At 65.8% G+C, this 56389-nt stretch carries 51 protein-coding genes (1 of these 51 running past the window's edge); 19 read left to right on the top strand and 32 right to left on the bottom strand.

What is annotated here, in order from left to right; all coding sequences use genetic code 11:
- Window positions 1-871, top strand: the 3' portion of a protein-coding gene (locus tag OOZ63_RS06290; RefSeq protein ID WP_266004567.1) for a BCCT family transporter. The gene continues 650 nt to the left of window position 1, outside the view; 871 of the gene's 1521 nt are visible here — the last part of the coding sequence; its start codon lies beyond the left edge, outside the window; its stop codon occupies window positions 869-871.
- A 25-nt stretch (window positions 872-896) separates the two neighbouring features.
- On the opposite strand, the gene OOZ63_RS06285 is transcribed toward OOZ63_RS06290, so the two are convergent.
- From OOZ63_RS06285 to OOZ63_RS06265, 5 genes are all read right to left on the bottom strand, one after another.
- Window positions 897-1226 carry a TonB family protein gene (locus tag OOZ63_RS06285; RefSeq protein ID WP_266004566.1) on the bottom strand — a complete coding sequence of 110 codons (330 nt, stop codon included), beginning with the start codon at window positions 1224-1226 and terminating at the stop codon, window positions 897-899.
- Between the two features lie 47 nt (window positions 1227-1273).
- A complete protein-coding gene (locus OOZ63_RS06280; protein WP_266004565.1) occupies window positions 1274-2830 on the bottom strand; it encodes a methyl-accepting chemotaxis protein in 1557 nt (518 codons plus the stop codon).
- A 177-nt stretch (window positions 2831-3007) separates the two neighbouring features.
- The gene (locus OOZ63_RS06275) at window positions 3008-4282 is read right to left on the bottom strand and encodes a cytochrome c (protein WP_266004563.1); all 1275 of its coding nucleotides are present in this window, start codon (window positions 4280-4282) and stop codon (window positions 3008-3010) included.
- Window positions 4279-4977 (bottom strand): c-type cytochrome, encoded by a 699-nt coding sequence (locus OOZ63_RS06270; RefSeq protein ID WP_416234696.1) that lies wholly within the window; start codon window positions 4975-4977, stop codon window positions 4279-4281. Before OOZ63_RS06270 ends, OOZ63_RS06275 begins: the two co-directional genes overlap by 4 nt.
- A gap of 63 nt (window positions 4978-5040) precedes the next feature.
- On the bottom strand, window positions 5041-5739 hold the full coding sequence (locus OOZ63_RS06265) for a YggS family pyridoxal phosphate-dependent enzyme (RefSeq protein WP_266004562.1): 699 nt from the start codon (window positions 5737-5739) through the stop codon (window positions 5041-5043).
- A gap of 27 nt (window positions 5740-5766) precedes the next feature.
- Between OOZ63_RS06265 and OOZ63_RS06260 the strand changes: the two genes are divergently transcribed.
- The 3 genes from OOZ63_RS06260 (at window position 5767) to OOZ63_RS06250 (ending at window position 8955) form a co-directional block, all read left to right on the top strand.
- On the top strand, window positions 5767-6810 hold the full coding sequence (locus tag OOZ63_RS06260; protein WP_266004561.1) for a type IV pilus twitching motility protein PilT: 1044 nt from the start codon (window positions 5767-5769) through the stop codon (window positions 6808-6810).
- An 86-nt stretch (window positions 6811-6896) separates the two neighbouring features.
- Window positions 6897-8033 (top strand): PilT/PilU family type 4a pilus ATPase, encoded by a 1137-nt coding sequence (locus tag OOZ63_RS06255; RefSeq protein ID WP_266004560.1) that lies wholly within the window; start codon window positions 6897-6899, stop codon window positions 8031-8033.
- Between the two features lie 22 nt (window positions 8034-8055).
- Window positions 8056-8955: an NAD(P)-dependent oxidoreductase gene (locus OOZ63_RS06250; RefSeq protein WP_266004558.1), complete on the top strand. Its 900-nt coding sequence runs from the start codon at window positions 8056-8058 to the stop codon at window positions 8953-8955.
- A gap of 21 nt (window positions 8956-8976) precedes the next feature.
- Here OOZ63_RS06250 and OOZ63_RS06245 read toward each other — a convergent pair whose 3' ends face one another.
- Together OOZ63_RS06245 and OOZ63_RS06240 are read right to left on the bottom strand one after the other, a co-directional pair.
- Entirely contained in the window at window positions 8977-9624 is a 648-nt protein-coding gene (locus tag OOZ63_RS06245; RefSeq protein WP_416234695.1) for a BON domain-containing protein, read from the bottom strand.
- Window positions 9625-9655: 31 nt separating this feature from the next.
- Window positions 9656-10228: an SIS domain-containing protein gene (locus OOZ63_RS06240; RefSeq protein ID WP_266004556.1), complete on the bottom strand. Its 573-nt coding sequence runs from the start codon at window positions 10226-10228 to the stop codon at window positions 9656-9658.
- Between the two features lie 401 nt (window positions 10229-10629).
- On the opposite strand from OOZ63_RS06240, the gene rsmI reads away from it, so the two are divergent.
- The 7 genes from rsmI (at window position 10630) to OOZ63_RS06205 (ending at window position 18523) form a co-directional block, all read left to right on the top strand.
- The gene (gene rsmI / locus OOZ63_RS06235) at window positions 10630-11550 is read left to right on the top strand and encodes a 16S rRNA (cytidine(1402)-2'-O)-methyltransferase (RefSeq protein WP_266004555.1); all 921 of its coding nucleotides are present in this window, start codon (window positions 10630-10632) and stop codon (window positions 11548-11550) included.
- Between the two features lie 27 nt (window positions 11551-11577).
- Complete coding sequence (locus tag OOZ63_RS06230; RefSeq protein ID WP_266004721.1) at window positions 11578-12945, top strand: TAXI family TRAP transporter solute-binding subunit; 1368 nt, start codon at window positions 11578-11580, stop codon at window positions 12943-12945.
- 40 nt (window positions 12946-12985) lie between these two features.
- Entirely contained in the window at window positions 12986-14449 is a 1464-nt protein-coding gene (gene tldD / locus OOZ63_RS06225) for a metalloprotease TldD (RefSeq protein WP_266004553.1), read from the top strand.
- Between the two features lie 233 nt (window positions 14450-14682).
- The gene (locus tag OOZ63_RS06220) at window positions 14683-15807 is read left to right on the top strand and encodes a 3-deoxy-7-phosphoheptulonate synthase (protein WP_266004552.1); all 1125 of its coding nucleotides are present in this window, start codon (window positions 14683-14685) and stop codon (window positions 15805-15807) included.
- Window positions 15808-15852: 45 nt separating this feature from the next.
- Window positions 15853-16164, top strand: a complete 312-nt coding sequence (locus OOZ63_RS06215) for a hypothetical protein (protein WP_266004551.1) — start codon at window positions 15853-15855, stop codon at window positions 16162-16164.
- A gap of 90 nt (window positions 16165-16254) precedes the next feature.
- Complete coding sequence (gene htpG / locus OOZ63_RS06210; RefSeq protein ID WP_266004720.1) at window positions 16255-18135, top strand: molecular chaperone HtpG; 1881 nt, start codon at window positions 16255-16257, stop codon at window positions 18133-18135.
- Between the two features lie 19 nt (window positions 18136-18154).
- A complete protein-coding gene (locus OOZ63_RS06205; RefSeq protein WP_266004550.1) occupies window positions 18155-18523 on the top strand; it encodes a hypothetical protein in 369 nt (122 codons plus the stop codon).
- Here the strand turns inward: OOZ63_RS06205 and OOZ63_RS06200 are convergent.
- From OOZ63_RS06200 to OOZ63_RS06180, 5 genes are all read right to left on the bottom strand, one after another.
- Window positions 18510-19076, bottom strand: a complete 567-nt coding sequence (locus OOZ63_RS06200) for a hypothetical protein (protein WP_266004549.1) — start codon at window positions 19074-19076, stop codon at window positions 18510-18512. The two genes, OOZ63_RS06205 and OOZ63_RS06200, sit on opposite strands and share 14 nt — an antisense overlap.
- 9 nt (window positions 19077-19085) lie before the next feature.
- Window positions 19086-22400 (bottom strand): hypothetical protein, encoded by a 3315-nt coding sequence (locus tag OOZ63_RS06195; protein ID WP_266004547.1) that lies wholly within the window; start codon window positions 22398-22400, stop codon window positions 19086-19088.
- A 119-nt stretch (window positions 22401-22519) separates the two neighbouring features.
- On the bottom strand, window positions 22520-23539 hold the full coding sequence (locus OOZ63_RS06190) for a serine/threonine protein kinase (RefSeq protein WP_266004546.1): 1020 nt from the start codon (window positions 23537-23539) through the stop codon (window positions 22520-22522).
- A 62-nt stretch (window positions 23540-23601) separates the two neighbouring features.
- Window positions 23602-24399 carry a DUF2726 domain-containing protein gene (locus OOZ63_RS06185; RefSeq protein ID WP_266004545.1) on the bottom strand — a complete coding sequence of 266 codons (798 nt, stop codon included), beginning with the start codon at window positions 24397-24399 and terminating at the stop codon, window positions 23602-23604.
- 142 nt (window positions 24400-24541) lie between these two features.
- Window positions 24542-25258 carry a GNAT family N-acetyltransferase gene (locus OOZ63_RS06180; protein ID WP_266004544.1) on the bottom strand — a complete coding sequence of 239 codons (717 nt, stop codon included), beginning with the start codon at window positions 25256-25258 and terminating at the stop codon, window positions 24542-24544.
- A 274-nt stretch (window positions 25259-25532) separates the two neighbouring features.
- Between OOZ63_RS06180 and rplM the strand changes: the two genes are divergently transcribed.
- From rplM to erpA, 3 genes are all read left to right on the top strand, one after another.
- The gene (gene rplM / locus OOZ63_RS06175) at window positions 25533-25961 is read left to right on the top strand and encodes a 50S ribosomal protein L13 (protein WP_137941462.1); all 429 of its coding nucleotides are present in this window, start codon (window positions 25533-25535) and stop codon (window positions 25959-25961) included.
- A 10-nt stretch (window positions 25962-25971) separates the two neighbouring features.
- Window positions 25972-26364 (top strand): 30S ribosomal protein S9, encoded by a 393-nt coding sequence (gene rpsI / locus OOZ63_RS06170; protein WP_137941463.1) that lies wholly within the window; start codon window positions 25972-25974, stop codon window positions 26362-26364.
- A gap of 159 nt (window positions 26365-26523) precedes the next feature.
- A complete protein-coding gene (erpA, locus tag OOZ63_RS06165; protein WP_137941464.1) occupies window positions 26524-26898 on the top strand; it encodes an iron-sulfur cluster insertion protein ErpA in 375 nt (124 codons plus the stop codon).
- Window positions 26899-26963: 65 nt separating this feature from the next.
- On the opposite strand, the gene OOZ63_RS06160 is transcribed toward erpA, so the two are convergent.
- Both OOZ63_RS06160 and OOZ63_RS06155 read right to left on the bottom strand, forming a co-directional pair.
- Complete coding sequence (locus OOZ63_RS06160) at window positions 26964-28076, bottom strand: anhydro-N-acetylmuramic acid kinase (protein WP_266004719.1); 1113 nt, start codon at window positions 28074-28076, stop codon at window positions 26964-26966.
- A 9-nt stretch (window positions 28077-28085) separates the two neighbouring features.
- The gene (locus OOZ63_RS06155) at window positions 28086-29468 is read right to left on the bottom strand and encodes a M23 family metallopeptidase (RefSeq protein ID WP_266004718.1); all 1383 of its coding nucleotides are present in this window, start codon (window positions 29466-29468) and stop codon (window positions 28086-28088) included.
- Between the two features lie 221 nt (window positions 29469-29689).
- Between OOZ63_RS06155 and tyrS the strand changes: the two genes are divergently transcribed.
- The gene (gene tyrS / locus OOZ63_RS06150) at window positions 29690-30964 is read left to right on the top strand and encodes a tyrosine--tRNA ligase (protein ID WP_416234694.1); all 1275 of its coding nucleotides are present in this window, start codon (window positions 29690-29692) and stop codon (window positions 30962-30964) included.
- A 39-nt stretch (window positions 30965-31003) separates the two neighbouring features.
- On the opposite strand, the gene gnd is transcribed toward tyrS, so the two are convergent.
- From gnd to gspG, 15 genes are all read right to left on the bottom strand, one after another.
- Window positions 31004-32470 carry a decarboxylating NADP(+)-dependent phosphogluconate dehydrogenase gene (gene gnd, locus OOZ63_RS06145; protein ID WP_266004543.1) on the bottom strand — a complete coding sequence of 489 codons (1467 nt, stop codon included), beginning with the start codon at window positions 32468-32470 and terminating at the stop codon, window positions 31004-31006.
- A 66-nt stretch (window positions 32471-32536) separates the two neighbouring features.
- Window positions 32537-35899 (bottom strand): S41 family peptidase, encoded by a 3363-nt coding sequence (locus OOZ63_RS06140; RefSeq protein WP_266004542.1) that lies wholly within the window; start codon window positions 35897-35899, stop codon window positions 32537-32539.
- A 57-nt stretch (window positions 35900-35956) separates the two neighbouring features.
- Window positions 35957-36853 (bottom strand): 5'-nucleotidase, encoded by an 897-nt coding sequence (locus OOZ63_RS06135; protein ID WP_266004541.1) that lies wholly within the window; start codon window positions 36851-36853, stop codon window positions 35957-35959.
- Between the two features lie 39 nt (window positions 36854-36892).
- A complete protein-coding gene (locus OOZ63_RS06130; protein ID WP_266004540.1) occupies window positions 36893-37885 on the bottom strand; it encodes an AAA family ATPase in 993 nt (330 codons plus the stop codon).
- A 111-nt stretch (window positions 37886-37996) separates the two neighbouring features.
- On the bottom strand, window positions 37997-39211 hold the full coding sequence (gene gspF / locus OOZ63_RS06125) for a type II secretion system inner membrane protein GspF (RefSeq protein WP_266004539.1): 1215 nt from the start codon (window positions 39209-39211) through the stop codon (window positions 37997-37999).
- Window positions 39212-39298: 87 nt separating this feature from the next.
- Window positions 39299-40714: a type II secretion system ATPase GspE gene (gspE, locus tag OOZ63_RS06120; RefSeq protein ID WP_323055727.1), complete on the bottom strand. Its 1416-nt coding sequence runs from the start codon at window positions 40712-40714 to the stop codon at window positions 39299-39301.
- Between the two features lie 9 nt (window positions 40715-40723).
- On the bottom strand, window positions 40724-42889 hold the full coding sequence (gene gspD, locus OOZ63_RS06115) for a type II secretion system secretin GspD (protein WP_266004537.1): 2166 nt from the start codon (window positions 42887-42889) through the stop codon (window positions 40724-40726).
- A 5-nt stretch (window positions 42890-42894) separates the two neighbouring features.
- Window positions 42895-43692 (bottom strand): type II secretion system protein N, encoded by a 798-nt coding sequence (gene gspN / locus OOZ63_RS06110; protein ID WP_266004536.1) that lies wholly within the window; start codon window positions 43690-43692, stop codon window positions 42895-42897.
- On the bottom strand, window positions 43689-44210 hold the full coding sequence (gene gspM, locus OOZ63_RS06105) for a type II secretion system protein GspM (RefSeq protein ID WP_266004535.1): 522 nt from the start codon (window positions 44208-44210) through the stop codon (window positions 43689-43691). Before gspM ends, gspN begins: the two co-directional genes overlap by 4 nt.
- Window positions 44207-45457 carry a type II secretion system protein GspL gene (gspL, locus tag OOZ63_RS06100; protein WP_266004534.1) on the bottom strand — a complete coding sequence of 417 codons (1251 nt, stop codon included), beginning with the start codon at window positions 45455-45457 and terminating at the stop codon, window positions 44207-44209. The genes gspM and gspL overlap by 4 nt, the downstream gene beginning before the upstream one ends.
- Window positions 45458-45617: 160 nt before the next feature.
- Window positions 45618-46580, bottom strand: coding sequence for a type II secretion system minor pseudopilin GspK (gspK, locus tag OOZ63_RS06095; RefSeq protein WP_266004533.1), 963 nt, complete (start codon window positions 46578-46580; stop codon window positions 45618-45620).
- Complete coding sequence (locus OOZ63_RS06090) at window positions 46577-47212, bottom strand: type II secretion system protein GspJ (protein ID WP_266004531.1); 636 nt, start codon at window positions 47210-47212, stop codon at window positions 46577-46579. The genes gspK and OOZ63_RS06090 overlap by 4 nt, the downstream gene beginning before the upstream one ends.
- A 2-nt stretch (window positions 47213-47214) precedes the next feature.
- Entirely contained in the window at window positions 47215-47577 is a 363-nt protein-coding gene (gspI, locus tag OOZ63_RS06085; protein ID WP_266004530.1) for a type II secretion system minor pseudopilin GspI, read from the bottom strand.
- A complete protein-coding gene (locus OOZ63_RS06080; RefSeq protein ID WP_266004716.1) occupies window positions 47574-48044 on the bottom strand; it encodes a type II secretion system protein in 471 nt (156 codons plus the stop codon). The genes gspI and OOZ63_RS06080 overlap by 4 nt, the downstream gene beginning before the upstream one ends.
- A 94-nt stretch (window positions 48045-48138) precedes the next feature.
- Window positions 48139-48579, bottom strand: coding sequence for a type II secretion system major pseudopilin GspG (gene gspG / locus OOZ63_RS06075; protein WP_266004529.1), 441 nt, complete (start codon window positions 48577-48579; stop codon window positions 48139-48141).
- Window positions 48580-48622: 43 nt separating this feature from the next.
- On the opposite strand from gspG, the gene OOZ63_RS06070 reads away from it, so the two are divergent.
- Entirely contained in the window at window positions 48623-49231 is a 609-nt protein-coding gene (locus OOZ63_RS06070) for a hypothetical protein (protein WP_266004528.1), read from the top strand.
- A gap of 3 nt (window positions 49232-49234) precedes the next feature.
- Here the strand turns inward: OOZ63_RS06070 and OOZ63_RS06065 are convergent, their stop codons facing one another.
- Together OOZ63_RS06065 and ilvA are read right to left on the bottom strand one after the other, a co-directional pair.
- Complete coding sequence (locus OOZ63_RS06065) at window positions 49235-50332, bottom strand: nicotinate-nucleotide--dimethylbenzimidazole phosphoribosyltransferase (RefSeq protein WP_266004527.1); 1098 nt, start codon at window positions 50330-50332, stop codon at window positions 49235-49237.
- A 61-nt stretch (window positions 50333-50393) separates the two neighbouring features.
- Window positions 50394-51929, bottom strand: a complete 1536-nt coding sequence (ilvA, locus tag OOZ63_RS06060) for a threonine ammonia-lyase, biosynthetic (protein ID WP_266004526.1) — start codon at window positions 51927-51929, stop codon at window positions 50394-50396.
- A 333-nt stretch (window positions 51930-52262) separates the two neighbouring features.
- Between ilvA and OOZ63_RS06055 the strand changes: the two genes are divergently transcribed.
- A complete protein-coding gene (locus OOZ63_RS06055; protein ID WP_266004525.1) occupies window positions 52263-52685 on the top strand; it encodes an OsmC family protein in 423 nt (140 codons plus the stop codon).
- On the opposite strand, the gene coq7 is transcribed toward OOZ63_RS06055, so the two are convergent.
- Window positions 52686-53330 carry a 2-polyprenyl-3-methyl-6-methoxy-1,4-benzoquinone monooxygenase gene (gene coq7, locus OOZ63_RS06050; protein WP_266004524.1) on the bottom strand — a complete coding sequence of 215 codons (645 nt, stop codon included), beginning with the start codon at window positions 53328-53330 and terminating at the stop codon, window positions 52686-52688.
- A gap of 292 nt (window positions 53331-53622) precedes the next feature.
- On the opposite strand from coq7, the gene OOZ63_RS06045 reads away from it, so the two are divergent.
- Complete coding sequence (locus tag OOZ63_RS06045) at window positions 53623-54651, top strand: porin (RefSeq protein ID WP_266004523.1); 1029 nt, start codon at window positions 53623-53625, stop codon at window positions 54649-54651.
- Between the two features lie 204 nt (window positions 54652-54855).
- On the top strand, window positions 54856-56256 hold the full coding sequence (locus tag OOZ63_RS06040) for a porin (RefSeq protein WP_266004522.1): 1401 nt from the start codon (window positions 54856-54858) through the stop codon (window positions 56254-56256).
- Window positions 56257-56389: the final 133 nt, after the last annotated feature.

The following is a 56389-nucleotide window of genomic DNA, read 5'->3' as shown; positions in this document are numbered from 1 at the left end:
CTCTCAGCTGGGCATCATCGTCGTGACTACCGCGCTTTTCATCGGCTCGGCAGTGACCGGCGTAGCGCGCGGCATCAAATGGCTGTCCTCGCTGAACTTGATCGTCGCCGCCTTGCTGGCCCTAGCCATCTTCGTGCTGGGCCCGACCATCACCATCATCGACACCTTCACCAATACGCTGGGCAGCTATCTCAGCGAGTTCGTGCGCATGAGCCTGCGCATGACGCCGTTTCGCGCCAGCGAATGGGTCGGCGGCTGGACCATCTTCTACTGGGCCTGGTGGATCTCCTGGTCGCCCTTTGTTGGCCTCTTCATCGCGAGAGTTTCCAAGGGCCGCACGGTGCGCGAGTTCATCGTGGGCACCGTGCTGGCGCCGAGCCTGGCTGCCTTCATCTGGTTTTCGGTCTTCGGTGGCACGGCGCTGCATCTGGAGGTCTGGCAGGGCGTACCGCTGTCGGAGGCGGTCAAGGCCGATGTGTCGACCGCCTTGTTCGCGATGTTCGATGCGCTGCCGCTAGGCGGGCTGATGTCGGGCGTGGCGACTCTGCTGGTGCTGGTGTTCTTCGTCACATCGGGCGACTCGGCCGTGCTGGTGCTCGGCATCATGAGTAGCGGAGGCGACGCCAACCCGAGCCGGCGCGTCAAAGTGATCTGGGGCCTGCTGGTGTCTGGCATCGCGATCAGCCTGCTGCTGGCCGGCGGCGTGAAGGCGGTGCAGACCGCCACCATCGTGTTTGCCCTGCCCTTCACCATCGTCATCATGCTGATGGCGGCCTCACTATGGCGCGGTCTGCGCGAGGACTGGCTGGACGAGCAGCGGCGCGAGCGCGCGCTGCGCAAGAAGATGCGTGAGCTGGCCGGCGAGCGCTGATGGCAGCGGCCCGCCGGCGCTGGACTTACTCTTCGTTGCGAAACACCAGCTTGACCTCGTGGGTCTGCTTTTCGCCGCTGGCCTCGAAGCGCCAGTCCATCAGTGCGCGGGTCACGGCGCGGTCAAACACGCGGCGCGGCTCGGCCTCGACGATGGCCACTTCTGTGACCTTGCCTTCGCCGTCGATCGACATCTTTGCCCTGATCACGCCGCTGGTGATCGACTGCTGGGCCGCTTCGCGTGGGAACTCCGGCGGCACCTTCTTGATGATCTTGGGTGCGGCGGCCTGGGCGGCCAGTCCGATGAAAAGCGCGCTGGCGGCGAGTGCTTGGGCAAGGGTGGAGAGTTTGGTCATGGGAACCTCTTGAATCAAAGGGGAGAGGAAAAGCAGGAGTACAGAGATCAGGCTGCGACCGGCTCGGCGCGGAAGAAGCCGACTGCGTCGAGCAGCCTGGTCGAGCTCTGCTTGAGTTCGTCGGTGGAGCGACTGAGCTCGTCGACCAGGGTGGTGTTCTGTTGCGTCGTACGGTCCAGCTCGCTCATCGCGTTGTTGACGACGCCGACGCCGGCGGCCTGCTCCTGCGCCGAGTGCGAGATCTCTTCGATCAGCTGACCCATGTTGTTGACCTCGTCGACCACCGAGCGGATCGTCACGCCGGCGTTGTCGACCAACTTGGTGCCGTTCTCGACCTTGACGGACGATTCTTGGATCAGCACCTTGATTTCCTTAGCAGCGGTAGCGCTGCGTTGGGCCAGCGAACGCACCTCGCTGGCCACCACCGCGAAGCCGCGACCGTGCTCGCCCGCACGGGCCGCTTCCACGGCCGCGTTCAGCGCCAGGATGTTGGTTTGGAAGGCGATGCCGTCGATCACACCGATGATGTCGCCGATCTTCTTGGAGCTGGCGCTGATCTCTTCCATCGTCGACACCACCTTGGCGACCACGCTGCCGCCGGCCGAGGCCGATTGGCGCGCCTTGGCGGCGATGCCGGAGGCCTTGCGGGTCAGCTCGCTGGCGCCGTTGAGGTTGGACGCGATCTGCTCGACCGAGGCGGCGGTGTTCTGCAGGCTGGCGGCCGAGCGAGCGGTGCGGTCGGACAGGTCGATGTTGCTGCCGGCGATCACGCCCGAGCTGTGCGCCACCTCGCCGGCGGCCGAGCTGACGCTCTGCACCACGCCCGACAAGGCCGACTGCATCTCACGCATCGCCAGAAGCATCTCGCCGAGCTCGTCCTTGCTGTCGACCACAATGGTCTGCGTCAGGTCGCCGGCGCTGATGGCCTGGGCCGCCTGCTGGGCCTTGCGGGCCGGCAGCACGATGGAGCGGGCGATGGCCCAGCCGCCGCCCAGGCCGATCGCTGCCGCTACCGCCACCAGCAGCGCCGTGATCAGTATTGAGGAGCGCGCCAGCTCGCCGCCGGACACGGCCAGGTTGCGAGCGTTCTCGAACTGCAGATCAATCAGGCTCTTGAGCCCGTCCTGGTAGGCCTGCTGGGTCGGGCGCACATCGGTGATCAGGCTCTCGCGCGACTCATCCGGATTGCCGGCCTCGGCCACCTTGCGAAACTTCGCCACCGAGGCCATGAACTTGGCCTCGCGCTCGCGCACCTGGGAGATCAGCTCCTTCTCCTTGGCATCGTCACCGGCGCCAAGGCTGCCGAGCTGCTTCTCGGTGTCGAGCACCGCAGCGTCGATGGCCGCGTTCTGGCGCTTGATCTGGCGCGCCTCGTCCAGCAGGATCAGATCGCGGGCGGCGCGGGCAATGATGTTGACGTTGCTCTCCAGCGCGTTGGCGCTGGCGATCTTGACCAGGCTGGTGTTGGCCGTGCTGTCCAGGTCCTGGGCCAGGCGGTTGGCGTTGCCGGCGCCGAAGCTGCCGATCGCGATCATGAGCAGCACCAGCAGGGCATAGCTCACCGCCAGGCGCTGGCTGATGCGCAGCTGTGACAGAAACTTCATTGGAAGATCCCTCGATTAGTCATTGGTTTGGACGCCACTCGGGACGTGGCGTGGCCGGACTATCGGTGCCAATGACCCTCAATTGAGGGGGGGGCTTGTAAGCTCAGCGCAAGGCCGTGACAAAGGCCGCAGTTACACCTCGAAACCAAGGGTTTTCATGGGGTCAGGTCTTGTCGGTCATTTGACGCGCAGCACGTCCAGCGGCGTCACATCGCCGGCGCGGTGACCCCAGCTATTGCGCAGATGGCTGGCGATGGCCGCCAGTTCGCGGTCGCTCAGCACGCCGGCGAAGGGTGGCATGCCGAATGGGCGTGGGTTGCCGGCGGTGGCAGGGGCATAACCGCCGCGCAGCATCACGCGAAGCAGGTTGTCGCTCGGCCCCATCGTCACCGTGCGGTTGCCTGCCAGGGCCGGATAGATGCCGGCCACGCCTGCGCCCTGCTCGCCGTGGCAGCTGGCGCAGTGCTGTTCGTAGAGCTTGCCGCCCAGCTCGCGCAAGGCCGGGTCGGGCTTGGGCTGCCGGGGTCGGGCCTTGCTCTGAGGGGGCAGGGCTTGCAGATAGGTGCCCATTGCGCGCAAGTCGGCCTCGTCCAGATGCTGGGTGCTGCCCAGTATCACCTCGCTCATCGGGCCTAGCGCGCTGGCGCGCTCGTTGCGGCCGTGCTTGAGCCAGTCGCGCAGCTCGACCGGGTTCCAACCGGCCACCCCGGCCTCGGCCGGGTCCTGCAGCGAGGGCGCGTACCAGCCCAGCTCGCGCAGCGCGCCGCCGCTCAGGTCCCGCGCGTTGGTGATCGCGCCCAGGCTGTTGCGCGGCGCGTGGCAGGCATTGCAATGGCCCAGGCCCTCGACCAGATAGGCGCCGCGATTCCATTCGGCGCTGCGCTCAGGCTCGGGCGTGAACACGGCCGGGCGGAAGTACAGCGCGCGCCAGACCGCCAGCGCCGCTTGGGTGTTGTAAGGGAAGCGCAGCTCGTGAGCCCGATGGGGCTGCGCGACCGGGCTCAGGCTTTGCAGATAGGCGTAGAGCGCGTCGCTGTCGGCACGGGTCACCAGCGCGTAGTTGGTGTAGGGGAAGGCGGGCGTCAGCAGGCGGCCATCGCGGCCGCGGCCCCTGTGCAGCGCGGCCCAGAACTGCTCTGCGTTCCATGAGCCGAGGCCGGTAGCGGCATCGGGGGTCAGGTTCGACGAGAACACGGCGCCGAATGGGGTCGGTATCGCGCGGCCGCCGGCATAGGGCTGGCCGCCACGCGCGGTATGGCAGCCCATGCAATTGCCGGCACGGGCCAGATAGGCGCCACGCTCGACCAGGGCCGGCGTCATCACGAGCGGGCCGGCCGCTGGCTCGTCCGCGTCCTCGGGGTTCAGCACGTAGGCCAGGGCTCCAACCAGTAGGGCGGCCAGCGTGCCGAGCAGCACGCCGATCATCGCCCCACGCTTAGGGCGGAGCCTCATTGCAGGCCTCCGCAGGCGATTGGCAGCGGCGCGGGCAGTGCCGCTGCGGGTTTACTGCCGGGCGGCATGGGCTGGGCGGACAGCCACTGCGAGACGGCATTGATCTCCTCGACTTTGAGCTGCCGGGCGATATGTCCCATGCAGTCGGGTGCGACCGCGCGGCGCTGGCCGCTGCGCCAAGCACCCAGCTGGCCGTTGAGATAGTCGCGTGGCAGTCCCAGCAAGCCGGGGATGAAGGGCTCAACGCCGCTGAGCTTCTCGCCATGGCATTGCACGCATGCCGGCAGCTTGCGCAGCGGATCACCCTGCAGCACCAGCGCACGGCCGCGTGCCAGCGTGGCGGAGTCCACGCTTGGGGCCTGTGGTGCCGGATAGGGCAGGTCGAGCCGGGCGAAATGGCCGGCCAGCTCCAGCAGATAGGCGTCGGACAGCGGGGCGATCAGATCGCTCATCAAACCGTAGTCTCGCCGGCCGTCGCGAAAATTCAGCAACTGCTTGTAGAGATAGCCCTGCGGCTTGCCGGCCAGGCGCGGGTGGTAGCCGTCGGCGGCGGCGCGGCCCTGTTTGCCGTGGCACAGGGTGCAGGCCTGGGCGCGCTGGGCGATGCTGTCTTCGACGGGCGGCACCGGCACCGCCGCAGCTGCGCCGGCGACCAGCATCAGGGTCAGGAAGAGTCTTGAGGGCAGGGCAAACATGGGCTTGATGCTGCCGGTTGACGGCCGCCTTGAGAAGGATCAGATGAGTGGCAAACTACCCGTTCAGATGGCGGCAGCGCGGCCGCCAAAGATGGCTGTGCCGATCCGCACGATGCTGGCACCCTCCGCGATCGCGGCCTCCAGGTCGGTGCTCATGCCCATCGACAAGGTGTCCAGGGCCAAGCCTTGCCGGTTGAGCTCGGCCAGCAGCCCCGCCAGCGCACGGTGCGGCGCGCGCTGGGCCTGCAGGTCGGCGGCGGGCTCGGGGATGGCCATCAGGCCGCGCAGGCGCAAGCGTGGCAGCGCCGCCACGGCGCGAGCCAGGGCCGGCAGCTCGGCCGGCGCGACCCCGCTCTTGCTGGCCTCGCCGCTGATATTGACCTGCAGACAGATCTGCAGCGGCGCCATCGCGGTGGGGCGCTGGTCCGACAGGCGCTGCGCAGTCTTGAGGCGGTCGACGCTATGCACCCAGTCGAAGGCCTCAGCCACCAGCCGGGTCTTGTTGCTTTGCAAGGGCCCAATCAGATGCCACTCGATCTGCGAGCGTAGATCTCCCAGCTCGGCGATCTTGTCGAGTCCCTCCTGGACATAGTTCTCACCGAAGCGGTGTGCGCCGGCTGCGAAGGCCTCGCGCACCGCGTCGCCAGAAAACGTCTTGCTGACCGTCAGCAGCGTGACACTTTGCACGGGCCGGCCGGCAGCCTGACAGGCCGTTTCAATGCGCTCTTGCAGCTGTTGTAAGTTCTTGGAGATCGTCGCCATAATGGCCCACGCTAATTCGTTCGAGTTATGGACATCACCCAACTGCTGGCATTCTCGGTCAAGAACAAGGCCTCCGACTTGCACCTCTCGGCCGGTTTGCCACCGATGATCCGGGTCCACGGCGATGTGCGCCGCATCAATGTTGAGGCGCTGGAGCATCGCCAGGTGCACGACATGGTGTACGACATCATGAACGACTCGCAGCGCAAAGCCTATGAGGAAACGCTGGAGGTCGACTTTTCCTTCGAGATCCAGGGCCTTGCGCGCTTTCGCGTCAATGCCTTCAATCAGAATCGTGGCGCCGGCGCCGTATTCCGGACCATTCCGTCCAAGATTCTTTCGTTGGAGCAGCTCAATGCGCCCAAGGTCTTTGCCGAGCTGGCGCTGAAGCCGCGCGGCCTGGTGCTGGTGACCGGGCCGACCGGTTCGGGCAAGTCGACCACCTTGGCCGGCATGGTCAACCACCTGAACGAAAACGAGTACGGCCACATCCTGACCATCGAGGACCCGATCGAGTTCGTCCACGAGTCGAAGAAGAGCCTGGTCAACCAGCGCGAGGTTGGCCCTCACACGCTGAGCTTTGCGAACGCGCTGCGCTCGGCGCTGCGCGAAGACCCGGACTGCGTGCTGGTCGGCGAAATGCGCGATCTGGAGACCATCCGGCTGGCGCTGACCGCGGCCGAGACAGGCCACCTGGTGTTCGGAACGCTGCATACCTCATCGGCGGCCAAGACCGTTGACCGTATCGTCGACGTGTTCCCGGCAGCCGAGAAGGAAATGGTACGGGCGATGGTGTCGGAGTCGCTGGTGGCGGTGATCTCGCAAAGCCTGTGCAAGCTCAAGGACGGTACTGGTCGCGTCGCTGCACACGAGATCATGCTGGGCACCTCGGCGATCCGCAATCTGATCCGCGAGAACAAGGTCGCGCAGATGTACTCGGCGATCCAGACCGGCAACAGCCAGGGTATGCAGACCCTGGACCAGAATCTGACCGATCTGGTTCGGCGCAACATCATCTCGCCTGCCGAGGCACGTTCCAAGGCGAAGTTCCCTGAGAATTTTCCGGGTTAGCCCGAGAAGTTTCTCGACACTCATGTGGCGCAGCCAGTTGAGTGTCGGTAGAGCTTTTTCAGCAATAGAACCAACTGCAGGACATCATGGAACGCGATCAGGCCTCGAAATTCATCAACGACCTGCTGCGCCTGATGATCTCGCGCAAAGGGTCCGATCTGTTCCTGACCGCGGACTTCCCGCCGGCGATCAAGGTTGACGGCAAGGTCACCAAGGTCTCGCCGCAGCCGCTGACCGGCCAGCACACCTTGCAGCTGGCCCGTTCGATCATGAACGACAAACAGGCGGCCGAGTTCGAGCGCAACAAGGAATGCAATTTTGCAATCTCGCCGGCGGGTGTCGGCCGTTTTCGCGCCAATGCCTTTTTGCAGCAAGGCAATGTGGGCCTGGTCTTGCGGACGATTCCGGCCACGCTGCCGACGATCGCCTCGCTGGAGCTGCCGGCAGTCCTCAACGACGTGGTGCTGGCCAAGCGCGGTCTGGTCATCGTGGTCGGTGCCACCGGCTCTGGTAAGAGCACATCGCTGGCGGCCATGGTCGACCACCGCAACGAAAGCACCTTCGGCCACATTATTACTATCGAGGATCCGGTCGAGTTCGTCCACCCGCACAAAAACTGCATCGTCACCCAGCGCGAGGTCGGTATCGACACCGACAGCTGGGAATCGGCACTGAAAAACTCGCTGCGTCAGGCGCCCGATGTGATCCTGATGGGCGAGCTGCGCGACCGCGAGACCATGGAGCATGCGGTAGCTTTCGCCGAGACCGGCCATCTGTGCATGGCCACCTTGCATGCCAACAGCGCCAACCAGGCGCTGGACCGCATCATCAACTTCTTCCCGGAGGAGCGGCGCAGCCAGTTGCTGATGGACCTGTCTTTGAATCTGCGCGCGCTGGTTTCCCAGCGCCTGCTGCCGCGCCAGGAGGGCAAGGGCCGGATCGCGGCGGTCGAGATCCTATTGAACACGCCGCTGGTGTCGGATCTGATCTTTAAGGGCGAGGTCGGCGAGATCAAGGAAATCATGAAGCGCTCGCGCGAGCAGGGCATGCAGACCTTCGACCAGGCGCTGTTCGATCTCTACGAGGCCAACAAGGTCACCTATGAAGACGCGCTGCGCAATGCCGACTCGGTCAACGATTTGCGCCTGCAGATCAAGCTCAACAGCGAACGGGCCCGCTCCGGCGACCTGTCGTCAGGCACTGAGCATCTGACCATTATCTGAGCCATCGTTTAGAGTTGGGTGCATGAACGCACCCTCCCGCAACTACGAACCCATCCCGCCGCGCAACGTGGCGTTTCTTGGCCTCGGCGTCATGGGCTATCCCATGGCCGGCCATTTGGCCCGTGCCGGCCATGCCGTGACGGTCTATAACCGTACGGTCGCCAAGGCCACGGCCTGGGCGCTGGAGTACGGCGGTAGCGTGGCAGCCACGCCGGTGGCCGCCGCTGCCGGCGCCGACATCGTGTTCGCCTGCGTCGGCAATGACGATGACTTGCGTGCGGTAGTCCTCGGCGCCGACGGGGCCTTCGCCGGCATGCGAGCCGGCGCTATCTTTGTCGACCACACGACGGCCTCGGCCGAGGTGGCGCGCGAGCTCTACGCCGCAGCGCTGGCCGCCGGCCTGCAGTTCGTCGACGCGCCTGTCTCGGGCGGCCAGGCCGGCGCGGTCAATGGTGCGCTGACGGTGATGTGCGGCGGCGATGCCGCGCCGTTCGCGAGCATCCAGCCGGTGGCTCTGGCTTTTGCGAAGGCCGTGACTCTGGTCGGTGCGTCGGGTGCCGGTCAGCTGGCCAAGATGGTCAATCAGATCTGTATCGCTGGCCTGGTGCAGGGCCTGTCGGAGGCCATTGCATTCGGCCAGAAGGCCGGCCTGGACATGAAACAGGTGCTGGACGTGATCGGCAAGGGCGCGGCCCAGAGCTGGCAGATGGACAACCGCGGCAAGACCATGGTCGACGACAAGTTCGACTTCGGTTTCGCGGTCGACTGGATGCGCAAGGACCTGGGCCTGGTGCTCGACGAGGCCCGCCGCAACGGCGCCAAGCTGCCAGTGACGGCCCTGGTCGACCAGTTCTATGCCGATGTCCAGACGATGGGCGGCCGTCGCTGGGACACCTCCAGTCTGATCAAGCGGCTGAAGTAGCCCTCTTCGCCAGGTGCCGAGCTACTTCGTCGGTGCCGGCTTCGGGGTGATTCGGGCCAGCTCTTCCTCGCTGATCAACTCAACCGCGCGCACGACCTTCTGCACGCCGCTGACGCCCCGTGCGATCTCGGCCGCGCGGGTGGCTTCGCGCTCGGTGACGCGGCCCATGATGTAGACCGTGCCGCGCTCGACGACGACGTAGAAGGCATTGGAGATCAGGTCGCGGGCATCGACCAGGCTGGCTTTGACCTTGCTCGCGATCAGCACATCGTTGGAGCGGCTGGTCAGCGAGCTCTTGCCGGCCACGCTGACCTCATTGAGAACGCGGGTGACGTTCTCGACTTGGGCCACCAGGCGCTCGGCCGCCTCGCGGTCGGCCTCGGTGGGCGCCTCGCCGGTCAGCAGTGCGATGCGGTTGTAGCTGTTGACGTTGATGTGCGCGCGCTCGCCGAGCTGCTCGCGCAGCCGGGCGCCGGCCTTCAACTCGATGCCCTGGTCTTCGATCTGCGTGCCCGATGTGCGCCGGTCGGTGCTCATCATCACGCCTCCCACCATCGCGCCGCCCAGTATCAGCGGCGCGCAGGCACTACTCAGCAGGGCTGCGCCAAGGGCGCTTAGCACAGCGGCGCGGCGCGCCAGCGATTGGGATTTTGGCAAGAACGGCTTCATAGCTTTCCAGTGGCTAGGGTTTGGGTGCGGCTCACTCACCGGCACCCAGCAATTGCAGGTCCACCGCATCGCACAGGCAATGCGAGAGCAGACGGTGTGCTTCGGCAACCCGGGCGGCGCGGCTGTGAGGCACGCGGATCTGCACATCGGTATCGAGCAGGGCGCCACGCAGGTCTTCGTCCAGATTGCTGGTCAGCGCGATCACGCTCATCTCTTGCGCATGGGCGGCGTCGAGCAAGGCGCCATGGGTGGCGCGGGTGGCGCTCTGCGCCTCGAAGAGCAGCAGCATGTCACCGGGATGGCCCAGGGCCTGGATCTGGCGGGTCAGTGCGGCCGTGGCATCGACCTGGCGGCTCAGCGCGTCCAGGCTCCATGCCGCCAGACCGGGGCGCTCCTGCTCGAAGCGGCCGACCAGCAGCGCGGCCATGTAACGGGCGTCCAGATCCGACAGCCCTAGCCCGCAGCACAATACCCGGCCGCCGGCGGTGATGCCGTCCACCAGCATTTGAGCTGCGGCGGCCAGCGGCCGCGACAGGCTCTCGGCCACCTGGTACTGTAGGTCGGCGCTCTCGAAGAATTGTTGTTGGATCCGTTGTTCAAGCATTGAGGCGGATCATAAGCCAGGGAAAACGCCTAGCCCGCGTCCACGGCGGCAGGCGCCATACGATGGTCTCGCCGTCCAGTGCGACGCCATCGAAGCGGCAGGGCGGTGGCGAGGCATCACGCATCAGATCCCTGCGCGCCGCACAGGGTAGGCGACGTGGCTTGGTGGAGGGGACGCTGGCGGCCGCGCCGTCATGCGATAGGCCGGCCCGCGGGGACGCATCTCATCAAGGGCCAGGGTGCCGTGGCGATCAAGCACAATCAGCTCCACCTCGCCGGCCCGGGCGCTGGTCATGGCGGCAACCCGATAATTGCGCACCAGCAACTGCAGGCCTTGCTGCTGCAGATGCTGCAGCCGCCCGGTCCTTGGCAGTGTCCCCGCTTCTATTGGGAGAGCCCTTTTTGTCGAACATCGATGCCTCCCTGCTGCTGCAGGCGGCCGCCGCAGCGGCCGGTGGCCAGCAGTATCCCGCAGCCACGCTCTATGTGGTGGCCACGCCGATCGGCAATCTGGCGGACCTGACCTTCCGCGCCGCCCATGTACTGAGCCTGGTCGACGCAGTAGCCTGCGAGGACACGCGGGTCAGCGCTGGCTTGCTGCGCCATCTGGGCCTGCACAAGCCGCTGATCGCGCTGCACCAGCACAACGAGCATCAGGGCAGCGCGGCGCTGATCGCCCGGCTGCAGGCCGGCGAGCGCATCGCCTACATCTCCGACGCCGGCACGCCGGCCATCTCCGACCCCGGCGCGGTGCTGGTCGCGGCTGCGGCCGCTGCAGGCCTGCGCGTCTTTCCGGTGCCCGGTGCCAGCAGCACTGTGGCGGCGCTGAGCGTGGCCGGCGATGCGACCGCGCACGGCTTCGAGTTCGCCGGCTTTTTGCCGACCAAGGCGATGGAGCGCCGCACGGCGCTGCAAGCGCTGACCGGCAGCCCGCGAAGCCAGGTGCTGTTCGAGGCGCCGCACCGCATCAAGGCGCTGATCGATCTGCTGGCCGAGTTGTGCCCCGAGCAGCAGGTCACCGTCTGCCGCGAGCTGACCAAGCAGTTCGAGACCGTGCACACCGACGCCGCCGCCGCGCTGCCGGGCTGGCTGGCGGCCGACGCGCAGCGCGAGCGCGGCGAGTTCGTGCTCGTGCTGCACGCGATCCCGGCCAGGGCCGCGGCTGAGGGCGACATTCCTGCTGAAGCCCAGCGTGCGCTGACCTTGCTGCTGGCCGAACTGCCGCTGAAGCAGGCGGTGGCGCTGGCCTCGGACTTGAGCGGCGCCTCGCGCAACCGGCTCTATGAGGCGGCGCTGGTAATCAAAAAGGCCCGTGAGGACTGAGTGATGCCTGTGCCGCCGGCTCGTCAGATGCCTCAGGCCTTGCGCGGTGCGCTGCTGTCGCTTCGCGTGTTGATGCTGTCGGCGGGGCCTTTCGCCATCCTGGCGGTGGCCTTGTTGGTGCTGGCTTATTGGTGGCTGAATCCCAACCCGCCCAAGCGCGTTACGTTAGCCACCGGCCCGGCGCAGAGCGCTTACGAGGAGTTTGGCAAGCGCTATGCCAAGGCGCTGGCCGCCGATGGCATAGCGGTCCTGCTGCTGCCCAGCGAGGGCTCAGCGGCCAATCTCCAGCTGCTTCGCGAAGGTCGGGCCGATCTGGGCTTCGTGCAGGGCGGCACGGCCGAGCCCGGCGTGGTGCAGCAGGAGGGCCAAGAACTGCTCTCGCTGGGCAGCCTGTTCGTCGAGCCGGTCTGGTTGTTCTATCGCGCAGACACCGCCCGGAAAGTGGCGGCTGGCTTGGGCGGCGCCAAGGCTGCGAAGGCGGCCACCACGAGTGACGCGCGACTCAGCAGCCTGGCGCAGTTGCAGGGCCTGCGCGTGAATGTCGGCACCGAAGGAAGCGGTGTGCCCAGCCTGGTCAACAAGCTGCTGGCGCTCAACAAGGTGGAGCCGTCCACGGTGCGACTCTCGCACCTGGCGCAAACGCCGGCCACCGTGGCCTTTCTCAACGGCGAGCTCGATGCGCTGGTCTTCGCCTCGGCGCCCGAGTCGCTGATGGTGCAGATGCTGCTGCAGACGCCGGGCGTGCGCCTGATGGATTTCGCGCAGAGCGAGGCCTATGCGCGCCGCTTTGCCTTTCTGACGCCCGAGACCCTGCCGCGCGGGGTCGTCGATCTGGCCGCCGATATTCCATCCGACGATGTGCGCCTTGTGGCCTCGACCACCTCGCTGCTGGCCCGCGAGGGCACGCACCCGGCGCTGCTGCAGCTGTTCGCTCAGAACGCCCAGTCCATCCACGGCGGGGCCGGCTGGTTCAACCGGGCGCGCGAATACCCCAACACCCGCCACAGCGAGCTGCCCATTGCCAAGGAGGGCGAACGTGCCATCAATGAGCCGGCGCCGCTGCTGCAGCGCTATCTTCCGTTTTGGATCGCAAATTTGGTGGAGCGCATGTGGCTGGTGATGGGTATCTTGATTGCGGTGCTGCTGCCGCTGTCCCGCGTGGTACCGCCGCTTTATGCCTTCCGTATCCGCTCGCGGGTGTTCCGCTGGTATGGCGAGCTGCGCGAGATTGAGGCGCGAGCGGAGGCCGACCCAACCGCTGCGCCCGCGCTGCTGCAAGAGCTCGACAGCCTGGAGGAGAAGGTCGGCAAGATCGTTGTGCCGCTGTCCTACACCGACGAGCTCTACGCGCTGCGTAACCATATCCACCTGGTGCGCAAGGGTCTGCGCCGCTGAGGTCGGTGGAGCTAGGCCGCTCGCTCCTACAATGCCCACCATGATCTCTCGCGAACCCACTCTTGCCCGCCTGGTGGCGGCCCGCAGCCAGTTGTTGGAGCCCTACGGCCTCAGCGAGCTGGATCTGGCCAAGGCCTTGCGTTTGATCACCGAGCATCGCGTCGATGACGCCGATCTCTATTTCCAGACCACCCGCGCCGAGGGCTGGAGCTTGGAAGAGGGCATCGTCAAAAGCGGCTCGTTCAGCATTGATCAGGGCGTGGGCGTGCGGGCGGTGGCCGGCGAGAAGACGGCTTTTGCCTACTCCGACGATATTTCCGAAGCGGCGCTGATGGACGCGGCCCGCACGGTGCGCACGATTGCTGCGGCCGGGCAGAGCAAGAAGGTCAAGGTCCCGTCCTCACCGGTGGTGTCGGGCAGCCGCTCGCTTTACGGCGATGCCGACCCTATCGCCAGCCTTGACAGCACCGAGAAGGTCGCCTTGCTTGAGCGCGCCGAGAAGATGGCGCGTGCCAAGGATCCGCGCGTGGCCCAGGTGATGGCTGGCCTGGCGGCCGAACATGAGGTGGTGCTGATCGCTCGTGCCGATGGCACGCTTGCGGCCGATGTGCGGCCGCTGGTGCGGCTGTCTATCACCGTGATCGCCGAGCAGAACGGCCGGCGCGAGGTGGGCAGCGGCGGTGGCGGCGGGCGCTTCGGCCTGGCCTATTTCAGCGACACAATGATCGCCAGCTATGTGGATCAGGCCGTCACGGCGGCGCTGACCAATCTGGAGTCGCGCCCAGCCCCGGCCGGCGAGATGACCGTGGTGCTGGGCTCGGGCTGGCCCGGTGTGCTCTTGCACGAGGCCGTCGGTCATGGGCTGGAAGGCGACTTCAATCGCAAGGGCTCCAGCGTCTTTGCCGGCCGCATTGGCCAGCGCGTCGCCGCCAAGGGCGTCACGGTGCTGGACGACGGCACCATTCCGGACCGCCGCGGTTCGCTGAATGTCGACGACGAGGGCTGCGCCTCGCAGCGCAATGTGTTGATCGAGGACGGCATCCTGAAGGGCTATATCCAGGACGCGATGAATGCGCGCCTGATGAAGGTCGGGCCGACCGGCAACGGCCGGCGCGAGAGCTATGCCCATGTGCCGATGCCGCGCATGACCAATACCTATATGCTGGGTGGCGACAAGGACCCGCAGGAGATCATCGCCAGCATCAAGAAGGGCTTGTACGCGACCAACTTCGGTGGTGGCCAGGTGGATATCACATCCGGCAAGTTTGTCTTCTCGGCCAGCGAAGCCTTTTGGGTCGAGAACGGCAAGATTCAGTACCCGGTTAAGGGCGCGACCATCATCGGTAATGGCCCCGATGCACTGACGCGTGTGACGATGATTGGCAACGATATGCAGCTGGACACCGGCGTTGGCGTCTGCGGCAAAGAAGGCCAGAGCGTGCCGGTGGGCGTGGGTCAGCCGACGCTGCGCATCGATGGGCTGACGGTGGGCGGGACGGCCTGACCAGGGCTTGCTGACGTTTTGACGCGACGGCGGCGCCTAAGCCGCCGTGCTACATTCAGTGCCATGCATTCGCCGAAGTTTTACTTTGCTTTCTTTTGGTTCTCGCACCGCACCGGCGGCGGAGAGGCGAACGCGTAAGCAAGTCAAACGCAACGAATCTCTAAAAACCGCCGGGCTCAGCCCAGGCGGTTTTTTTTCGTCCCACGGATCAGCAACGGAAAGAGCCAAGCCCAATGAACGCCAAGACGACCTCCCAGCATCAGGCCGAGCGCTGGTACTCGCCCCAGGACAAGACCAGCGAGACCGATGACCAGCGCATTCGCGATGTCACGCCGCTGCCGCCACCTGAGCATCTGATCCGCTTCTTCCCGATCTCTGGCACGCCGATGGAGCAGCTGATCAGCGGCACCCGCGCCAATATCCGCAAGATCATGCAGCGCAAGGATGACCGCCTGCTGGTCATCATCGGCCCCTGCTCGATCCATGACCCGGCCGCGGCGGTCGAGTACGCGCGCCGGCTGATGAAGCAGCGCGAGAAGTATGCCGACACGCTTGAGATCGTGATGCGGGTCTACTTCGAGAAGCCGCGCACGACGGTGGGCTGGAAGGGCCTGATCAACGATCCCTATCTGGACGAGAGCTACCGCATCGACGAAGGTCTGCGCATCGCTCGCCAACTGCTACTGGAGATCAACCGCCTGGGCATGCCGGCCGGCAGCGAGTTCCTCGATGTGATCTCGCCGCAGTACATTGGTGATCTGATCTCATGGGGTGCGATCGGCGCGCGCACCACTGAGAGCCAGGTGCACCGCGAATTGGCCTCGGGCCTGTCCGCGCCCATCGGCTTTAAGAACGGCACCGACGGGAATATCAAAATCGCCACCGATGCGATCCAGGCGGCGGCCCGGCCGCATCATTTCCTGTCGGTGCACAAGAATGGCCAGGTGGCCATCGTCGAAACCAAGGGCAACAAGGACTGCCATGTGATCCTGCGCGGCGGCAAGACGCCCAACTACGACGCCGAGCATGTTGCCGCCGCCGCCAAGGATTTGCTGGCCGCCAAGCTGGACGACACCTTGATGATCGACTGCTCGCACGCCAACAGCAGCAAGCAGCACAAGCGCCAGCTCGATGTGGCGCGCGATATTGCGGCGCAAATGGGCGCGGGCAGCCAGCAGATCTTCGGTGTAATGGTCGAGAGCCATCTGCACGACGGCGCCCAAAAGTTCAGCCCGGGCAAGGATGATCCGTCCAAGCTGGAGTACGGCAAGAGCATCACCGATGCCTGTCTGGGCTGGGACGACTCGCTGGAAGTCCTGGAGGTCTTGAGCGCTGCGGTCAAGGCGAGTCGCAAATAGTTCTTGCGGCTGAGCGAAAATCGGCGCAGCCACAAGGAGCAAGCGATGCGCAGCGAAGTCAAGATCGTGTTCGGCCCGGACAAGGAAATCAATCTGGTGGTCGACGCCAGTGAAGTCCTGTCCTTCGAGGCTGCCCGTCTCTGGTTGGATGAGCAGTTCGTCAAGAACGGCTGCGAGCCAATGCGAGGCGCCGGCAAAGTTCTGATCGCCGACAAAATCCTCGGAGTGGCCGCCGCCGTCGGGCCTGAGGCCTTCGATGATGCCGCGTTCGCGCTGGACTATGCTCGCGCGGCCAGCGGCGCGCTGAGCAAGGCGCTGCTGCGCGTTGACATCCCGAAGCTGAGCCTGTCTTACTAAGTTCCTCTTGAAAGAGCGCCGCGGCGTCCCCAGATGAGGGGCGCTGTCGGCGCTCTTGCCGTTTTCTCTTACCGATATCGACAAGCCATGATGGAAAAGCAAACCCATTCCTTCCAGGCCGAGGTCAAGCAGATCCTGCACCTCGTCACCCATTCGCTGTACTCCAACAAGGAAATCTTCCTGCGCGAGCTGGTGTCCAACGCTTCGGATGCCTGCGACAAGCTGCGCTTCGAAGCCCTGGACAAGGCCGAGCTGTTCGAGGACACGCCAAATCTGGAGGTGCGCGTCAGTTTCGACGAGGCCGCCAAGACCGTCACGATCAGCGATAACGGCATCGGCATGAGTGCCGAGGAGGCGATTGCCCATCTGGGCACGATCGCGAAGAGCGGTACGCGCGAGTTTATGGCCAAGCTCGAGGGCGACCAGAAGAAGGACGCTAATCTGATCGGCCAGTTCGGCGTGGGCTTCTATTCCGGCTTCATCGTGGCTGACCGCATCACGGTCGAGACTCGCCGCGCCGGGCTGAAGCCGCAAGAGGGCGTGCGGTGGAGCTCGGAAGGCACTGGTGACTACGAGGTCGAGACCATCAGCAAGCCCGGTCGCGGCACCGATGTGATCTTGCATCTGCGCGAGGGCGAGGAAGAGTTCCTGAAGACCTGGCGCCTTAAGTCCATCATCAGCAAGTACAGCGACCATATCTCCCTGCCCATCCTGATGCGCAAGGAAGAGTGGGACGCCGAGAAGAGCGAGCAGGTCCTGACCGAAGCCTGGGAGCCGGTCAACAAGGCCTCGGCGCTGTGGGCCCGTAGCAAGAGCGAGGTCACACAAGAGCAGTACGAAGAGTTCTACAAGCAGATCAGTTACGACCAAGAGGCGCCGCTGGCCTACACGCACAACCGCGTCGAGGGCCGCAGCGAATACACCCAACTGCTCTACATCCCGAAGAAGGCGCCCTTCGATCTGTGGAATCGCGACAAGCGCGGCGGCGTCAAGCTCTATGTCAAGCGCGTCTTCATCATGGACGATGCCGAGGCGCTGATGCCGGTCTATCTGCGCTTCGTCAAGGGCGTGATCGACTCGGCCGATCTGCCGCTGAACGTTTCGCGCGAGCTGCTGCAGGAAAGCCGAGACGTGAAGGCGATCCGCGAAGGCTCGACCAAGCGCGTGCTCTCGATGCTGGAGGCGCTGGCCGACAGCGAGGACGCGGCCGAGAAGGTCAAGTACGCGGACTTCTGGAAGGACTTCGGTTCGGTGCTGAAGGAGGGCATTGGCGAGGACCATCAGAACCAGGAGCGCCTGGCCAAGCTCTTGCGCTTTGCGTCCACGCATGCCGATGAGGGCGTGTCCTTGGTGGATTACCTGAGCCGTGCCAAGGACGGCCAGGACGCGATCTACTACATCACCGCCGACTCACTTCAGGCCGCCAAGAACAGCCCGCAGCTGGAGATCTTCCGCAAAAAGGGCATCGAAGTGTTGCTGCTGGTCGACCGCGTCGACGAGTGGATGCTCTCTCATCTGTACGAGTTCGAGGGCAAGCCGTTGCAGTCGGTGGCCAAGGGCGCGATCGACCTGGGCAAGCTGCAGGACGAGGACGAGAAGAAGAAAGCTGAAGAAGCCGCCGAAGCCAACAAGCCGCTGCTGGACCGCCTGAAGGCCTCGCTGAAGGACCGTGCCAAGGATGTGCGCATCAGCACCCGGCTGGTCGACTCGCCAGCCTGCATCGTCGTCGAGGAAGGCGATATGAGCGGCCATTTGGCGCGTCTGCTGAAGCAGGCCGGCCAGGCGGCGCCGAGCTCGCTGCCGACCCTGGAGATCAACGCAGATCACGCGCTGGTCAAGAAGCTCGACAGCAGCGTGCATTTCGACGATCTGGCCAACGTCATCTTCGATCAGGCGGTGCTGGCCGAGGGCGGCCATCTGGAAGATCCGGCCGCCTATGTGAAGCGCGTCAACGCGATGCTGCTCGGCTGAACGCCACCGGGCCGATACGATGAGGGCCACCGCCCCGTCTCTTTGTCTGGCCCTGCTGCTGCTGGGACTGGACCCGAGCTCGGCTGCGGATGCTTCGGCGCCGCAGGTCATCGTCGGCAAGGTGCTGGAGAACAGCCGTGGCTGTGAGCGCGACGGCGCGTGCCTGCTGACCGTGAGGGTCGACGCGAGCCTTTGGCAGGTGCTCTACCACCCCGGTGAGGGCGAGCGTCGCTGCGCCAGCAGCGAGGTTACCGCGCAGGGATTGCGCATCCAGGTCGGCGACCTGGTGCGCGCCACCGGTCGCCCGACGCTGCGCGCCGGCCAGAATTTGCTCGATGTCTGTGCATCAAGCTCCGATACGCTGACCGTGCTTGTCAAGCCCGGCTGAATCGCCGCCGCAGGGCCACCAGGCCCAGCAGCAGCATTGCGGCGGGTGGCAGTTCGGGCACCTGGGTCACAACGGCCGAGTAGTTGAGCGATATATCGTCGGCCAATGCCAGAAACTGGCCGCCAGCGAGCGGGTCGCCGTCCCACCACTCGGCGCTGAGCACGAAGCTACCGAAGTTGACGAAGCCGACCGGCGCGTTCGCATCCCAGGTCAGCGCGTAGAGCCCGGTGGCGCCGGCATAGGCCGTCGTGGCCGAAGCGCCAGGGGCGATGATTGGCAGATCGAACAACGAGTCGGCCACCGCATGCTGGACGGCATCGGCACTGAGGCCGGTCAGTACCAACCAGTTGGTAGCCTCCTGGTTGTCGATCTGGTAGCCCCAGCCTATGCGGGCACCGGCCGTGCCGGCGATATTGCCATCGAGCGGCGTGGTGGCCGCGCTCCATTGCTGGGCCCATGCGGCGGGAGCTCCCAGCAGTAGGGTCGCGAAGGCGAGGGCGCCGAGCCCGGAGCGGGCGGCTGACAGTCGACGGGCGACGTGGTGTGTCGTCATGCAGATCTCCTACTTGGGAATGACCGATTGCGAGATGGAGAAGTTCAAAACCCGCCCAAACTTGTCCGTCATCACACCGTCCTCGACGACGCTGAAGCGCGTCACTGAGGCCGGCACATTGAAGTGCAGCCGCACGATGCTGGACTGCCCCATCGTCAAGTCGGGCACGGTGATCGGCAGCGCCGGCGACAGTGCGCCGTTGTAGCTGACCGTGCCGCTGCCGGACAGCGTGCGGGGGCGTACGGCCTTGATCTGGATAGCCTGGGCCAGGCCCAGGCCGCTATTGCTCAGCTGCACATCGATGAAGTAGATGCCTGTGGCGGCAAAGCCTTGGGCAACGACGGTGCCCGCCAGGCGCGGCGGGCCGCCCTGGTCACAGGCCGAGTTGATGAAGAACTTGGCGTCTTTGGCCGCCGACTGGCCGGCAATGTCATAGGCGCGAACTACCAGATGGATGAAGCCGCTGCCCGGCACCAGCAGCTTGAAGGGCAGGCGATTCAGAGGAATCGCAGTCCATTGGAGCCCGCCGTCCAAGCTGTACTCGACGCTCTTCAGCGCCACGCTGCCGGTCTCTATCTTTGGGTCTATCGTGGCTTCGACACAGGTCGTCGGCAACTGATCGAGCCCGCTGACATTCAGGTTCAGGCTCGGCGCGGCGCCGGCGATGTGGACGGTGGTGGTGGCCGTGGCTGCGTTGCCGTCGCGGTCGGTGGCCGTCATCGTCAGGATGTGCGAACCCTTCGCGAGCTTGTCCGTGGTCAGCAGTGCACCATTGCCGAGCGGGCCACCGATATTGGACTGCCAGCTCACTGCGCCGCCGTCCAGCATACCGTCATCTACGTCATAAGCCAGGCCTTCCAGGGTCACAGGCACGCCAGGCGGGAAGGCTTGATTAGCCAGCGGCGAGACGATGGACAGTGCGCTCGGTCCCTTGCGCGGCACGCTGAAGGGTTCGGACAGCGCGGAGCCAGAGTTGATGCCATCGGATACCGACACCATCAGCCGACCCGTGCCCTGCGCGCCCGGCAGCAGGTCGAAGTCCACGGTCAGAGAGGCGCTGTCGCTGACCGCGGCTATCTGCGACCAGACCGTTCCGTTGTTGGGTGAGTAATAGACCTTGGCGGTGTGGCCGGTGCTGTCGGCATCGCTGACGGTCCACTCGATGCGCTGCGGCCCACTAAGCACACCTCCCCCGGGCTGCACGATGGTGACCACAGGCTTGTCGCCGCCGAGATCGAGGCTGCCTATCGGCAGATTGGCGGCATCGAACACGACGATGCGTGCCGCGCCGGCAGTGATCGGCAGCAGTGCGAAGAAGCTGGCCGGCCCTTCGATGTCGGGTCCCAGACCTTCGCTGTGAGAGCGCGTCGGGGTGAAGCGCCGCAGCGCCAGGGTCGCGCCGGCTGCGCTCTGGACTTCGACCCTGTGGCTGCCGGTGCCGGCGCCGGCGGGACCAGATGCCACGTCCTCGAACAAGGCATCGAACTGCACGCCTGCGGCCATTAAAGTGCCGGAGATGGTCCAGTAGCCGCCGACGGCTTGCAGCGGGCTGCGGATGGCGGTGTTCGTCATGGTGCTGCGGGCTCGGGAGGGCGTGACGCTGGCGCTGGTGACCACGCCGCCGCTCAGTGCGGCGATCGCGGTCTTGTAGCGCTGCGGCGAAATCCAGCGCGGTACGCAGTAGCTGAGGATGTCATAAGTGTTGTCCGGGTCCAGCGGCTTGCGTGTGGCGACATCGAAGCCGACTTCCAGACGCGCCGCGCTTTGGATGCGATTGTTGGCAAACGGCCAGTCTGTGGCGCCGTCGACGGCCTTGTTGTAGCAGCCCGGAGGCGCCGCGCCGGCCACTGGCACATCTGTGTTGGTGTGGCGCAAGCCCAGCGTATGCCCAACCTCGTGCGCGACCACCTCGGTCACAGTCTCGGTGCCAAGTCGGATCGCACTGGTGCGGCTGCCGGCGCCGCGGCCAGGGATCTCGTGGGCCATACCTCCGGTGCCACCGGGCAGGGCGGGCCGGATCATGCCGTAGTAGACGGTGTGGGTGCCGAACAGATCGCCGATGCCGTCGAACAGGCCATAGAGATCATTAACGTCCTTGATCGCGACCGGCCACCAGTTGTCGACCGAGGGGAAGGTTGCGACATCGCGCCTGACAAAGCTGTTGGTGACCTGCACGGTGACCGATGAGGTCGGTGCGAGCTTGCGCAGCACCCCGATATTGCCGGCAAGCGTGTTCGCTGCCGCGCACAGCCAGTTGCCGGCCGCGTCCTTGGCCTCGCAGATCGACACGGCCTTCAGTACCAGCGCATCCGTCTTGCGGCTCTTGAAGGGCAGGTCATGCGACTCGAGCACATTGCCGGCACTGTCCAGCACCTTGGCGTTGAGATCCCAGTCGCCCTCGGGAGGAGAGAAGTAGAAGTCAAGCGATTGGCAGCCATTGCGCTGGCGTCGCTGATCTTCGGCGCCGCATTGTGGTTGCAGTACCAACTGGCGGGTCTGGTTGACTGCGCCGCTGAGCTTGACCGTCACCGGGGTGACATTGTCAACCTTGTTCATATAGACCCGTACGACGGCCGGCTTGCCGGCGATGACGGGGACCGGCGCTTCACGTCCCGCCTGCAGGCTGGCCTTCAAGTCCTTGATCGACTGGTACTGCTGGATCGCCTGCGTGACCTCGACGGCCTCGATACCTATCGTGGTGCAGATCTTCAGGTTGTCGATACCGGTCTGGTCGGTATTGCCGGTGACACGCACCGTTTTTATCTTGTTGCCCTCGACTTCGACTTTGATCGGGTCCCATCGGTTGAAACTGCCGTTCGGATCGCCGGTGCCGGTGTTGTAGTTGGGCAAACCGAGGGCGCTGGTCAGCTCGACACCGGCTTCGTCAAAGGCGGTCACACGGACGTTGACGAAGGAAGAGAAATAGAATTCGGCCTTCGAGGCCGGATTGGCCAACACGATATCGCGTTGCGACGCATTGCCACCGAGCCAGAACGCGATCGTTTGCGGCGACGGCTCGTTGGCGAAGTTGCCGGTGCCTCCCGCATCAAAGTCGATGATGCCCAGCCAGCCCGGCGTGGTGATGCCGGCCACCGGGGGGACGGCTGCCAGATTGCCGACGCCTTCGAAGTCAATCGTTGTGCAGACCCGACCGCTCTCTATGGTCGCGGCCATCGGCGCTGCGCTGCGCTTGACCGGTGCTGCTGCTGGCGAAGCGGTGGCTGCCGAGCGCGGTTGATGCAGGCCAGGGACTGGCTTGGTTTGCGCGAAGGCGGCGCAGCAGGCCAGTGAGCAAAGGCCGAGAAGTCGAGACCAGCGTTGCATATGAACCCTCCCTGAGCAGCTGGCGCTGCTGTTGGCATGAGGGCATGGTGTAGCGGTGGCCGGCCAGCGGTGTCAATTCCCAGAACACGTCGTCCCCCTAGGTTCGCAGGCGTGCGGCGTCAGTCCAGAAACTGGTAATCCTCGTCGGGAATCGACGGTGCCTCGGGCGGCTGCATCGCCGAGAGCTGCTCCCGCAGCTTGGCCACCTGATCGTTCCAGTAGTTCGGGGTACCGAACCATGGGAAGGCCTGCGGGAAGGCCGGGTCGCCCCAGCGCCTGGCCAGCCAAGCACTGTGGTGGATCATCCTCAGGGTGCGCAGCGGCTCGATCAGAGCCAGCTCGCGGCGGTCGAACTCGGCCACCGTCTCATAGCCCTCGAGCACGCAGGCCAGCTGCTGGCGCATGCTCAGGGCATCGCCGGACAGCAGCATCCACAGGTCCTGAACGGCCGGGCCGGTCACTGCATCGTCGAGGTCGACGAAGTGTGGTCCCTTGTCGGGCGTCCACAAGATGTTGCCGGGATGGCAGTCGCCATGCAGGCGCAGCGTCTGCAGACCAGCAATCGCGTCGAAGGCCTGTTGGATCGCGTCTAGGCATTGCTGCACGACAGCGCTCCAGGCCGGCTGGATTTCCACCGGGACGCTGTCATGCGCCAATAGCCAATCGCGCGCGATCAGGCCGGGTTGAGCGCTGTCCCAGCGAAGCCGGTGCGAGAACGGCCGTTGCCGCCCGATTCCATGGATGCGCCCCAGCAGGCGGCCTATCCAGGTCAGCACTTCGGGGTCTTCCAACTCCGGACCGCGTCCGCCCTGGCGTGCGGTGACTGCGAAGCGCTGGCCACGGTAATGGCTCAGTGTGGAGGCGCCCAGCACCCACGGCGCGGCCACCGGCACCTCAGCGTCGACCAGTTCCTGCGCGAAGCCATGTTCCTCCAGGATCTGTTCGTCGCTCCAGCGCCCGGGTCGGTAGAACTTGGCGACCGCCACACGGCCGTCCTCCAAATGCAGTTGCAGCACCCGGTTCTCATAGGAGTTCAGCTGCAGCATGCGGCCGTCGCCATAGAGGCCGACGGCATCGAGTGCATCCAGCATGAACTCGGGGGTCAGGTCGCCAAAGCTGAAATCGTGGTCAGTGCTCATCAAAAACGGCTGCGGCGCCGAGCCGGAGGCAGGCGCCGCAGCGAAGTGGCCGGTGCCGCAGCTTAACGGTGACCGTACCGGGGCGTGTCAACCACCACCCCGACGATGTCATTCGGTGCCTCGTCCGGGTACTGGGAGTCGGCGCTCAGCGGCTCGCCGAAGGGGCGGCTGTTGCGAAAGCCGGGCCGTGTTTCGCTGCGGGTGACGGCGACGCTGTCGTAGCGGCTGTCAGGTGCGAAGAAAGAGTCGTGGAATACGGCCGAGTCCTGCCAGAGGTTCTCGCGGCTGCTGCGGCGCGGTGTCTTGCTGCTGATGCTGGGGCGAGACGGCGCCAAACTTGGTGTCGGTGCGGGCTGGGGACCTCGCGAGGCGCTGCTGCTGAAGGGCACGAGCAACTGCAACTCGGCCGCGCTCGGCAGGTTATCGATCGGGCAGCGCAAATAGCGAACCCGGCAGGCGCCCAGCACCGACTGCTTGATCTGCAGGCTGCGGCTGGAGGCATTGCGCTCCGCATCCAGGTCCACGGCCGCAAGCACGCGGCCATTGGGGCTGCAAATCGCAAAAGTCACATGGGTGGCGCCGAGCAGATCAAACCAGTAGCGCACCTGCTTGGCCTCGGTCGGTTGACAAAAGCGCACCAGGGGCAGCTTGGACAGGATGACGTGGTGAGGCAGGGCTTCTTTGAGCAAGCGATAGACGCGCCGCTCATCGGTACTGAAGACCGGGCGAGCGCTCAGGGCCCATTCGCTGGGTAGCGGCTTGGCGCCTTGGCTGGGCCGGCGCCAGACCCACAGCAGGGCCAGCGCGACGAAGCCGCAGGCAAAGACCAGCGCGATGATCCACGGAACGGTGGTTTGCATGTCCCTCGTGATCTCGATGAGTGGGGATGCGCCTCTAATCAAGCGCTTATTCAGCTGAATGTAACTGAATATTGTGACACGCAACCCCGGGCCTACCCCCGGAAACGGGGTAGGCGCGGGCGATGTCCCGTGATTGAGGGGGTTACTGTTTGGCTGCCTTGCCCGTGTCGTCGAACTGCGACTTGATCTCGGCTACGCCGTCGATGAAGTTGCCAAAGACCCGGGCATGGCGCTTGAACTGAAAGTCCAGCTCCGCCATATGGCGCTCGATGGCTTCGCCGACATGAGAGGCCACGGTGTCCGGTGGCAGGCGCAGCCAGGCTTCCGACTCCGAGCCGTCACGTTCGACCTTGGCGCCGGCGTTGCGGGCGATGCGCAGCATTGGCACATTCTCGCTCAGCGCATGGATGAACAAGGTGTCAATGCCGCGATTGCGCGCATGCAAAGCCGCATGCTCGAACAGCCGGGCACCGAAGCCGCGACCCCGCGCCTTACCCAGCACCGAGACGCCGAACTCGGCCATGGCTGGCTTGCCAGGGAGTTGTGGCGACGGCTCGTAAGCCAGATGCGCCATCGCCACCAGCTCCAGCCGGCGGTTGAAGATGCCCAGCACTTCATCTCGGTCGAAGTTCAGACCCATCGCATACTTTGCAATCTGCTCGTCCGAGGCGGGGTAGCCGAAGCGCAGATAGCGGTCGCGCACGTCCAGCGACAGCAGATGCTCCTTGATGCGGCGCCGATGCCGGCGTGCCAACGAACGGATCGGCACCCAGGACGCCCAGCGCTGCAGGGCCGCCGCAGGTCCCCAGCCTGGGGATGGCTCGGCGGCTGTCGGACTGGGTGTCTCTGGCGCGGTCATGGCATTGATCTGATGAAGGGATTGGTGAAAACCCTGATTTTACATCGACTGCGTCGGCGTCTGTGCGTGATTCGGGCGGTGACTATTTGATTGCGGGGTCAGATCTGATACACTCGCGGGCTTTCCCGACATTGGCTGCGGGTAAGAAGTCCGAGCACAGCGCATGAGAGGTCGCCTTTGATAAGCGGCACCGAATGGCTGGCAAGGATAGGAATCAGCCATCCGACCGCCTGCGAGCCTTTATACAGGTTTGTAGGCACTCGAAAGTAATCTCATGAAGACCTTCAGCGCCAAGCCGGCCGAAGTGACGCACGAGTGGTTTGTGATTGACGCCACCGATAAGGTGCTCGGACGTGTTGCCAGCGAAGTGGCACTCCGTTTGCGCGGCAAGCACAAGGCCATTTACACGCCTCACGTGGACACCGGCGATTTCATCGTCATCATCAACGCGGACAAGCTGCGCGTTACGGGCAACAAGGCCAATGACAAGGTGTACTACCGTCATTCGGGCTTCCCGGGCGGCATTTACGCCACCAAGTTCAAGGACATGCAAGCCAAGCACCCGGGCCGCGCCCTGGAAAAGGCTGTCAAGGGCATGCTGCCCAAGGGTCCGTTGGGTTACGCCATGGTGAAGAAGCTGAAGGTTTATGCAGGTGGTTCGCACCCGCACGCCGCTCAGCAGCCCAAGGCTCTGGAAATCTAAGGAGCGGTTGATGATCGGAAACTGGAACTATGGTACCGGCCGCCGCAAGTCGTCGGTCGCTCGCGTCTTCATGAAGAAGGGCACTGGCCAAATCATCGTCAACGGCAAGACCGTCGACGAGTATTTCGGCCGTCAGACCTCGATCATGGTCGTCAAGCAGCCGCTGATGTTGACCAACAACGGCGAAGCCTTCGACATCAAGATCAACGTCCACGGTGGCGGTGAGTCGGGTCAAGCCGGTGCTGCCCGTCACGGCATCACCCGTGCGCTGATCGACTATGACGCAGCCCTGAAGCCCGAACTGAGCCGCGCAGGCTTCGTCACGCGCGATGCGCGTGAAGTCGAGCGTAAGAAGGTCGGTCTGCACGGCGCGCGTCGTCGCAAGCAGTTCAGCAAGCGCTGATCCTCTGGCATGTCACTTCGGTGGCGTGTTGGCAACAAGGCCGCTGTGTTTTCGCAGCGGCCTTGTTTCATTTCTGGTCGCCCATAAATACCCTTGACGGTCATGGCTGCGCTGTTTGCGTAGACAATACTGCCCAGAACTAAACAATCAGGAAATCCTATGAGCGCTGTTCTCGAAACTCCCCTGGCCGGTGCCGACGAGATGCCGGTGCCGCTGATCTTCACCGACAGTGCGGCCGACAAGGTGCGCGATCTGGTCGCCGAGGAAGGCAATCCGGAACTTAAGCTGCGTGTCTTTGTGCAGGGCGGCGGCTGCTCGGGCTTCCAGTACGGTTTTACCTTCGATGAAGCCGTCAACGAGGACGACACCCAGATGAACAAAAATGGTGTCACGCTGCTGATCGATGCAATGAGCTTGCAGTATTTGGCTGGTGCCGAGATCGACTACAAGGAAGACCTGCAGGGTGCGCAGTTCGTGATCAAGAATCCGAACGCGACTACCACCTGCGGCTGCGGGTCCAGCTTCTCGGTCTGAGGCCTGTTGCTTGCAAAGTAGTAAAGCCGCCCTCGGGCGGCTTTACTACTTTTGAGCATGCCCGCTCAGGCAGGATGAAGCGCGCCGAGCAGTCGCGGCCCCACGGCGCCGGTCACGCTCGGCAGATTGCCCGGCAGTGCCTGGACAAAACGCTGGGCCAGCCAGGCGAATGCAGCAGCTTCGACCTGCATTGCCGGCAGCCCCCGGGCGGCGGTGTTCAGTACGGTCACGCCCGGCAGCAAGGCCTGCAGGCGCCGCATCAGCAGGCCGTTGAGCGCGCCCCCGCCGCAGACCAGCAGCTCGCTCGATGCTGGCCCATGACGGCGCAGGTCGTTGGTGATGCTGGCGGCGGTCAGCTCCAGCAGGGTGGCTTGCACGTCCTGGGCGGCTGCAAGCGGCGCATGGCGCGCGAGCAGTGCGGCCAGCCAGTCGGGATTGAACAAGTCGCGCCCGGTGCTGCGCGGTGGCGATAGCTGGAAATACGGTTCAGCCTGCATGGCCTGCAGGAGCTCGGGAAGTACTCTGCCTGTCGCCGCCCAGGCGCCATCGGCATCAAAGGCCTGGCCCAGTTGGCGTTCAACCCAGTGGTCCATCAGGCAGTTGCCCGGCCCGCAATCGAAGCCTCGGGTGCTGCCGTCGCCGGCCAGCAGGCTGATATTGCTGATGCCGCCGACATTCAGCACCGCGATATCGCGCCCGTCCTGTGCAAACAGTGCGCGATGGAAGGCCGGCACCAGCGGTGCACCCTGGCCGCCTGCAGCCAGATCGCGGCTGCGCAGATCGCTGATCACAGCGATGCCGCTCAACTCGGCCAGCAGGGCGCCGTTCAGGAGCTGTAAGGTGTAGCCGCAGCCATCAAACTCACCGGGCCGGTGCCGGATTGTTTGGCCATGGGCGCCCAGGGCGCGGATCTCACTGCGCTGGTGGCCGCTCTGGCTCAGCAGCGCATCGACCAGCTGTGCGTAGGAGCGGGCTACGCCGTTGGCAGCCAGTGCGCAGCGGTGGGCTTCGTTTTCTCCCGGCGTGTTCAGGGCCAGCAGTTCGGCGCGCAAGGCTGCATCAAAGGGTTGGTGGCTGTGGGCCAGCACGGTGATGCCGGAATCGAGGTGTGCCAGCACCGCATCGACACCGTCCAGCGAGGTGCCGGACATCAGTCCGATGAACAGATCGCCCATCAGGTCAGGGCTTCAATCGGCGCCGCTAACGCCCACGCCCATCGACTCGGCCGCCGACAACTGGCTCTTGACGCTTGCAACGGTCTGCTGGAATTGCGCCTTGGCGCTGGCCGGCAATGTGATTGCCTCCGAGGCGCGAGCGATCACGCGCGGATCCTGATGCTGACCCTTGACGCGGAATTCGAAATGCAGATGCGGGCCGGTTGCCCAGCCGGTGGCACCGACCGCGCCGATGCGTTGGCCCTGCTCGACGCGCTGGCCCTTCTTCACATCCATGCGGCTCAGGTGCGCGTACACCGTCTGGCGCTCCCCGGCATGACGGACATAGATGACGTTACCGAAACCGTTTTGCCAGCCAGCGAACTCGACCAAGCCGTCACCGACGGTGCGCACCGGCGTGCCGGTCGGCGCCCCGAAGTCGGTGCCCAGGTGGGCGCGCCACTTCTGCAAGATCGGGTGGAAGCGCATCGCGAAACCCGAGGTTACGCGCGAGAATTCCATCGGGCTGGCCAGGAAGGCGCGGCGCTTGCTCTGGCCATCGAAGCCGTAGAAATTGCCCTTGCCGCTGGCTGAGTCCTTGTACCAGACGGCCGAGTAGCTCTTGCCGTTGTTGACGAACTCGCCCGCGATCACGCGGCCGGCGGCCTGACCCCAGTTGATCGGCTCACCATCGGCGGTCATGCTTTCGAACACCACAGAGAAGCGATCGCCCTTGCGCAGCTCGCGGTGGAAGTCGATGTCGCCGGAGAACATATCGGCCATCTGCGAGGCGATCGCGTCGGGAATGCCGGCCTCGTCGGTGGCGACAAAGAGCGAGGAACGCACCACGCCGCTGCCCAGGCGGACCTGGCTTTGCAGCGGGGCGGTTTCCAGCTTGGCAATGAAGCCGTCGCCATCGCGCTGGATGCTCAGCCGGCTGAAGTGGGTGCTCTGCTGCTCGGCCAGCTCGGCCGGGAAACGCACGATCATCGACTGCACGGTGCCGGCGTCATCGGCGCTCAGCTGCACCATCTTGCCGACACGGCCCTGCAGGACGCGGCGGGCCAGCGGATCCTTACGCAGGAACTCGGCGGCCGCCGGATCGAAGGCGCCCATGCGGCGCAGCAGGGAATCGGCGGTGTCGCTGGCGCGGGTCACATCGTTGCGCACCAGCGAAAGCTGATGGCTGGCCAGGGCGCTCAGCTGTTCTTCCAGATCCAGGGTTTGGACCGGCTCGCTGATCAGCTGTCGGGGCAGGTCGGCGGCATTCGGCGCCAGCGGCGCAATACCGAACGCGGTGATGGCGAAGCCGCCCAGGAGGCCGACCACGGTGCCGGTCAGTGCCCGTGGGTGTCGGGCCGCGAAAGCTTCGGCGCCAGTCAGCGCCCGCTTCAGTTCCGTTTTCCAGTCTGTCACGCTCAAGATGCCCAAGCCCTGTTGTTGTGCCGGGCCGCACGCGGACTACCCGGCGTGGTCACCGGGGGTGTCCACTAGAATCTGGGGATTGCCCGACCACCCCATTTGGGGGGGATTTGGCAAAAACAGCGGCGAGTATAACGAGGCGAAAGCTGCGTGAACGCCAAGAAAACCCGATAAATCAAGGCTTTACCCTGGCCTGCGCACACAAAATTCCGAACATGTCCGAATCGCGAACACCCGAGACAGCCGCCCAGACCTCCGCAGCAGCCGCCGGTGCGACGCGTTATCCGGTCACTGACAAGGTGCGCGAGGCGATGGCGGTCTCGCTGCGCGGGGTTGAGGAGCTGCTGCCCGAGGCCGACTGGCTGCACAAGCTGGCCCGCTCGGAGGCTACCGGCGAGCCGCTGCGTATCAAGCTGGGCCTGGATCCGACCGCGCCCGACATCCATCTGGGCCACACCGTGGTGCTTAACAAGATGCGCCAGCTGCAGGACCTCGGGCACACGGTGATCTTCCTGATCGGCGACTTCACCTCGATGATCGGTGACCCCTCGGGCCGCAACGCCACCCGGCCGCCGCTGACACCCGAGCAGATCAAGCACAACGCCGAGACCTACTACCGCCAAGCCAGCCTGGTGCTCGATCCGGCCAAGACCGAGATCCGCTACAACAGCGAGTGGAGCGACCCATTGGGCGCGCGCGGAATGATCCAGCTGGCAGCCAAGTACACGATGGCGCGGATGATGGAGCGCGACGACTTCGCCAAGCGCTACGCCGCCCAGACGCCGATCTCGGTGCATGAGTTCCTGTACCCGCTGATGCAGGGCTATGACTCGGTGGCGCTGAAGAGCGATCTGGAACTGGGCGGCACCGACCAGAAATTCAATCTACTCATGGGTCGCCATCTGCAGCAGGAATATGGCCAGGAGCCGCAGTGCATCCTGACGATGCCGCTGCTGGAGGGGCTCGATGGCGTCGAGAAAATGTCCAAATCCAAGAACAACTATGTGGGCCTGACCGAGCCGGCCACGCAGATGTTCGCCAAGATTTTGTCGATCAGCGATGTGCAGATGTGGAAGTGGTTTCAACTGCTGAGCTTCAAGAGCCTGGACCAGATCGCTGCGCTGCGCGCCGAGACCGAGGCGGGGCGCAACCCCAAGGAAGCCAAGGTGTTGCTGGCCAAGGAGATCACCGCGCGCTTTCACGGCGCGGCAGCGGCCGACGAGGCCGAGGCCGACTTCAACAAGCGCGCCCAGGGCGGCATTCCCGATGACATCCCCGAGCTCAGCCTCAGTGGCGCGCCGCTGGGCATCGGCGGCCTGCTGAAGGCCGCCGGCCTGGTCAGCTCCGGCAGCGAGGGTCTGCGCATGGTGGAGCAGGGCGGTGTGCGCATCGATGGCGCCACCGTCAGCGACAAAGGCCTGAAGGTGGCTGCCGGCACCTTTGTGCTGCAGGTCGGCAAGCGCAAGTTTGCACGCGTCACGCTGGCCTGAGCCGGGCCTAGAGCCCAGCTCCCCGGCTCCCCTGCGGCTTTACACCGAGTAGGTGCTGGAGGCCGTGCGGCCGCCGCTGCCGGTCCAGTTGGTGTGGAAGAACTGTCCGCGCGGCTGGTCCACCCGTTCGTAGGTGTGGGCGCCGAAGTAATCGCGCTGGGCCTGCAGCAAATTGGCGGGCAGGCGGGCGCTGCGCAAGCTGTCGAAGAAGGCGAGCGCGCTGCTGAAGGCCGGCACTGGAATGCCCTTGGCCACGGCCGTGGTCACCACTTGCCGCCAGCCGGCCTCGCTTTTCTTGATGGCCTGCTCGAAGAAGGGCGCCATCAGCAGGTTCTGCAGCTGCGGGTCCTGCTCGAAGGCGGCCTTGATGTCGCCCAGGAAGGCGCTGCGGATGATGCAGCCGCCGCGCCACATGAGTGCGATGCCACCGTAGTTCAGTCGCCAGCCGTTTTGCTCGGCGGCGGCGGCCATCAGCATATAGCCCTGGGCATAGCTGATGATCTTGGAGGCATAGAGTGCCTGGCGGATCGCTTCGATGAAGGCAGCTCGTTCTGTATCCATCGTGCGGCTGGCGCCGCCGAAGACCTGGGCGGCCTGCATGCGCAGATCCTTCATCGCCGAAACACAGCGGCCGTATACCGCCTCGGCCATCAGCGTGATCGGGATGCCCAGATCGGCCGAGGAGATCACGGTCCATTTGCCGGTGCCCTTCTGGCCGGCGGTGTCCAGGATCTTGTCGACCAGTGGCGCACCGTCCGCGTCGGTCTTGGCCAGGATGTCGCGCGTGATCTCGATCAGGTAGGAGTCAAGCTCGCCGCGGTTCCAGTCGGCAAACACCGCGCTCATCTCGGCCGGCGTCATGCCCAGACCTTCGTGCATCAACTGGTAGGCCTCGCAGATCAGCTGCATATCGCCATACTCGATACCGTTGTGCACCATCTTGACGTAGTGACCGGCACCGCCTTCGCCGACCCAGTCGCAGCAGGGCGCCTGATGGCCGTCAGCGCCGCCCACCTTGGCCGCGATGGCCTGGAAGATGGGTTTCACATGCGGCCAGGCGGCTGCTGAGCCGCCGGGCATGATGCTGGGACCAAAGCGCGCCCCCTCCTCGCCGCCGGAGACGCCACTGCCGATATAGAGCAGGCCCTTGGACTCGACATACTTGACGCGCCGTGCGGTGTCGTCGAACAGCGAATTGCCGCCGTCGATGATGATGTCGCCCGGCTCCAGATGGGGCAGCAACTGCTCGATGAACTCGTCCACCGGGTTGCCGGCCTTGACCATCAGCATCACGCGACGCGGACGCTTAAGCAGGGCGACCATCTCCTCGATCGAGTGCGCACCGATCACCTTCGTGCCCTTGGCTTCGTGGGCCAGGAACTCGTCGACCTTGGCGGTGCTGCGGTTGTGGGCGACGACGGTGAAGCCGTGGTCGTTCATGTTCAGGATCAGGTTCTGGCCCATCACGGCCAGGCCGATCACTGCGATATCGGCTGGGGCTTGCATCGTTCTTGTCGGATCAAAAGGGCGTGATGGTAGGGCAGTCGGCAAAGCGGGTGTTGTCAACGGTCTTCAGGGCAGCCGCACGGGCCGCGGATAGGCGCCGGGCCGGGGCTCACGCAGAGGTCGGTCGTTCATCGCCTGTTGCAGCCAGGCGATCGCGGCGTCGAGCTGGGCGTCCTGGCCCTGGGCCGTAGCGCGGGGCGGGTTGTCCACCGGGATGTCGGGCTGCACGCCGCGGCCCTCGATGATGAACTGGCCATCGGCCAGCATCTGGCCCATCTCGGCCGCACGCATGATGCCGTTGTCCAGCAGCCGATTGCGGTCTGACAGCCAGACGCCAGCGCCCGAGGTGGTTTTGCCAATCGTCACCCCCAGACCCAGGCGCTTGAAGCCCTCGGCAAAGGTCTCGCCGTCCGAGTACGTCTGCTCGTTGATCAGTACCACCAGATGGCCGCGATAGGCTTGCTGCATATTGGCGAAGGGCTTGCTGTCCTCAGGCGAGCGGCGCTGCCAGTAGACCCAGGCGCGGCGCAGCAGCTTCTCGAGGATCCAGCTGTCGATATTGCCGCCGCCGTTGAAGCGTACATCGATGATCAGCCCCTCGCGCTCGCTGTGCGCGTAGAACTCGCGAGCAAAGTCGGCGATGTCGTTACGGCCCATCGCGCGCAGATGCAGATAGCCGATGCGGCCCTGGCCGGCGGCCTGTACCGCCTGGGCCCGGCCCTGGCGCCAGTCCTCGTAGCGCAGTTGGCGTTCGCGCAGTTGCGGCACCGGCGTGACGATGCGCTGATAGGCGCGGCCGTCGGCGCCATTCAGCGCCAGCAGCACCTGCTTGCCGGCCTGGCCGCGCAACAGTTCTGCGACGTCGGGGGCGGCGTCGGCCGGGCGGCCGTTGATGGCGGTGATCAGATCGCCCGGCTTGATTCCCAGGCCGGCCGCCGCCAGCGGACCGGCAGCGCCGGGTAGCTCGGGGTCGCTGCGGTAGATCTGTTCGATGCGCAGACCGCCGTCGACCTTGGCCAGTCGTGCGCCGAGACCGGCCAGGCCAGGCTCCTCGGTGCCGCTGCGCAGATCACCGGCGCCGATCTGGCTGTGCAGCGCGCCCAGCTCACCCACCATCTGGGCCATCAGCTCGGCCAGCTCGCCGCGCTCTGTGACGCGCTCGACCAGGGGCTCGTACTTGCGCCGCATCGCCGCCCAGTCGACCCCATGCATGTCTTTGTCGTAGAAATGGTCGCGCTGCAGGCGCCAGGCATCGGCGAACATCTGGCGCCACTCCGACCTGGGGTCGGTGGCGAGTTGCCAGTCGCTCCAGCGCACTTGGTGGCGGGCCAGCTCGGCGGGCAGCTTGGAGGTGGCCTCAAGCAGCAGGATTTCCGGTACGGCTGCCTGCGCCGCGCCACGCACCAGCATCAGCTTCTTGCCGTCGGCGCTCAGTGCGTACTCGCGCACATCGGCGGACACCGTCTCGGGCTTGGGCTCCTTGTCGTCGATGGCCAGGGTCTTCAGGCTGGTCTTGCGCTCGGTGCCGAGCTCGGCATCCAGCAGCCACAGTCGCTTGCCGTCGGTGCTTAGCGCGCTGTAGTTGCCTGCCGGCATCGGCACCTCGTACAGCCGGGCGGCCAGGCCATTCCACTCGATGGCCGGCAGCGCCGGCTTGGGTTGCGGCTTCGCGTCGGGCTTGGCTGCCTGTTTGGCCTGTGCCTTGGCTTCCGGTTTACCGTCGGGCTTCGCCTCGGGCTTGGCCAGCTCGTCCGGCACCGCGAAGGGAAAGCGCAGGCTCGGCTGCAGCGCCAGCGCGTATACCTTGCTGGCTCGGTCAAAGTAGGGGCCCATATTGCGATCCCCCCAGGGGCCCGGGTTGCCGATGACGGCGAACTCGCGCCGCGAGATGAAGTACAGCCAGCGGCCGTCCGGCGTGAAGGCTGGGAAGCCGCTCTCGTAACGTTCGCTGCTGAGTTTCTCGGTCTTGCCGTCGGCCAGCCGGTACAGCACCAGCTGCTCGCGGCCGGCGTTGCCGAAGGCCCGCGCGAATGCCACAGCCGTGCCGTCCGGCGACCAGGCCAGCCCCTCATGACCGCCGCCCACGCGGTTGTGGTCGATCAGGCGCGGCTCGGAGCTTGCGGCGCGCAGATCGCTGAGCCAGAGCCGGCCTTCCTTGTCGCTGTGCGCCAGCCAGCGGCCGTCGGGCGAGGCTGAGAGCTCTTGGCGCAAGGCGGTGGCACCGCGCGTCAGTTGCTCGGCCGGGCTCAGCCCGTTGGCGGCGAAACGCCAGACCTCGACCTCGCCGCTGAAATCGCAGAGCGCGAACACGCTCTTGCTGTCGGCGCTGAATTCGGCGTTGCGGCAGCGGCCATCGGCCGGCTGCGGCAGCTCGGCCCGGCGCAGCGCGCCCGTACCCTGGGTAGCCAGGCGGCCGCGAACGCCGAGCAGCATGCGCTCGCCATCCGGCGCAATGCGGGTCTGGGTCAGAAAGCTCTGAGGCTTGGCAATCCAGCGCTGGCGCTGCGCGTCGAAGTCACCGGCCAGGCGGATCTCGACCGGGCGGTCGTGGTGGCTGGCCAGATCGACGATGCGTAGATCGGCCCCCAGCGCATACGCCACGCGCTGGCCGTCGAGCGAGGCATGGCGGATGTCCCAGCCCTGGTGGCGAGTGTGCTGACGCAAATCCTGACCCTGTTCGTCGACCGACCAGAGATTGACCCTGCCGTCGCGGTCGGACAGAAATGCGATGCGCGCTCGGCCGGCGGCGTCGCGATAGGGCATGGGGCGGCTGTCGTTGTGGCCTTCGGGCAACAACGGCCGGGCCTCGGCTCGGCTGTCCAGATCAAGCACCCACAGCCGCGCAATTGCGCCGCCGCGGTACAGGCGGGCGTTGTCGCCTCGCAGGCCGTTGCGGGTGAAGTACAGGCGTTTGCCATCGGCGCTTAGCGCGCCATCGCTGGCCTGGGCCACCGGCAGCGCGCGCCGAGCCAAGGTCGTGGGATCGACTGCATAGAGCTGGCTGACCGGCTGGCCGCTTTGCGACGGTCCGGTGTAGAGCAGCTCGCCTTTCGGGCCGAAGCCCCAAACGCGCAGGCCCACGCCTTCCCAGCTCAGCCGCTTGGGCAGGCCGCCCTGGGCCGGCATCAGATAGATGTCGCCGCCGTTGCCCATGGCGCCGTCGTACTGGCCGACAAAGGCCAGCCACTGGCCATCAGGCGATACCACCGGCGAGCTCTCAGTGCCCGGGTGGGTGCTCAGCCGCTCGGCGCGGCCGCCGCTGGCCGCCACTCGCCATAAATCGCCCTCGGCCACCAGATAGAGCGCCTCGCCCTGCAAGGCCGGCTGGCGGTAGAAGCCCTGCGTGCTGGTCGGGTTTTGGGCATGGACCTGGGCGGCCACGCCGAGCGAAAGCAGCAGCGCATGGCGCAGGGAAAACGAGCGAAGCATGGGTCTCCTTGTCGGATCGCAGGTCGGTGGCCCGCGATTCTGGAGCATCCTGGCGCTTCAGCGGTTCGTCACACCGGCTGCGACATGGCCCGAGGGCACATGGGCCGAGGCGTTGGCGATATGGCCGGCCTGGTCGTCGAAGAAGAAATCGGGCTCGAACTCGCGCAGGAACTCGCCCTTGGGCAGGCCGCCGAGGAACATCGCCTCGTCGACCTCGATGCGCCAGTCCATCAGGGTGCGCAACGCTCGCTCATGGGCCGGGGCGCTGCGTGCGGTGACCAGAGCGGTGCGCACCGTCATTGCATCGGTCTTGTCCTGCTGAAGGCCGTGCAGGGCGGCCAGCACCGGCTTGAACGGGCCGGCGGCCAGCGGCGTCAGCACGCGCTCGCGCTCATGCGCCTGGAAGGCGTCCAGGCCGCCGGCCTGGAAGACCCGCTCAGCCTCGTCGGAGAACAGCACGGCGTCGCCGTCGAAGGCAATGCGAAGCTCGTGGGGATGGGCGTCCGAGGCATGGGCAGACAGCGGCAGCACCCGTGCGGCAGCCACACCGGCCGCCAACGCCGAGCGCACATCGGCCTCGTTGGCGGACAGGAAGAGCTGGGCCTTCAGCGGGCGCAAGTAGCGCCAGGGCGACTCACCGCGGGTGAACACGCCGCGCTCGATCTTCAGACCGTAATGCTGGGCCGAGCGGAACACCCGCATGCCCGAGATCGGGTCATTGCGAGACAGCACAACGACCTCGACCCGCGTCCCCGCTGCGGTGTTGAAGCCGAGCAACTTGCGCACCAGCGAGAAGGCCACGCCCGGCTTGGCCGGGAGGTCCAGGCGCTGCTGCTGCAGCTGCATGTAGGCGCGGTCATCGCCGTCTTCGAAGAATTGGTTCTCTTCCTCGAAATCAAACAGCGCGCGCGATGAGATGGCGACGACCAGCTGGCCGTCCAGATTTGCAGGCATGACCCATCATAGAGGGGTCATGCTGGCCGATCCTCGGTTTCAGTGGGTGAAGCCGATGGTCTTACGCTTGAGCCCAGGCTCGGGCAAGTCCTCGCACAGCACGGTGGCGCGCTTGGCCAGCTTGGCGTTCCCGAAGGCCGTCATCCAGGCGCGCCGCATCTCCCGGGGCGCCAGCTCGGCCATGCGGTCCAGCAGTGTGGCGCTGGGCGCCTCGTCGAAGCGCCTGCCCCAGTCGTGCTGTTCACGAATAGCGTTGTAGAGCCGGGCCGCGATGGCGCGGGCCGCCGCGAAGTCGGGCGCCTGCACCTCGTAGACATTGACGCGGTTCAGGATGGGGTCAGGTATTGCGCGGGCGTCGTTGGCGGTAGCGACCCAGATCACCTGGCTCGCGTCGACCGCGATCTCGGCGAACTCGTCGGTGAAGCTGCCGGCCGTGTCGTGTTCGAGCAGGCTGTAGAGCGAGCCCAACGGGTCGTAGCTGACCTCGCCGCCGGCCTTGTCAATCTCATCGACTACCATCACCGGATTCGCATAGTCGCCGTCGATCAGGGCTTCGAAGACCTTACCGGGCCGCGCGCCCTTCCACTGGCTGGACGCGCCCGATAAGACCCAGCCGGCGGTCAGCGAGCTCATCGAGATGAAGCCCATGCCGGTGCCCAGCAGCTGGGCGATCTGGCGGGCGAAATGGGTCTTTCCTATGCCCGGCGGGCCCAAGAGCAGCAGCGGGGTGATCTCCAGCGGGTCACCGCTGTCTTCGCACAGCGCGATCTGGCGGCGCACATCGTCGAGCACCTCATGAAAATTGGGCAGTTCCTCGTAGAGCGAGGCCATGGCCGGCAGACCTGAGGGCTTGACCTGGAAGCGCTGAGGGCCCTTGTCCAGCATGCGCTGGTAGGTATTGCGCAAGGGCTCGTGGTCGCGTTCGGGCAGCTTGGCGAGCTTTTGCTCGACCTCGTGGACGCTGAACACACTGCGCATTTGCGCAATCGGGATGCGGGGCGCCACACAGGCGATGGCGTGAGAGCTGCTCATGAACCGACTCCAGGCCCTGAACCGCAGGGCTCGGGTCTATTCAAGCAAACAGTGGGCCACTGTGCGCATCGAGAAAAGCCCCGATTGCCCAATAGTTCACCGTTCAGTTTCTCATTTGACCCAAGTATTGAGCTGGATGATGGGCAGCAGCACGGCCAGCACGATCAGCATCACGATGGCGCCCATCGCGACGATCAGCAGCGGCTCCAGTATCGTCGCGGCTGCCATCGCCCGACGCTGCACCTCGGTGCCAAGCTGGCGGGCGGCGCGTTCCAGCATCTGCGGCAGCGAGCCGGTCTGCTCGCCCAGCCGGGCGAACATCGCGAGGATGCCCGGGAAGCGCTTCTTGCCGGCAAGTGCCGAGCCCAGCGGCGCGCCCTCGCGCACCTGTACCAGCGCGTCCAGCGCGTCGGCCCGCATCGCGCGGTTGCCCAGGGTCTCGGCCGCTGCCTGCAGGGCCTTCAGAATCGGCACGCCGGCGCCGGCCAGCATCGCCAGCGTGCTGGCGAAGCGCGCCGCGTTGTAGCCGCGCGCAAGCCGGCCGATCAGCGGCACGCCCAGCATCGCCGCATCGAAGCGTTCACGAAACGCTTGGTTGCGCAGCATCCACGATAACCCACTAAAACCGACCACCAGGGCCGCTAGCACGGCCCAGCCCCATTGGCGCACGAAGTCGCTGATCGCCAACATCGCGACGGTCAGAAAGGGCAGGGCGCGCTTGGAGCCGGTGAAGACGGTGGCGATCTGCGGCACAACATAGGTGACCAGAAAGATCACGATGACGACGGCGATCAGCGAGACGATGGCCGGGTAGGCCATCGCGCCGATCAGCTTGGCGCGCAGGTTCTGGCGTTCCTCCAGATCGTCGGCCAGGCGCTCCAGCACCATGCCCAGCGCCCCACTTTGTTCGCCGGCCGCGACGACCGCGCGGTAGACCTCGTCGAACTCGCGGGGCGCGGTGGCCAGCGCGCGCGCAAAGGTGGCGCCGGCGTTGACCTCGGCCTTCAGCTGGGCCAGTAGTTCGGCAATGCGCTGATCCTCGCTCTCGTCGGCCAGCGCGGTCAGCGCCCGCTCGATCGGCAGGCCGGAGCCGACCAGGCCGGCCAGTTGGCGGGTCCAGACCGACAGCGCGGTGGCGCTGAGCACACGCCGGCTCCAGCGGCTGCCATGGCCCTCCTGCCCTTGCTGTTCAACCGACTGCACACTCAGCGGCACCAGCGCTTGAGCGCGCAGCTGAGCCCGTGCTGCGCGCGCGCTGTCGGCCTCAAGCAGACCGGTGCTGCTGCGGCCGGCGGCGTTCAGGGCTTCGTATTTGAAGGCTGGCATGTCAGTGCCCGCCCGGCCGCCCGAAGGGCACTGAGCGCCCCCTAGGGGGGCAGCGAACGAAGTGAGCGTGGGGGCGTGTACTCATGCTCAGTCGCGGGTCACACGAAGAACCTCTTCGGCAGAGGTGATGCCGGCATTGATCAGCCGCTCGCCATCCTCGCGCATCGAGCGCAGGCCCTTGGTTCGCGCCACCGCCTGCAGCTCGCTCTCGGCGCTGCGCTGATGAATCAGCGCACGCAACTCGTCATCCACCACCATCAGCTCGTAGACCCCGGTGCGGCCCTTGTAGCCGGTCTGCCCGCAGGCCGGGCAACCGACCGGATGCCAGCGCCCATCGGAGCCCTGACGCTTGCAATTGCCGCAGAGCTTTCGCACCAGGCGCTGGGCCTGCACGCCCAGCAGGCTGGAGCTCAGCAAGAAGGGCTCGACTCCCATGTCCATCAGTCGCGTGACCGCGCTGGGCGCGTCATTGGTGTGCAGCGTAGCCAGCACAAGGTGTCCGGTGAGCGAGGCCTGAATAGCGATCTGGGCTGTCTCGTAGTCGCGGATCTCGCCAATCATGATGACGTCTGGATCCTGGCGCAGGATGGCGCGCAGGGCCTTCGCGAAAGTCAGGTCGATCTTGGTGTTGACCTGGGTCTGGCCAATGCCGCCGAGCTCGTACTCGATCGGGTCCTCAACCGTCAGCACATTGGTCGTGCTGGTGTCCACCGTCTGCAGCGAGGCATAGAGGCTGGTGGTCTTGCCCGAGCCTGTCGGGCCGGTCACCAGCACGATGCCGTGTGGCTGCTGAACTAGATGCTGGAAAGCGCTCAACACATCGCCGCTCATGCCTAAGCCTTCGAGCGTGAACTTCGATTCGCTCTTGTCCAGCAGGCGCAGCACCGCGCGCTCGCCATGGGCCGAGGGCAGGGTGGAAACGCGCACATCGATGGCACGGCCGCCGATGCGCAGCGATATGCGGCCGTCTTGCGGCAATCGCTTCTCGGCAATGTCCAGCTCGGCCATGATTTTCAGCCGCGATATCAGCGCGGCATGCAGACCGCGGTTGGGCTGCACGACCTCACGCAAGGTGCCGTCGACCCGGAAGCGCACCGAGCTGGCGCGCTCGTAGGGCTCGATATGGATGTCGCTGGCGCCGTCCTTGGCGGCCTGGGTCAGCAGGGCATTGAGCATGCGAATGATCGGCGCGTCGTTGGCCGCTTCCAGCAGATCCTCGACGGCCGGCAGGTCCTGCATCATGCGGCTCAGGTCAACCGCGCTCTCGACCTCGCCGACCACGACGGCCGCGCTCGACTCACTTCCCGCATAGGCTCGGTTAATGCGCTCGGCGAGGCTGGCCTGGGCCTCATGCTCCATGCGATCGATGGTGTACAGACGCTGCACCTCGGACAGCGCTGCCAGAGTCACCACTGGCGGCGCCCACAGCACCAGCTGGGCGCCGTCGTCCTCCAGCAGCACCGTGTGGGTGCGCGCGAAGGCGTAGGGGAGGGGGTGACGGATCGCCATCGCTCAGTCCGTCTTGCCTTGCTGGGGTACCGCCGGTTGCGCACCCGGCAGGATGGGCAGCACTGGCGCGCCGGTGTCGGGCAATACCGGGCTCGGTGCGGGCTGGGCGTTTTGCTGCAGCGCGCGTATCGACTCGTAGCGGTCCAGGGTCACCTGATCGGCGCCGAGCTGATTGCGCAGCACCACCGGGCGCAGGAAAACCAGCAAGTTGGTCTTGATGCGCTTGCGGTTCTCACCCTTGAACAAGCTGCCCAGCAGCGGGATATTGCCCAGACCCGGCACCTTGTCCTCGCCGTCGCTGTATTCGTCCTTCATCAGACCGCCCAGCACGATGATCTGGCCGTCGTCGGCCAGCACCGTGGTTTCGATCGAGCTCTTATCGGTCGTCGGGCCGGCGCTGTTGGTGACGCCTTGCACCACCGACGAATTCTCCTGGTAGATCACCATGCGCACCGTGCCACCCTCTCCGACCTGGCTCTTGATGCGCAGGGTCAGGCCAACATCCTTTCGCTCGATGGTCTGGAAGGGGTTGACCGTGCCGCCGGTGCCCGCGCCGGTGTTGGTGAAGGAGCCGGTGATGAAGGGCACGTTCTGGCCGATCACGATCTTGGCCTCCTCGTTGTCCAGCGCCACCAGGTTGGGTGTGGAGAGGATGTTGGCGCCGGTCTGTGTCTCCAGGAAGTTGGCGATGGCGCCCAGCGTGTAGAAATCGCTGACTCTCTTCAACACGCCGATATTCAGGCCCTGGTTGACGCCGCCGGCGACCGCTGTGCCGATGGCGGTGCGCCCACCGGCCGTTGCGGCCGAGAGGTTGACGATATTGGAATTGCCGCTGCCGAAGTTGGTGCCTAGACCTGAAATGGTTTTGTCGCCGTCCTTGCCGAACAGGCTTTGCCATTGCACGCCGAACTGCCCAGTCTTGTTGGCATCGACCTTGACGATCATCGACTCCACATAGATCTGGGCGCGCCGGCCGTCGAGCTGGTCGATCACCGCACGCACCTGGCGGTACAGCGGCTCGGCGGCGGTGATGATCAGCGAGTTGGTCGACGGATCGGCCTGGATGAAGCCACCGGTCGATGGCCCCGCAGAGGCGCTGACCGGCGAGCTCGAGGCTGTTGAGCCGCCGCTGCCTATGCTGCTGTTTGATCCGCTGCCGGTGGCGCTGATGGTGCCCTGGGCGGCCGGTGTCAGCTGAGCATTGTTGGTGGAACTGCCGGTGCTGCTACTGCCGCCGCCGCCCGCGCCACCGAAGGCGGCGCGCAGCACCACGGCCAGCTTGGCGGCCTCGGCGTTCTTCAGATGCACGACGCGGATGCCCGGCGCGTCGCCGTCTGGCAGGGGCTGGTCGAGCTTTGCAATGGTTGCGCGCGCGCTAGCCAGCCGGGCCGGATTGGCCGCGCGCAGTATCAGTGCATTGCTGCGCGGGTCGACCAGCACGCTCAGCGATCCGCTCGCCTGGCCGGGCGCGCCCGCGACGGCGCTGCTGCCGCTCTCGCCGAGCTTTTGCACCAGGGCCGCGATGTCAACGGCCAAGGCATGCTTGAGCGGCACGACCTCGATATCGGTGCTGGACGGCGTGTCCATTGCCGCGATGATGCGCGTGAGCCGCTGCAGGTTCTCGGCGTAATCGGTGATCACCAGGCTGTTGTTGCCAGGGTTTGCATTGATGGTGTTGTTGGGGCTGATCAGCGGGCGCAGCACGGCCACCAGATTGTTGGCGTTCTCGTGATTGAGCTTGTAGATCTGGGTCATCACTTGGTCGCCGCGCTGGCTGCTGCTGCCCACCGCTACCGCGCCGGTCTGCAGTTTTGCGTCGGCCTCGGGCACGACCTTGTAGAGGCCGCCGGCCTCGACCACCGTGAAGCCCAGGCCTCGCAGTCCCGCCAGATAGCTCAGATAGGCCTCGCGCACGCTCAGCGGCTGCTCGCTGTAGAGCGTGATCACGCCCTTGACGCGCGGGTCGATGACGAACTGGCGGTCCATCATCACGCCAATGGCCCGCGTCACGGCTTCGATATCGGCATTGACGAAGTTCAGCGTCACCGGGGTCTGGGCCTTCAGCGCTGGGCCGCGCGCGGCCGCGTTAGTTGCCTGAGCCTGCGCCGGCGCAGCAGCGGCCAGGGCCAGCAGGGCCAGCAGCGGAAGGAGCCGGTGTTTCTTGATCATCTCATTCATCCAATCGAGATCACCGAGCGCGCGCCTTGGCGCCGACCGATGATGTTCAGAAGATTGTTCAGCGCGGCTTCGCGCTCGGGTGCAGCCTGGGCCTCGCCCTGGAAGCGGGCCTTGCCGCCGCTGAGCACACCCTGGCCGTTCAGCAACAGCGCGCCCTCCAGCGTGCTCAGGCGCAGTGTCGAGACGCCGGCCGCTGCCGGATCGGCTGCGATGCTGAAGCGGTAGCTGCCCAGCGGCGCCAAGGTCGAGACGCGCGAGGACAAGTTGACGAAGTCCAGGTCCAGCTGGCCCAGCTGGCGCCAGCGCCCCTGCGCCCACTCGAGCCGGAACTCGCGCGCGCTCAAGCGCATGCCACCGCCGAGCTGCAAGGTGTTCCAGGGCGTGCCAAGTCCGCCCAGCCAGGCGGCCGGGAAGCGCGTCAGCCAGTCGCCGCCTTGCTGCGGCAGGCTCAGCGCCAAGCTGCCCAGGCCCGGTTGCAGCAGCATTTGCAGCTCACCGTTGATACAGCAGGCCTGGCGTGCGCTCAGCAGCAGCCCCAAGCCCTTGGGCGCTAGCGTCCATTCGATGCGACCGGGCAGCAGGCTGGCGTCGCGGCTGCCGGTACCGCCAGTGAGCACCAGTACGCCGCTGCCGCTCCACAGGCTGCCGCGGGTTTCGGCCAGCAGCAGATGTCCGTCGCTGGCCTGGGCAAGGCCGCGCGCCAGCCAGCTCGCCGGCGCGAACAGGATCAGGCCCAGCAAGGCACCGAGCAGGGCGCCGCCGAGACTCCAGCGCAGACTCGGGGGCTTGATCATGCCGGTGCTCCCAGCGCCAGCACGATGCTGCCAGTGAAGCCCTGCGGGCCGCGCTGCAAGGTAGCCTCGACCGGGCGCGCGCGCGCGGCGCTGCGCACCACGGCCAGCCATTCTTGCAAGGCCTCGCTGCCGACGCCGTTGAGGCTTAACACCGCACGCTCGCCGCTGATCGACAGGCGCGCCGCCGGCCCCAGATGCTCGCTGGCGGCCTTTAGCGCCTGCAGCGACTGCGACGCCGGCACGGCCGGCTGCTCGCGCAGCTCGCGCGCTTCCTGCGCCAGGCGCTGCATCTGCTGCAGCTGGGAATCGAGCTGGCTCAGCTGGCTTGGCGCCGTGCGCAAGGTGCGTAGCGCCGGCTGTATCGCGACGCTCCACAGCAGCAGCAAGCCCAGTGCGGCTGCGCCTAGCTGTGCGATGGTCCGCTCACGCTCGCCCAGTGCCTGCCAGCGCGATTTCAACTGCTGCCATTGGGCCGCCTGCTCGGGGCTGAGGGCGATTCCGAGTGTCTTCTTGTTCATAGGGCGCGGGCGCGGCTCAGGGCCAGGCGGCCATCATTGATCTCGAGCTGCCAGCCTTCGCTGTTCAGCTGGCGACGGAACTGCTGGATCTGGGCCTCGCTCCATCCGGCAGCGGGGATCAGCAGCCGGCCGGTCTCGAAGGACAGCGCATCGGCCGGGCCGCGCTCGGCCGGCCAGGCGGTGGCGGCAGCAGCCAGCAGGGTTTCCAGGTCTTGTTCGCCGGCGCGGCCGGCGCTGGCGCGCAGCAGCTCGGTCTCGCGCTGCATCTGTAGTGGCGCATCGAGGATGGCGCGCACCTGCGGGTGGGTGCTGCTGAGGGTCTGGTTGAGCGCGGCGCGCCGTACTCCGAGCTCGTTCTTGAGCTGCCAGGCCCACAGATTCAACCCCAGCAGCTGCACCGCCACCAGGCCCGTCAGGCCCCAGCGCACCGGGCGCCAGCGGCTGCTCATCAGGCTGCGCCAGACCTCGCGCAGCGCGCGGATGCCGCGAGTGCGCGGCGCAAGGTCGAACTGGCGCAGATTCCAGGGGCAGTTGATCACATGCAGCGCGCGCTCCGCATCAGACAACGGCGCTACGGCCGTGCCCAGCCAATGCTCCGCAGCGCCGATCACGCCCGGCGCGCCTGTCCAGCGAGCGGCCTGCACCACCCCAGCCGGGAACAGATCGCGGACCAGGCTTCCTTGCAGGCACAAGGTGCTGACGCCATCCGCATGGCTCCAGCGCAACCCGCACTGATCAGGCTGGGCGTGGTCGCGCCCGCTGGCGAAGAAATGACCACGTGCCTGGGCGTCGGGCCAGGACAGCGGCGCCAGCCGGTCGACGAAGACCTGGGCCTGCTCAAGATGCGCTAACTGCTCGACCAGCCAGGCTTTGTGAGTGACGACCACCCAGGCCTGCTCGCCCGGCTGGGCCTCGGGCTCGACGGCAAAGTGCAGGCTCTCGGTATCGTCAAGCAAGGCCTCTTCCATCGTGCCGGCCAGCGCCGCGCGTAGGCGGGCGCGCGCAGCGCGCGGCAGCGCCAGCCGGTGCCAGCTCAGGTCGGCCTCGGCGGGCACCGCGATCACGGTGTCGGCGCGCGGCAGCAGCGCGGCGACGCTGCGACCCTGGGCCGCCACCTGGACGCCATCGCGGCTTAGCACATAGTCGTACTCACGGCCGTGCTCGCCGCGGCCCAGGCCGTCAGGCGCGGCTTGGCCTTGGGCGCGCAGTCGGCCACGCTGGGGCAGGAGCAGGATCAGGGTGGTCATGGTGATGGGTGGGGCATTCTAGGAGCAGCTTGTGTCGGCCCGACGCTGGTTCGATGGAACCCTTCGCCCGAAGAAAACTCGGGCCGATCCCCAAAGGGGATGCGGGCCGGCATGGGCGCGGCCCCGGCGCTCGGCCCGCGAAGAGTTGATACAAGAAGTTTCATCGTCCGGCTTCGAGCACCAGGTTGACGCGCTGGCGGTTCAGCACCAGCATTTCAAGGTCGCGGCGCTGTACCAGTGAGCGCTCCTCCAGCACCCGTTCCTCCAGCCGCAGCCGGCCGTTGACAATGAAATAGGAGGAGACGAAGGCGGCGCGCTCACCGCTGGGCACAACGCCCTCGGGTAGCAGGGCCTTGGCGTCTTCCAGATTGCGCATTGGTGAGTGCTGGCGCTGCTGCACGACGCGCTCGGCGGAAGCCAAGTCCATGCCTTCAAACAGCGCCGCGATCACCTCGCGCGGGGCGGTGTTCAGATTGACCGGTGTGCGGGCCGGCAGCAGCGTTAGCACCGGGCGCAACCTGGCCACAATCTCGACCGGGATGCCCAGCCATTGCAGCTGTTCGAGGGTCTGCGGGCGCAGCGGCGCCTGGGCCTCGGGTTTTTCGGCCAGCGCGGCGCGCAGCTGGCTGGCGATCTTGGCGGCAGTATCGGCCGGCACGCCGGCGCTCTCGCACAGGCGGGTCAGGGTGCGCAGCTCCAGGGCCTGGGCTGCCTCGTCGCCGCCGACTAGGTTGCGCAGGTTGTATTGGGCCTGAGCATCCAGCAGCGTGCCGGACAAAAAGGCCTCGGGCCCGTCGTCTTCGCTCGCGCCCTCGCCGGCGTTCGTTCGGTCCGCGGCCAGAAAGGTCGAAAGCCTGGCCTCGGCCAGCGGCACGGCCCAGACCTCACCGAGATGGTCGACGGGATCGTTGCGGTTGGCTCGTGCGTCCTCGCGCAGGATCAGTCGAGCCCAATCCAGCGCGCCCTGCAGAATCCAGGCGGACTGCGCGCGAGCGCGGTCTGCGGCCTCAATCTGTACCGCACGGTACTGGCGCCACACCATGGCCGAGGCCAAGCTGGCGACCAGCGCGACAATCAGCAGCGCCGTCAACAGCGCTGCGCCCCGGCTCCGGTCGTGGCTCATGATTGCGGGCCCAGCACGACCTGCCGGGTCAGCGGTCCGCCGTGGCCGCTGCCGGGTGCGAACTGCAGAACCATCCGCACGCCACTGGGCAGCACCCGGCTGTTGCCTGTCACACCCGATGCTGGGCTGGACGCTTGCTTGACATCGTCGCTGGACAGAGCATTGCTCCAGGCATTGCCGCGATAGAAGAACATCTGCCAGCCGCTGACGCCGTCCAGCGCCATCAGCTGCCGGTCTTGGTCGCCCAAGCCCTGCTGGCTGCGCAACAAAGCGTCGTTCAGGGCCGCCACGGTGTTGAGCGTCGCTGTCTCCCAGCGGTAGAGTCGGCCCTCGCGTACGGTCCAGGCCACCAACTGCAGGCCGTCGGGCTGTTGGCGGGTAAGGCGCAGGCTGGCGCCGTCAAAGCTCAGCGGGCTGACATCGCCGCCGCCGTCCTGCAGCGAACGCAGGTCCTGTTCCCATTGCGCGAGCACGGTTTGCAGCCGCTCGGTCTGCGTCAGGCTGCCTTGGCTGATGTCGCGGCTGCGCAGCATGCCGTCAATGCCACGCCAGGACATCACCGCGATGGCCGCCATGATGACCAGAGCCACCAGCACCTCGACCAGGGTAAAGCCGCGTTCGCGTTCGTACACGTTCAATACCTTCCGACGATGGTGGACAGGCTCAGCAGTGGCACGCCCTGATCATTGGCGACCAGCGCATCGACGCGGCGGAAATTCGGGTTCGGCGTGGGTCGCACGACCAGGCGCCCGGCGTAGTCTCGGCCCAGCTGGCTGCAGGCGAACTCGATGTCACCGACACCGGGGAACTGGCGCGTGAGGCGCAGTTCGGTGAGCTGATTCTCGGCGCACCACTGCGCGGCGCTGACCTGGGCGAGGCGTTCGGCGTTGCCGGTCAGCGCACCGGCTGCCTTCAGACCGGCCGCGAGTGTGATCGCGACGATGGCCAGAGCCACCAGCACCTCGATCAAGGTAAAGCCTTGCAAAGTTCTCTTCACTGGCCGGTCTCGGGCTCGTGCTGCGGCTCGAACGGCCCCAGGCCGTCAGTCACCAGAGCGATGCGCTGCGCGCCCAGGCTCAGACGAAGGCGCTGCGCGCCAACCATGGGCTCGGGCCCGAGCTGAACTGAGCGGGCGCCGACGATCTCCACCGCCACCGCATCGCCCAGCCAGCGGCGCGGCAGCTGCATGCGCTCGGGGAGGCCGCGAAAGCGGAACTGGTCGCCCGAGTCGTCGTTGACCGGCGCCCACTGCACCGTCAGCCCTGCCGCACGCGCCTCGGCACGCGCGGTCTCGAACAGTGCCGCAAGGCGTTCGGCCTCTCGTTCCAGTTGCGCGCCGGCCGGGTCGCGCAACGCCAGGCTCAGGGTGGCCGTTGCGATCGCAATCAAGGCCACCACGACCAGCAGTTCGATCAATGTAAAACCGCGGGCGAGACGTTTTGGCCGTCCGCTGGGCCGCCGCACGGACGGCCCCTGCTGAACGAGGGTGGGCAAGCCCAGCCAGGTTCGGCGTCCCCTGCGGGGAGCTACTGTGCATCCACAGGCAAGGGACACCACCCTACTGCCAGGATCCGATGTCGGCATCCTTGCCTTCACCACCGGCCTGGCCATCGGCGCCATAGCTGTAGACATCGATCTCGCCCTTCACGCCTGGGTTGGCGAACTGGTAGGGGCGGCCCCAGGGGTCGTTGGGCAGTTTCTCGACATAGGGCTTCCAGTTGGCCGGGGCCGGGCCGCTGCTGGGCTTGCGCACCAGGGCCTCCAGGCCCTGCTCGCCAGTGGGGAAGCGCTGGTTGTCGAGCTTATAGAGCTTGAGCGCCTGCATCAGGTTGTTGACGTCGGTGCGTGCAGCGGTGACGCGGGCGTCTTCGGCCCGGTCCAGCACATTGGGCACGACCAGGGCGGCCAGCACGCCGATGATGACCAGCACCACCAGCAACTCAATCAGGGTGAAGCCGCGCGGGCGGCGATACGTTTTTTTAACGCTGAGGCTTGGCATGGAGGCGCCCGGTTGTCGCATTGGCATGAATCATAATCGGCACATGCTCGCACGATTGTTGACCTTTACCGTCTGGGCCCTGCTGGCCCTGTGCAGCGCCTTCTGGTTGCTGAAGCTGTTACCGGCGCCGTTGCCTGTGCCGCCGCAAGCGCTGCCAGCCGCCGACGGTACGGGGCCGCGCGCCGACCTGACCCGCTTGTTCGGCGCACCACAGGTCGCGACGGCGGCCGAGGTGGCGGCACCGGTTGATGGGCGCTATAAGCTGGTCGGCCTGGTGGCGCCCAAGCACAGCGGTGGCCGCCATGCCGGCGAGGGCGTCGCGGTGATCACGGTGGACAACGCGCCGGCACGCACGGTGCGGGTCGGTGCGGCCGTCGATGGCGAGTTGCAACTGCTGGCGCTGGACGGTAATTCCGCGGCACTGGGCCGCCAGGGTGTGGTCAGCCTGCGCCTGACCTTGGCGCCGCCGGTGCCAGCCGCAACCGGCAGCCTGCCGGCCGCCGTCGCGCTGCCGCCGCCGCAGATCAACAGCAACCCGCCGCCACAACAGGCCTTGCCAGTCATGCCGCCCGCGCAGCAACTGCCGCCGGAGCTCCCGCCCGCCCAGACCGGGCAGGATGGCAATACCGGCATTACTGGCAATACCCGCTGATCTTCAGCGTTTGCTCAGCGGGCCCCCTGCGGTGCTCAGGGGCTGGGTGAGCATGGGCAGCGGCGCCGAGTCGATGGCGCCGGGCCGATCAGCCAGCTCGTGCAGATCGGTCAGCAGCGTACCGGCGCTGCGTATGAGCGGCCAGGCCAGCGCGGCGCCGGTGCCGTCCGCGCTTTGCATGCCCAGCTCCAGCAGGGCCGATGCGTGGAACAGGGCCAGCGCCTCGTCCAGGCCCCGATGCGCGTGGCTGCGGCAGAACACTGCATAGTCGGTCACCGGTGCGGCGATCAGTGCGGCGATCTTCAGCGCTGCGCAGGCGGACATGCCGTCGACGATGATCAGCTGGCGTTTGCTGGCTGCCACCAGCATGGCGCCGACCATGACCGCGATCTCGTAGCCGCCCAACCCCGCCAGCACTTCCATCGGCTCTTGCAGCTCGCGGTGCCGCGCCTGGGCGCCTTGCAAGATATGCAGCAGCCGGGCCAGATCGTCCTGGTGCATATCGGGCCCGGACACGATGAAGTCGCGCAGCGGGCTGTCGGCCAGGCGTGACAGCAGCAGCGCCGCGCTTTCTTCCGAGCCCTGGCCGAGACCTGCGCAGGCCAGCACATTGCCGCTCAGGCTGTCGGCAATCTCCATGCCCACGCGCACACCGGCATGGGCTTGTTCCATGCTCATCGCCGGGCCAACGCGCGAATTCCGTGTGCCATGGGCGATCTTGCGCGACAGCAGCCGGGCGTGGGGCAGCAGCGGCTCGGCGATGCCACAGTCGACCACGGTCAGTTGGAGCCCTTGCTGACGCGCGAACACCGCCACCGGTAGCCGGTGCTGCAGCGCCAGCAGGGCTTGCTCGCGAGTGGAGCGGCCGTGCAGCAGGGCGATGCCTTCGACCGCGATGCCGTGGTCGGCCGCGAACAGCAGCAAGGCGGGGTCGCGAAAGCGCGGGGTGAGGGTGTTCTGCACGAGGCCCAGGCGTACAGCCAGCGGCTCCAGCTCGCCCAGCCCACCCGCGATTGCGCCGCGCCGGTCAACGCGCTCGCGCAAGGCGCGCTCGAGCTCGGAATTGGCGGTCGGCGAGATCAGCGATTGGTGGATGGGCATGACGGGCTGGATTCTGGGCTATGCGACTGGCGACGTCATCCGCACTTGCCCGGCGCGGCGCTCAGCGCAGGAAGAGCTTGTAGACCGGGTTGCTGCTTTCGTCCTCGTAGGGATAGTTGAGCGAGTCGAGGAAGTCGCGCAGCGCCGCGCTGTCGCCACGCGGCACCTGGATGCCGACCAGGATGCGGCCGTAGTCGGCACCCTGGTTGCGGTAGTGGAACAGACTGATGTTCCATTCCGGGTGCATGCAGGACAGGAATCTCATCAGCGCGCCGGGCCGCTCCGGGAAGATGAAGCGGTACAGCCGCTCGCTCTTGGCCAGCTCGCTGCGACCGCCCACCATATGGCGCACGTGCTGCTTGGCCAGCTCGTTGTCGCTGAGATCGACCGTCGGGAAGCCATGCTTGGCGAACTGTCGGGCCAGCTTGTCGGCCTCCTCGCGCTTGGTGATGGAGACGCCAACAAAGACATGGGCCTCGTTCTGGTCCGAGATACGGTAATTGAACTCGGTCACGCTGCGCGGCCCGAGCAGCTCACAAAAGCGCTTGAAGCTGCCGCGCTCTTCGGGGATGGTGACCGCGAACAGGGCCTCGCGCTGCTCACCGACCTCGGCGCGCTCGGCGACGAAGCGCAGGCGGTCGAAGTTCATATTGGCGCCACAGGTGATGGCGATCAAGGTCTGACCCTTGGCGCCAGTCTTGGCAACGTATTGCTTGAGTGCGGCGACGCCCATCGCCCCGGAGGGCTCCAGAATGCTGCGGGTGTCTTCGAACACGTCCTTGATTGCGGCGCAGACCGCATCGGTGTCAACGACGATGTAATCATCGACCAGGGCTTGCGTGATGCGGAAAGTTTCCTCGCCAACCAGCTTGACGGCCGTGCCGTCGGCGAACAGGCCGACGTCCTGCAGTTGAACTCGCTTTCCGGCCTTGATCGAGCGCAGCATTGCGTCCGAGTCCTTGGTCTGCACGCCGATCACCCGGATGTCGGGGCGTACAGCCTTGATGTAGGCGGCGATGCCGGAGATCATGCCGCCGCCGCCGATGGCGACGAAGATCGCATCGATGGGGCCTGGATGCTGGCGCAGGATTTCCATCGCGATCGTGCCCTGGCCGGCGATCACATCGGGATCGTCGAAGGGGTGGACGAAGGTTAGCTTTTGCTCGCGTTCCAACTCCAGCGCGCGGCCATAAGCGTCGGTGAAGCTGTCGCCGTGCAGCACGACCTCGCCGCCCATCGCCTGCACCGCATCGATTTTGACCTTCGGCGTGGTGACGGGCATCACGATGACGGAGCGGCAGCCCAGCTTCTTGGCCGAGAGCGCCACGCCCTGGGCATGGTTGCCGGCTGAGGCGCAAATCACGCCTTTGGCGCGCGCCTCGGGGCTCAGATGCGCCATCTTGTTGTAGGCCCCGCGCAGCTTGAAGCTGAACACCGGCTGGGTGTCCTCGCGCTTGAGCAGCACCTTGTTGGCCAGGCGTTTGGAGAGGTTCTTGGCAGCATCCAGGGCAGTCTCGTCGGCTACCTCGTAGACCTTGGCATTCAGAATTCGCTGCAGATAGCTGTCACCGCTGGGCATCAGGGCGGGCTTGCCCATGCTGGTGGATCGTGTGGTGCGGGGCTTCCGTGCAGGGCCGGCCATGAATGCTCTCCAATGCTGGTGTTGCGGCGCAGCATCATAAGCCAGGGCCTGCCAGCGCTTTGCGTCGGCACTGGGACGAAAAAAAGCCCGAGTCCTTGCGGGCTCGGGCTGAATCCACCATGGAGGCGGTGGAGGAGACAATGGGTGCAATGAAAAAAACGCACAGGCGCAAAGGCGCGAACTTGTTCGTTTGCTTTCGTTTGCTTGCTTAGAATTCTACTCGCAGCTTATGCTGCGCCGCAATATTTTTTCACCAAGCGGCGGTGGAAAGTCACAGGGCAAAGCAAGATGGAATGCACGATCAACTGGATGGGGGCCGATGGCATGGCTTTTGTCGCCGAAACGGGCAGCGGCCATCTGCTGAATATGGATGGGGCCCCGGCGGGCGGCGGTCGTAATCTGGCGCCGCGTCCCATGGAGACGGTGCTTGCCGGCACCGGGGGCTGCACGGCCTATGACGTGGTGCTGATACTCAAGCGTGGTCGCCAGGACGTGCGTGGCTGCCAAGTCAAGGTCAAGGCCGAGCGGGCAGAATCCGACCCCAAGGTCTTCACGCAGATCCATATGCATTTCATTGTCAGCGGCCGGGGCCTGAATCCGGGCGCGGTCGAGCGGGCGGTGGCGCTGTCGCATGAAAAGTATTGCTCGGCCAGCATCATGCTTGCCAAGACGGCCGAGATCACCACATCCGTCGAGCTGGTCGAGGTTTGATCAGATGCGGTGAGCCGTCACCGTCATCACCTTGGCGGCCAGGCGCATCAGACGCCTGACCGGGGCCGGCAACTCGCTGGCCCCTGCCGCGAGCGCCTCTTCGGCATGCCGGGCTTCGTCGAGCTTCATTTGCTCGACGATGGCGCGTGAGGTGGCATCGCTGGCCGGTAGTCGTTGCAGGTGGCCGGCCAGATGCTGCTCGACCTGGCGCTCGGTCTCAACGACAAAGCCCAGGCTGACACGGTCACCGGCCAGCCCGGCGAGCGCGCCCAGTGCGAACGCACCGCTGTACCAAAGCGGGTTGAGGTAGCTGGCGTGGCTGTTCAGGTCCTGCAAGCGATCGCGGGTCCAGGCCAGGTGATCGATTTCTTCGGCGGCGGCCTCGTGGAAATGGGCGCGCAGCTGCTCGTTGCGGCAGACCAGGGCCTGCGATTGATAGAGCGCTTGGGCGCACACCTCGCCGACATGGTTGACGCGCATCAGCGCCGCCGATTGCCTGCGCTCGGCCTCGCTCATTGCGATGGGCTCGGTCGCAGCCTTGGGCGTGCTGCGCCCGGCGGTGTAGGCGCCGAACAACGCACGCAGGCCGTTGTCCAGGCTGGCAATCAGGCGGTCTTTGGCGTCAAGTCTTGGTTGGGCGTTCATACGCCGATAGTTTAGGGGCGGCCCTGCTGTTTACCCCTGGGATGGCCGAGTTTGGTCGGGTCAAACTGCGCTTTGTCAACCGCTGGTGCTGTGTTGCTGTTCTGTGACGATATTTGACCCCGTCAGTCTCGTTGCGCGATGACAACGATGGCTTGGTTTTTACTCTCGGTCGGCTGGTCATTCAGGGTTTGCTCTGGTGCAATACGGCAACTTCCGCTGAGGAGGTTGGCCTGATCAGCCCCGCAAGAGGGCTTCCCGGATCGGGGCCTCTTATTCAACCTAGGAGAAACGAATGAAGAAATCCCTGATTGCGTTGGCCGTGCTCGGCTCTATGGTCGGTGCTGCGTCGGCACAGTCGTCCGTCACGCTGTTCGGCGGCGTTGACCTGAATGCGCGCTACAACAAGGGCGGCGGCAAGACCTTCAAGTCGCTGGGTACCGATGGCATCTACAGCAGCCGTTGGGGCGTGCGCGGCGTCGAAGACCTGGGCGGCGGCCTGAAGGCCGGTTTCTGGCTGGAAGCCGCGATCAATCCCGATGACGGCACGACCAATGCGTCGCGCTTCTGGCATCGTCGCACCTCGGTCAGCCTGATGGGTGGCTTCGGTGAAGTGCGCCTGGGCCGCTTCCTGACCAACCAGTTCACGGCCTACGCCGACTTCGACCCGTTTGGCACCAACGGTGTCGGCGACATGAGCAAGTTCCAGAATGTTCTGGGCAGCGGCTCCAGCAGCATCACACGTGCTGACAACATCGTCGCCTATTACCTGCCGGGCAACCTGGGCGGTTTGTACGGCTCGGCTGAAGTTGCTGCCGGTGAAGGCGCGACGGGTGCTGGCGCCAACAACAAGTACCTGGGCCTGCGCCTGGGCTACGCTGCCGGTCCGCTGAATGTGTCGGGCGCGTTCTCGAACGCCGATGTGGATACGTCGAACCTGGACTTCAAGCGCACGACCTTCTCGGGTTCGTATGACCTGGGCATGGTCAAGCTGATGGGTTCTTACACCCAGAACAAGTTTGGCGCCCGCAAGCAGTCTGTGACCCTGATCGGCGCTTCGATGCCGCTGGGCTCGGGCACTCTGCGTGCTTCGTACATCAACGCCAGCGCCAACGCTGCAGCCGAGGCTGTGACTGGTGACTCCAAGCAGTTCGCTCTGGGCTACATCCACGACTTGTCCAAGCGCACCGCCATTTACGGCACCGTGTCGCGCGTGACCAATGACGGCCGTGCCTCCTTCAAGGTGTCGGGCCCGTCGGCCTGGACCATCGGTGGCGGCAACGACAACGGCGGCGTCGAAGTCGGCGTGCGTCACACCTTCTGATCCCGCGCTCGCGCAAGCGAGCTTGTGGTCTGAGCGAAACCGCCCTTCGGGGCGGTTTTTTTACGCCTGCTTGCTGCGGCGTGATCTGCTTGTCGCACAAGCGACAGGGTTATCGCCTGTGGGTCGGTCGCCACAAACTGAGCCCTGTCCAAGCCCCTGCGGCTCAGAATACGAGCATAAGAATTTTTCAAGCAGGAGACATTGATGAGCAAGAAAAAGACCTTCCTGGTTCTGGGCCTGTTGGCCGGCAGCGTCAGCGCCGCCTGGGCGCAATCCTCGGTGACTGTGTACGGCATTCTGGATGGCGGCGTCAGCTACACCTCGGGCATCGCTGGCGGCGCCCGCAAGCAGGTGGTGAGCGGGATCATGGATGGTTCGCGCCTGGGCTTCCGTGGCAATGAGGACCTTGGCGGCGGCTATCGGGCGCTGTTCCTGCTGGAGAATCGCCTGGAGCTGGACACCGGCACGAATAGCAACACGCCCGTCTCCGGCACCACCTTCTTGCCCGATCGCTGGGGCAAGCAGTCGGCGATTTTTGCCCCGACGACCTTCACTCTGCCCGGCACCATCCCGCCGGCCCTGGCTGCGCAGTTGATCGGCGGCGCGACTGCGGGTCTGAATTCGGCCCTGCAAACCGTGACCAGCACCTTGGGTGGGAATCTTGCGGCGGCCTCGTTTGGCGTCAATATCGGCAACGCGCGATTCTGGGATCGCCAGGCTTATGTCGGCCTTGTCACGCCCTTTGGCGCGGTGCTGGCCGGTCGTCAGTACACGCCGGCTTATGAGCTGAATGCGGCCTTCGACACGATGGCCACGCAATCCAGCCTGGCGGCTGGTCAAGTGGCTGCCGTGCCCGCCGTGATCGATATCCGGCAGGCCAATTCTCTGCAGTACCGTATGCAGCAGGGCGGCTTGTCGGCCAGCGTGATGGTGGCGGCCGGCGAGGGTTCGACCTCTCAAGGGCGCTTTTATGGCGCGATGGTCCAGTACAAGACCGATGCCTTCGGTGTCGGCGTCGGCATGAACTCCAAGGAAAACGAGCTGGGCCAGCGCTCGCTGCGCTCCATCACGCTGGGTGCGTCGGCCAAGGTCGGCCCCGGCACCGTGAGCTTCTTGTACAACGACATTTCCGACCCCAACCCTTCTGGTCTGTCCGCGCTGCTGAATGGCTTGCGCACGGCGCTGGTTGGTCAGGTCCGGCCCGGCCTGGCGGCGCAGCTCAACGCCGCAGCACCCGGTGTCGGTACCCTGTTGGCCAGTCAGATCAATGTCGATGGTCTCGTCAACAACTACAAGTCGGCCTTTGTGCAGGACGCCGCAGCCTTCAGCATCGGCTATCGCATGACCATGGGGCAGCACACCTTCTACACGGCGTTCAATCGCCTGGATGACAAGACCCGTATCAATGCGGACACGGATTCCTACGGTGTGGCCTATAGCTACGCGCTGTCCAAGCGCACCGATCTGAATTTCGTGCTGACGCATTTCGACAACAAGGGCATGGGCCAGGCCGCCCCTGGCCAGGCTGGCTTCCTGGGTGGCTTCACCAGCGCGCCGGGCGTGGACTCCAACAATGTGGCCATGGGCATCCGTCACCGCTTCTGAGGGGATGTTCAAGGCGTGATGGCACCGTGGTGCCGTCAACACAAGGCCGCTGCAAAGCGGCCTTTTTTATGTGCGCTCACCTGCTGTGACTTTTCACCGAGCGATGATGGTCGCCCTGCTCTAGTTTGTTCCC

Origin of the sequence: Paucibacter sp. PLA-PC-4, assembly GCF_026241155.1 — a bacterium.
Lineage (GTDB): Bacteria > Pseudomonadota > Gammaproteobacteria > Burkholderiales > Burkholderiaceae_C > Roseateles_E.
Note: the sequence above shows the minus strand (reverse complement) of the source record. Positions and strands in the feature narration are given on the sequence as shown.

Bases quoted from the DNA above. Each gene is read 5' to 3' on its own strand.
- OOZ63_RS06285 (WP_266004566.1), bottom strand. From the start codon at position 1,226: ATGACCAAACTCTCCACCCTTGCCCAAGCACTCGCCGCCAGCGCGCTT.
- OOZ63_RS06280 (WP_266004565.1), bottom strand. From the start codon at position 2,830: ATGAAGTTTCTGTCACAGCTGCGCATCAGCCAGCGCCTGGCGGTGAGC.
- OOZ63_RS06275 (WP_266004563.1), bottom strand. From the start codon at position 4,282: ATGAGGCTCCGCCCTAAGCGTGGGGCGATGATCGGCGTGCTGCTCGGC.
- OOZ63_RS06270 (WP_416234696.1), bottom strand. From the start codon at position 4,977: ATGTTTGCCCTGCCCTCAAGACTCTTCCTGACCCTGATGCTGGTCGCC.
- OOZ63_RS06265 (WP_266004562.1), bottom strand. From the start codon at position 5,739: ATGGCGACGATCTCCAAGAACTTACAACAGCTGCAAGAGCGCATTGAA.
- OOZ63_RS06260 (WP_266004561.1), top strand. From the start codon at position 5,767: ATGGACATCACCCAACTGCTGGCATTCTCGGTCAAGAACAAGGCCTCC.
- OOZ63_RS06255 (WP_266004560.1), top strand. From the start codon at position 6,897: ATGGAACGCGATCAGGCCTCGAAATTCATCAACGACCTGCTGCGCCTG.
- OOZ63_RS06250 (WP_266004558.1), top strand. From the start codon at position 8,056: ATGAACGCACCCTCCCGCAACTACGAACCCATCCCGCCGCGCAACGTG.
- OOZ63_RS06245 (WP_416234695.1), bottom strand. From the start codon at position 9,624: ATGAAGCCGTTCTTGCCAAAATCCCAATCGCTGGCGCGCCGCGCCGCT.
- OOZ63_RS06240 (WP_266004556.1), bottom strand. From the start codon at position 10,228: ATGCTTGAACAACGGATCCAACAACAATTCTTCGAGAGCGCCGACCTA.
- OOZ63_RS06230 (WP_266004721.1), top strand. From the start codon at position 11,578: ATGCCTCAGGCCTTGCGCGGTGCGCTGCTGTCGCTTCGCGTGTTGATG.
- tldD (WP_266004553.1), top strand. From the start codon at position 12,986: ATGATCTCTCGCGAACCCACTCTTGCCCGCCTGGTGGCGGCCCGCAGC.
- OOZ63_RS06220 (WP_266004552.1), top strand. From the start codon at position 14,683: ATGAACGCCAAGACGACCTCCCAGCATCAGGCCGAGCGCTGGTACTCG.
- OOZ63_RS06215 (WP_266004551.1), top strand. From the start codon at position 15,853: ATGCGCAGCGAAGTCAAGATCGTGTTCGGCCCGGACAAGGAAATCAAT.
- htpG (WP_266004720.1), top strand. From the start codon at position 16,255: ATGGAAAAGCAAACCCATTCCTTCCAGGCCGAGGTCAAGCAGATCCTG.
- OOZ63_RS06205 (WP_266004550.1), top strand. From the start codon at position 18,155: ATGAGGGCCACCGCCCCGTCTCTTTGTCTGGCCCTGCTGCTGCTGGGA.
- OOZ63_RS06200 (WP_266004549.1), bottom strand. From the start codon at position 19,076: ATGACGACACACCACGTCGCCCGTCGACTGTCAGCCGCCCGCTCCGGG.
- OOZ63_RS06195 (WP_266004547.1), bottom strand. From the start codon at position 22,400: ATGCAACGCTGGTCTCGACTTCTCGGCCTTTGCTCACTGGCCTGCTGC.
- OOZ63_RS06190 (WP_266004546.1), bottom strand. From the start codon at position 23,539: ATGAGCACTGACCACGATTTCAGCTTTGGCGACCTGACCCCCGAGTTC.
- OOZ63_RS06185 (WP_266004545.1), bottom strand. From the start codon at position 24,399: ATGCAAACCACCGTTCCGTGGATCATCGCGCTGGTCTTTGCCTGCGGC.
- OOZ63_RS06180 (WP_266004544.1), bottom strand. From the start codon at position 25,258: ATGACCGCGCCAGAGACACCCAGTCCGACAGCCGCCGAGCCATCCCCA.
- rplM (WP_137941462.1), top strand. From the start codon at position 25,533: ATGAAGACCTTCAGCGCCAAGCCGGCCGAAGTGACGCACGAGTGGTTT.
- rpsI (WP_137941463.1), top strand. From the start codon at position 25,972: ATGATCGGAAACTGGAACTATGGTACCGGCCGCCGCAAGTCGTCGGTC.
- erpA (WP_137941464.1), top strand. From the start codon at position 26,524: ATGAGCGCTGTTCTCGAAACTCCCCTGGCCGGTGCCGACGAGATGCCG.
- tyrS (WP_416234694.1), top strand. From the start codon at position 29,690: ATGTCCGAATCGCGAACACCCGAGACAGCCGCCCAGACCTCCGCAGCA.
- gnd (WP_266004543.1), bottom strand. From the start codon at position 32,470: ATGCAAGCCCCAGCCGATATCGCAGTGATCGGCCTGGCCGTGATGGGC.
- OOZ63_RS06140 (WP_266004542.1), bottom strand. From the start codon at position 35,899: ATGCTTCGCTCGTTTTCCCTGCGCCATGCGCTGCTGCTTTCGCTCGGC.
- OOZ63_RS06135 (WP_266004541.1), bottom strand. From the start codon at position 36,853: ATGCCTGCAAATCTGGACGGCCAGCTGGTCGTCGCCATCTCATCGCGC.
- OOZ63_RS06130 (WP_266004540.1), bottom strand. From the start codon at position 37,885: ATGAGCAGCTCTCACGCCATCGCCTGTGTGGCGCCCCGCATCCCGATT.
- gspF (WP_266004539.1), bottom strand. From the start codon at position 39,211: ATGCCAGCCTTCAAATACGAAGCCCTGAACGCCGCCGGCCGCAGCAGC.
- gspD (WP_266004537.1), bottom strand. From the start codon at position 42,889: ATGATCAAGAAACACCGGCTCCTTCCGCTGCTGGCCCTGCTGGCCCTG.
- gspN (WP_266004536.1), bottom strand. From the start codon at position 43,692: ATGATCAAGCCCCCGAGTCTGCGCTGGAGTCTCGGCGGCGCCCTGCTC.
- gspM (WP_266004535.1), bottom strand. From the start codon at position 44,210: ATGAACAAGAAGACACTCGGAATCGCCCTCAGCCCCGAGCAGGCGGCC.
- gspL (WP_266004534.1), bottom strand. From the start codon at position 45,457: ATGACCACCCTGATCCTGCTCCTGCCCCAGCGTGGCCGACTGCGCGCC.
- gspK (WP_266004533.1), bottom strand. From the start codon at position 46,580: ATGAGCCACGACCGGAGCCGGGGCGCAGCGCTGTTGACGGCGCTGCTG.
- gspG (WP_266004529.1), bottom strand. From the start codon at position 48,579: ATGCCAAGCCTCAGCGTTAAAAAAACGTATCGCCGCCCGCGCGGCTTC.
- OOZ63_RS06070 (WP_266004528.1), top strand. From the start codon at position 48,623: ATGCTCGCACGATTGTTGACCTTTACCGTCTGGGCCCTGCTGGCCCTG.
- OOZ63_RS06065 (WP_266004527.1), bottom strand. From the start codon at position 50,332: ATGCCCATCCACCAATCGCTGATCTCGCCGACCGCCAATTCCGAGCTC.
- ilvA (WP_266004526.1), bottom strand. From the start codon at position 51,929: ATGGGCAAGCCCGCCCTGATGCCCAGCGGTGACAGCTATCTGCAGCGA.
- OOZ63_RS06055 (WP_266004525.1), top strand. From the start codon at position 52,263: ATGGAATGCACGATCAACTGGATGGGGGCCGATGGCATGGCTTTTGTC.
- coq7 (WP_266004524.1), bottom strand. From the start codon at position 53,330: ATGAACGCCCAACCAAGACTTGACGCCAAAGACCGCCTGATTGCCAGC.
- OOZ63_RS06045 (WP_266004523.1), top strand. From the start codon at position 53,623: ATGAAGAAATCCCTGATTGCGTTGGCCGTGCTCGGCTCTATGGTCGGT.
- OOZ63_RS06040 (WP_266004522.1), top strand. From the start codon at position 54,856: ATGAGCAAGAAAAAGACCTTCCTGGTTCTGGGCCTGTTGGCCGGCAGC.